A 57,252-nucleotide genomic window follows, 5' to 3' on the forward strand; every position below is an offset into this window, starting at 1 on the left:
CAGGCGCTGCGCGCCTGGGAGAGAACCACCACCGCTTCGCGGTGGTGGTGGCCCCTTCGGGGCCAGACCCTCCGCTTCGCTCCGGGTACCTGAGTGCTGCGCACTCAGGACTGAACGGCCTCGCTACGCTCGGCCCAGAAGGGCCGAGCGTAGCGAGGCCCGGGGTCCTTCCGGGCCGAGCTCTCCGCTTCGCTTCGAGCTATGGACGCCCCTTCGGGCCGGAGTCCTTCGCTTCGCTGCGGACTGTTCCGGGGTCGCTTCGCTCCCCCGGAACTGGCCCCGTTTCACGGGGCTGGGGCTCCGCTGCGCTCCACCCCGAAACGGCCCAGCTTCGCCGGGCCGTCAGCTCCCGTACGACGTCTGAAAGCTGACCCCAATTCACCGGGGCCGGACTGGATCGTGTGGCCGGGTTGCCACCCGCACGACCCAGTCGCAGATTACTCCGAGAAGGCAACCGAACGGATCTTCATCTTCGTCGTGCCATAACCCGTCAACGGCCGCAGGGTGTAGTACGTGTCTCCCTCGCAGTCCGCCTCGGCGAACACGGTGGCCGACGCGGTCGTCCGGTTGCGCGGCGAGTCCGCCGGCATCGTGGCCGGATCCGCTACCTCCGGCAGCGTGATGCACTGCTGGCCAGCCGGATCCAGCAGGGCGCGGATGTGGTGGTGACCGTTGGCGTCGGTGTAGCGGTACTGGAACTCGCCGATAGCGGCGGACGCCGACGTCGGAATCGTCAGGACAAGGCTCATCGCACCGAACGCGGCGATCGCCGCATTACGAACACGCATGGGAAGCTCCCTGATGAAGACAGTTACTGCTTGACGTCTTCACACTGACCTCCTCCCTTACATTCACACCTCCCACACCTCCAGGTATCTCACAGAAACGATTCCCCCTCACCTCAACAGCCCACAACCCCAACCCGGACCCTTCCAGCCGGTGGGGTTGTGGGACTGTCACCCGAAAGCGGGAGGAAGCCGGAAAGCCGCCTGCACGGCTGCTGCCACCCGGCAGACTCAAAGCGCATCACACCACGAATATAAGTGTGTAGGATCCCGAAGCCCTCACCACTGCATACCCTGGAAAAAGGCCCGCACCAAATGTCGGCGATCGGTGAAACTGCGCAGTATTCAACCAACCCGCGCAGCCAGGCCCCAAGCTAGGAACTAAGCAGGTCAGACAGCTGCACGCCCCAGATTCTGCGCAGATTCGGTGAGCCACCACAGTCGGTCTTCGCTCAGCCAACCTGCACAATCCCAGGTGAGAAGCGTGACGACTACTCAGTTTCACTGACCAGCGACAAGATAGATAGAGAGACCGGCTCCGCGCGGATCGGCTCCCCCACTGGGAACAGCCCGGGCGCCCGGGCCGAGCGGGGATGGGACACATGATGGTCGTCACGGTCGAGCCCGCCGACCTCGACCAGCTCGACGCGCTCGTCACCGCCCAGCAGGATAACGAACTGCGCTGGCAGGCCAGCGCCGAAGCCACCGCGGACGTCCCTACCTGCGGGAGGAAAGCCGCCACCGGATCACCCGCTGGCGGCAACTCGCCCCCGCCCTAAATGCCCAGCTGGAAGCGGCCGGGCTCCTAGCGCGAGTGAGAGCCGGTCCCCGCGGGCGCTCCCCCGGGCGGACAGACGCTCGGCGGGATTTGGCCCCGGCCAGGGTGCGGGGCTGACCGGCCCGCTGTGCGTCACCAGCCCGGGCGCGAGCACAGACTCCAACCCGGGCGCTAGGCGGAGGCAGCCGGAACCGTCGAAGGGGCACGGGGGCCTGGAGTCCTCACCCCGCTCCCCCGACCGCCGCCAAGCCCGGACCCGACCGCGCGCTGCCCCCTCGTCACCGCGGCGCAGCCGCAACCCGTGCGGGGGCAGGCCGCTCCGCCCGGGGCCATCAGCCGGGCGGAGCGGGCCCGACAGGACTGGGCCCCAACCCTCGCCCGAGCCCAGGCGCGGGCGCAGGCTCGGGCTCCAGACCGGGCCCGAGCATCAACCCGCTTACGAGCTCCAGCTCAACCACGAGCACTACCCCGGGCCCGAGCCCCAGCCCGGGCACGGGCCCGGCCGGTCCGGCGACACCACAGACGCAGCAGGAACGGGCTCGGGGACTTGGGCCCTCACCCCGCTCCCCAGCCGCCGCCAGAACGGGCACGAGCGCGGACCCGCTCGTCACCGGGGCGCATTCCGTCTTCCCGCACCGTTCGATGCCGCCCGGCAGACGCAGGCGCCGGCCCTGGATCGATCGGCGAGGACGCCGAACAGCCGCGCGCGGGCCGGGCTCTGTGCCGGACGGGCAAGGTCCGCAGCCGCAGCCGAGCTCACCGCGAACGCCCCGCCCCCTTACCCGGTACGGCCTGCTGCCGGTGCGCGGGGACCGCAGCCTCCGCCCGGGCCGGCTGCCCGGGCGCGCCGGTGGCCGGGGTGGTGGTGGAGCGGGTGCGGGCCGCCGCCGCGGAGACCCGGATCCGTACCGGGGACGCGGGCGCGGGCGGGACGGAGGGCGGGGTCGTCAGGGCGTGCAGGGTCGCGTCCACGAGACGGCCGGCCGCCGCCGAGCCGCAGCCGATTCCCTTCCAAGCCCCGCCCTTCCCGGTGTCGGTGGTGAGGCGGGCCAGATGCACGGCGAGGAGTGCGGGGCCGCCCTGTTCGCGGATCTGGTTCATGCGGGCCGCGAGCAGCGGCCACGGGCGCGAGGCGACCAGGAGACCGGCCTGTGTCTCGGGCAGCACGTCCTTGACGAGCCCGACGATCGCGGCGTGCCCGAACAGGTTCACCCCGAGCTGCTCCGTGGATCCGGGCGACGTCGATGCCGCGCTCGTCGAGCCAGCCCATCTGGGCCGCGATGTCCGGCCAGGCCGGGGGGGGAAGAGAGGATCGCGTCGCGGACCACGCCCTCGGGCAGCGACTTCTTCAGGAGGCCCGCCCACCGGTCGGTGCCCTCCGCCTTCGTCCGCGCGATGTTCGCGGCGACGGCCTGGTGGACTCCGGCGGTCATCCGGCCCAGCTGCGGCAGAAACGTGGAGAGGTCCACACCGGCCTGCTGGAGACCGACGAGCTGGCGGGCCATCACCGGCCAGTCCACGCCCTGCATCAGCTCGGCGAGGACGTCCCCGAGGACACCGCGCAGCTGGTCCGCCGACCAGCCCGGGGCCATCTTGGCCGCGTCCTCACCGAGTTCCTCCTCCCGGCCCGTCAGGCGCTTCTGGGTGGCGTGGCGCACGGCATTGGTGATGGTCATCATCAGCCGGAAGGCCATCGCCGCGGTACGCGCGCGCTCGCTGCCGGCGAGCGGGAACCGCGGCTTCCACCCGTGTCGGCTGCCCGGGGGCCGCAGTGGCCGGGATCGTCGTGAAGGGGGAGCGGGCCGTCGCCGAGGAGACCCGGGGGCGGGAAGCGAGCGCGGCCGGGGCGGAGGCCGAGGTCGTGGGGGTGTTCAGGGTCGCGTCCACAAGAGGACCCGCCGCGGCCGAGCCGCAGCCTCTCCCCTGCAGCCCACTTCCTTCCACGAGGTGTCGGCGGCGAGGCGAGCCGAGAGCGCGGCGAGGAGTACGGGCCGCCCTGGCCACGGATCCGGTCCATGCGGGAGAGGCGGGAGCCGACCAGGAGGCCGGCCTCTATTGCGGGCACGTCCCTGACCAGCCCGACGATCGTGGCGTGCCCGACGAGATCGACACCGGGCAGTTCAAGGCCATCTTGCGGTCGCCGACGTCCAGGTGTGTGGGCGGGCCGCTACCCGTCACGGCAGTGCTCCGTGGCCGGGACCGGGGAGGTACGGGCGGACGAGGGAGCCTGTGTCGCGGGAGGGGAGCCCGGGGACCTGCGGCGCCGCGGCACCGTCGTCGCGGTGTCCGCGCCGGCCGGTGTGGCTGCCGGGCGGGAGCAGGGCGGCGGCGAGGACGACGATGTCGTCCGCGGGGGCGGTGGCGAAGGCTTCGAGGAGTGTGGTGCACAGGGCGTCCGGTTCGAACGGGCCGACCACGGCGGAGGTGCTCAGGAGTTGCAGGCGCTCGTCGAGGTCGCTGTCCCTGGTCTCGATAAGGCCGTCGGTGATCATCAGCAGCCTGGCTCCGGGGGTGATGTCGTGGCTCGTGGCCGGAGGGTGCGGCAGGCGCAGGCCTAGGAGCGGGCCGTGCTCGCGCAGGTAGCGAGGCGGGCCGTCGCAAGGCAGCAGCAGGGGTGGCAGGTGGCCGGCGTTGGCCATGTGCATGACCTTGTTGTCGGCATCGATCAGGACGATGCACAGGGTGACCGTCCATCCCGGGTGGTGCAGGGCCAGCAGGTGGTCGAGGTGGTGGAGCAGGGTGTGCGGGGGGTGCCCTAGGGCTGCGTAGGCGCGCAGGGCGTGGCGGAGTTCACCCATGACGAGGGCTGCTTGCAGGGAGTGGCCCACGACGTCGCCGACCGCGAGGAGAAGACCGTCGGGAGTTTGGACGGCTTCGTAGAAGTCGCCGCCGATCTCGGTGGTGGAGGTGGAGGCCTGGTAGCGGACGGACAGGTCCACGCCGGGCGTCTCGGGGAGGGTGGCCGGAAGGAATGACCGCTGGAGGGTGAGGGCGAGTTCATGCTCCTGGCTGAAGCGTTCGACGACGTCGTTGTGTTCGACGGTCAGGTCGGCGTACAGGGCCATGACGCCGGCATTCGTCTCGGTGAGTTCCTCGTTGAGGCGGGCGAGTTCGTCGCGCTGGGCGTGGGATTCCTGCAGTGCTGCGAGGAGGTCGTGGGTCTGGGCCTGGAGGTCGTCGATCGCGCTCGACGGTGCGGCTCCCGCGACGAGCTCCCGGATCCGGTCCACCGTCGTCTGCTGGGGGGCGGCGGGCTGGGTCAGGAGACAGGTGATGTCGATGCGACCGCCGGACGGGGTCGGGGTGTCGTCGGCGGGTTCGTAGCGGGTCTGTGGAAGCAGGCGGGTGACGGCGGCGAGCGACTGGGTGCCGGGGGTCCGGTCGTCGAGCCACCGCAGGGAGACCTGGAGCGCGGCCGGTTGGTCCTGGACGGCGAAGGAGACGGTCATGGCGGCGGGGCGCAGGAGGTCGCGTCCCAGTTCGCTGAGCGCGGTGGCCAGGCGGACCTGGTCGCGGCTGTCGAGACCGGCCGCCTGGGCGATGGATTTGGCGCTGCGGCGCAGCGTGAAGACGTCGCGCTCGGTGGTGAGGGTCGCGGTGAGAACGGGGATGTCCCGGCCGGTGCGGGCGGCCGGTGCGGTCACCATCCCCCCTTGGCGATCACCACGCTGGCGTCGTCCCGGCGGGTCCCCGCATGGCGGAGCAGCCCGGCCGCGATGAGGGCGGGTGGGTGATGGAGGAGGGGGGCGAGGTCTGCGGCGGTCCAGCGTTCGCTCAGTCCGTCGGAGTGCATGACGAGCGCTCCCCGCGCGGGCAGATGGTTCTCGAGGGTGCGCAGCCGGCTCATCTGGTGGCCGACGATTCCGGGGTGGGAGAAGAGGGTGGTTCGGTTCGTCGCGGTGACCAGGGCCGCGGTGATGTTGCCGACGCCGCAGAACAAGACGCGGCCGTCGGGTTCGATGCGGGCGACGGCAACGGCGGCGCCGCGGGTTCCGCGCAGGCTCCGGTGGATCTGCTCCATGGCCTGTTCGGGGGAGCGTGCTGCGCCGGTGCGGAAGGCCTGGACCGCGGCCTGGGCGGCGAGGGCGGCCATCGGGCCGTGGCCCAGGCCGTCGCAGGCCATCACCAGGATGCTCCGGCCCGGTCCCAGCGTTGCGGCCCGGACGAGCGGGATGCGCCTGCTGACACCTGTCGGCTCGGGTGAAGGCGGGCGTGGTGTGGCGGGCCTGGTGGCGGTCAGGGCCGACCAGCTGAGAGGGGCTCCGGAAAGATCGTCGGAGCGTTCGCGTCGTCTGTCGCCGGCCGGTTCCGCAGCGGAGTCCTCGCCGGTGTCGGCACGTACCGCCCACGCGTCACCGCAGACGTCCTGTCCCCCCAGGGCGCGGGTGATGCCCGCGACCGCAGGTTCGGCCTTTGCCGCCTCTGGCGGTGGGTGGGGCCAGAATCGTGCCAGTTGCACCGTTCCGATCCCTGGCTGGGAGTGGATGGCGAAGGTGTCGGCAAGCCGCTGGACGGCGCCCAGGCCGATGCCGAGCGTGCCCTTCGTGGACATGCCGTCGCGCAGCGCGTCCGTGACGTCGGGCATGCCCGGGCCGTTGTCGACGGCAAGCACTTCCACTCCCGCGACGTCGGGCGTACGCAGCACCCGCAGGAGCAGGGAACCGTCGACGGCGTGTTTGGCCGTGTTGGTGGCGAGCTCGGCGACGGCCAGGACGAGTTGGCCGGTGCGATGTTCGCCCAGGGCTATGCGGCGTCCCAGGGCGGCCGCGGCGCCTCGGGCGGCCTCGGGCTGGTCGCGGAACCAGGTGATGTCCTCGCAGTCCGTCAGAAGCGGCCTCAGGTGGTGGGGGGCGTTCATCGGGCCCACTTGGTGATGGTGACGGTGGTGCCGCTGCCCGCGGCGGTGTCCAGGACGAAGTCGTCGACGAGCCGCTTGGAGCCGGACAGGCCCAGACCCATCCCGCTGCCCGAGGTCCAGCCGTCCGTCATCGCGAGGTCGGTATCGGGGATGCCCGGGCCCTGGTCGGCGAAAGCGAGGCGTACCCCGCGGCGGCCTCGTTCGTCGACGAGGGCTGCGGTCATGGTGCCGCCACCGCCGTAGATGAGGGTGTTGCGGGCCAGTTCGCTGGCGGCGGTGACCAGTTTTGTCTGCTCTACCAGGGACAGGCGGCACTCCTGGGCCAGGGCTCGCGCCAGTTGACGGGCCTGCACCACATTGGCATTGCCCGTGATCTCCAGTACCTGGGGGGCGCGGGTGCTCACAGTCCTGCCGCGGTGTCCGGGATGCCGCTCTGGGGTGCTGCGCCGGTGCCGCTCCGGTCCTGGTCGAAAGGCACCGCCCGGGCCCGTTCCAGCATGCGCAGGCCTTTGTCCAGAGTGAGCGCGGTTTTGACGCCGCCGAGGGACAGGCCCAGTTCGACGAGGGTGATCGCGACGGCCGGGCGCATGCCGACCACGACCGTCCGAGCGTCAAGGAGGCGGGATATGGCAGCGATGGTGGCCAGCATGCGTCCGACGAAGGAGTCGACGATCTCCACGGCGGTGATGTCGATGACCACTCCGTGGGCGCCGGAGGCGACGACGGCCGCCGAGAGGTCGTCCTGCAGCAGCATGACCGCCTGGTCGTCGAGGTCGGTCTGGATGGAGACGAGCAGTACCTGTCCGATCCGCAGGACCGGAACGCGTTCGCTCATCGGCCACCGGCCGAGCGGGAAAGGGCGACGCCCGAGTTGTGGAGGGCGTGCCGCAGTGCGTCGGCGAGGGTGGCCTTGGTGACGATGTCGCCGAAGTCGATGCCGAGCGCCACGATGGTCTGCGCGATTTGCGGCCGGATGCCGGAGATGGTGCATTCGGCACCCATCAGGCGGGCGGCCACGACGGTCTTCAGGAGGTGCTGGGCGACCTCGGTGTCGACGGCCGGGACACCGGTGATGTCGATGATGGCCTGCTCGGAGCCAGTGTCGATCAACGCCTGAAGCATCTTCTCCATCACGACCATGGTGCGCGCCGAGTCCAGGGTGCCCACCAGGGGAACGCCGATCACCCCGTCCCACAGCTTCACCACAGGAGTGGACAGCTCCAGAAGCTGCTCGGCCTGCGCGGCGATGAGCTCCTCGCGGGTGCGGGTGTAGACCTCGATGGTGAACAGGCCCAGCTTGTCGAGCAGTCCGGCGAAGTGGAGGTACGCCTCCACGTCGGCGTCCTTGCCGACCAGCGTCGACTCCAGGACCTCCTTGAGGGCGAACACGCTCACCGCGGTCTCGCTGGGGCTGAACCCCTGGCGGGCGCGATTGCGCGACAGCTCGGTGAGGAGCGCGCGGACCTCGCCGAATTCCTCGCCCCGGGCGTCCAGGCTGCCGCCGCCGAGCGCGTCCACCAGCGCGTTGTACAGCTCGTGGAGTTCGCGCTGCACCTCGGCGCGGGTCACCCGCCCGCTCAAAGACCCGGTGACCTTGTCGGCCCACTCGGCACCGAGGTCTTCACCGCGCACGGAGAGCAGGCCGATCAGACGGTCGGTAACGCTTTCGCCGGTCATTCGGCACGCCCCTCATTTTCGGGAGACTGGACAGCCTCCGTCGATCCCTACGATCAGAACAGAACTACAGTGATGTTGTCATGCCCGGAAGTGTGTATGCGCCCGGTCCGCAACTCCCTGTACAACGCCGGAGCCCAGCTCTGGACCGCGTCCCCGGCCCGGGCGCCGGATGGCCGCAGCCGGGGAGCCGCCGGTTGCGGGTCTGCGTCCTACCGCTGACGCTGTTCACCGGCCTGGGGATGACCGCCACCTTCCGGCTGTGCCGCGACGGTGCGCAGAGCCGGTGCACCCCGCCGCCGCTCCCCGCTCCCCGCTCCCCGCTCCCGAGCCAAGCCGGCGCATGAATCCACACCTCCGCCCCACAACCCGGCCCTTCGCCGCACTGCGGCTTGGGCGGCGGGTGAATGCCGCTCTCGGCGGTCGAGCTCGGCCGAAGCCGACGGGCGCGAGGAAGGGTGTGGCGGCATGCGTGTGGGGGCGGCAGCCCGGTGGCTGCCGCCCCCCACTTGCGCCGCCTGGGCGGCTGTCATCTCAATGTTCAGAGGCGGTTCGAAAGGTTGCCGTAGTAGCCGCCGACCTCACGGTGATAGTCCTCGTTGCCAAGGTGCTTTTCCTTCTCGAACTCCGGAGCGGCCTTGATCTGGTCCTTCGTCCAGCCGACATAGATCTTCTTCTCCTGCGCGTCGACCCGGTCGATCGTGCCCGCCGGCAGAAGGACCTCCTTGCCGAAGATCCACGGGCCGGTGTCGACCACGACGTACGACGAGCCGACCTCGTCGGAATGCTTGTCGATCTTTCCGATGGAACCGTCGGCCGCCTCGACCTTGTAACCCGTCAGGTCACCTCCGACCGTACGGCCGGACGTCTCGCGGTAACCCCACACACTCTCGGTCATAGCAACCTTCCTCCACATCGGCTGTCGGCGCGCGAGCCCCCGATGCCACGGCCCGCGCCACCATCGCACGTACGCCTGCCCCGAAAGGCCCGCCCAAACCCGGCCGCCGGAATCCCAGGCACCGGAAGGGTCGTCAGGCCACCACATCGCCGCACAGGCGGGATGCAGCGTGCCAGCCCCACGCCCACGCTCTCTGGCCCCGCGCCCTTGGCCGGCGTCACCTGCTGCCGGCGGGCAGGGACCGCGACTTCCGCCCGGGCCTGCCGTCCGGGCGCCGCGGCGTCGGGTCTCGTGGTGGAACGGAAGCGGGCGGCCGCCGGGGAAACAGGGCCCCCCGGCGTGGGCGCGGCCGTGGTGGGGGGCGTGCCAGCAGGTGCCGCACCGCCCGCTCGTCCAGGCCTAGCGCGACCGCCGCCCGGCCGGACACCTGGCCCGACGCCATGGATGCACGACTCAAGACGCCGGCGCTGGCCTCGACCAGCGCAACACGGACTCCGGGGGGCGTACGAACTCCAGCCCGCGCGCCGACCTCGCCGAGCACCAGCACCAGCACCGCTCCCAGCCCGCACCGGCTCCGGCCGGAGCACGAGCCCAGGCTCCAGCCTGCGTACGCGATCCAGTCGGAGCCCCGTATCCAGCCCGCGCGGGGCACGGACTCCGACCCGAACCCGAAGGCAGGGTTCAGCCCGGGTGTGGGACCCGGGTGCGACGTCCGGCCGGGGAGTCCCTTGTGCCGGCGGCCCTCAGCCGGGTGGCCGTGGCTGCTGAAGCGAGAGCCCGCCGGACGCGGCGATGCGCAGGGCCAGGGAGCGGTCTGCGTCGGGGTGCGCGGCGAAGCCGGCGCGAACGACCCAGGGACGGTCTCGGCCGGGGCCGGTCTCGTGGCGGACGATGTGCCCTCGCTCTCCACGCAGTCCCAGACAAGGGCGGCAAGCCGGCCGGAGGCCGGGTTCCGGGCGTTGCCGGGGCGGAAATCGCAGGAGGCACACCGCTCGGCCGCCACCCGGCACCGGCCCGACACCGGGTCGGTGACCGGCGCGCTTCCGACCGTCACCTGAGTCCTGTCACTGTTCGCTCGCCATGGCGAACTCGCGCTGGAGGCAGTACCGATGACCACCCACCAGACGTGCAGCAGCCTGTCCCGGGGCAGCGCCCCCGCGCCCGTCCGGCCGTCCGACCCGGCCCGCGTCCCGCAGCAGGCCGCTGTCGGCGCCAGCCTGACCTCCTCAATAGCCCAAAGTGCCGCTCACGGCCCGGCTGGTGGACAAGTTCCTCACCAACCCTCCCGACTGGCTCAGGGTCCTGTGGCACGCGCTGAAGCCATGGGAATAGCCAGGCGGCCGGGCAGGACCCACCTGCCTGGTCGCCTGATGCCGCTCGGACGTCAGGCGACGCTGGGCTCGTGGGCGTACCCCCCGCGTCCGCGGCCGATAGCAGACACCGACCGGCTGTGGATCGTGGACGGCACCCTCATCCCGGTCCGCGACCGGAAACCGGGCGCCTCGTCAAGAACTACCGGTTTTCGGCGAACGTGCAGGTCATCATCGACGCCGACACCCGCCTGGTCGTCGCCTCGGCCCGGCCGGCGCCGGGCAACAAGGCCGACGCCCACGTCTGGCGGGAATCGGACCTGCCGACCGTGGCGGCCGGGACGACGGTCATCGCGGACGGCGCCCACCTCGGCACCGGGCTGATCGTCCCGCACCGCAGACGAGCCGGCCGCCCCCTCTGCGCGGGCAGGAGGAGGACAACGCCGAACACCGCCGGGTCCGCGCCCGCGTCGAGCACACCCTCGCCCGCATGAAGCACTGGAAGATCCTCCGCGACTGCCGCCAGAAGGGAAACGGCCTCCACCACGCCGTCCAGGCCAGCGCCACCCTCCACAACCGCGACATGACACGGTGGAACAGCAGGTCAAACACTCCACCAGCCTGCCCAAAGCAGACCTCCAACACCCTTTGGTTGACCGACGGCACCCTGGCAACCCAGCTCGAACAGCGGCCTCATCTGGTTCGGGGCTCCGCCCGAACAGCCCTCTGCGCGAGATGGGGTAACCCCGTTTCGCGGGGTCCGGCCTGCAGCCCGTTGGGTGGGTCCGGTTCGCTCTCCCGCCCCGGGTTCTTCCGGCTTCGCCTCCAGGACCGGCCCGCTTCGCGGGCGACGGCAGCAGAAGGGGCCGTACCTCGGGGTCAGTCGGTCCGTCGAGCCACGAGCGCCCCACCCGTCAGAGTGGGGAGGGGGAGGCGTATCAGGTTCTGCATCACATGATGCGCCGTGTCGTCTCCAGAGAGCGGCCCCACCACCCGCGGGCTGCCCCGAACGCACGGCCTCGCCGTTCGCTTCAGACCCTCGCTGTCCGCGTCGCCGGGTCCACTGCCGGCGTCTCCGTCCCGGCCGCGGCCACGGCCTCGGCGGCGGTGTACGAGGAAGCGAAGGTGAACGCGCGTGGCGACGGGCCGTGGGCGCGCAGGTCGCCGAGCCGCTCCAGCGCCTCGCCGACGGTCGGCAGGTGGCCGGCGGGGACCCACCAGAGAACCAGGTGCGCCTCAACATGCCGCTCGAACCATTCGCGGCGCCGTCGCATCGCCTCCAAGTGCCCGCTGCGATAGGCGAAGTCCCACAAGGACTCCAGGGTCTGCCACACCGACAGGTTGACGATGACGCCTTCACCCGCCGGGCGCAGTCCGGTGGCGTCGGCTTCGCCCTCGCCCACGAGCCGCCACACGAAGCCGGGTGCCGCGTCGGCGGTGGAGTTGACCGGGTCGAGCAGCTCGACGAACGCGGCGGTGCGCGGGTCGTCGAGGGGGTGCAGGAGCGTAGCGACGTTGAGCTGGGCGAGGTGGAAGGCATGCGCGGGTTCGGTCATGGCCTCATCCCAGCACGCACTACATTTCTATGTCAATGATGATTGTTTTTAGAGATTGCGACGCAGCACTCCCCCGGCCGGGCATCCATGCGTGCGCGGAGCGGACCGTCGGTGCCCAGAAGCCCTTCGAGCAGTGCGAGGTTCATGCCGCAAACGAGTGGGGGAAACCGCTCGGCAACGGCGTGGAACGGGCAGTTGCGCATGCGGACGACCGCCTCCGGGCCGGCCTTCCCCTCGTCACCGCTGCCTTCCAGGTGCGGTTCGTAGCCGCGGGCGGCCAGCACCTCCACGGCCTCCTCAAGGCCGTCGCAGGGCTCCGCCCCGGCGCGCAGGGCCTCTCCCCGGCGGCGCGCGGCCGCGTAGAGCCCGGCGTCGAGCCCGGCTTCCTCCGCGGCCTCGGCGAGCAGCTCGGCCGCCATGCGGTAGTCACGGGCGGGCAGCGACACGGACCGCTCGACGAGCGCTCTGGTGTACACCTTGGCCGGACGGCCGGCTCCCGGTCCCGAACGCCCGCTCAGACGACGGCTCGCGCTGTCCAGCAGCCCCGCCTCGACCAGACGCTCCAGGTGGTGCGCAGCCAGCGTCCGCGCCACCCCGGCCGCTTCGGCCGCCTCGTTACGCCCGACCTCACGCCCTTGAGCCGCCACGTACTCGTACAGCCGACGCCGCACCGGGTCCTGCAACACCGCGATCACATCAATGTCCTTCACCCCACCATTCTAGAAACAACACAGATTGGAGATAGAGCTGCGCCGAAGAGTCCCCGCGCGCAGCTGCCGAGCCGCAGGCCACCAGCTGCCACACGCCCGTCATCGGCACGCACAGCACACTGCCGATCCGAAAGGCCACGGCCAGCCGTGGCACAGAACGTGGCCGAGAGGCGCGCCCGTCCACGGATGCCCGGGGCCGACGGCGGTCAGCTGTCCGGCGAGCCGGCCGGGCTGCGTCGGGCGGAGCCCGGTGGTACGGGCCCACCGGGCGCGGCCGGCCCGTACCGTCGTAGCGACCAGGAGCAGGACCAGGCGTTGCGGGCGGGTCAGGGCCCCGGTGACCGAGCCCGAGTCCGGGCCCGGGCAGGGGCAGCAGCTCGGGCAAGCGGAACCGGCCCGGGCCAGGGTTCGGGGCTGACCGGCCAACTGTGCGTCACCCTGCCCGAGGCCCTCGCCGTGCCGCTCACGCGCGGGGTGTACTGGACGAACCACCGCACACGGCCGCTCTCCAATCATGGACCGGCCGGTGGAGTGTCCGCGTACGAGTCCCAGCGCGGACACCCGGTGCGGCTTGCCGGGCTGCCACTCTCGGCGTCGCATGAGCGCTCTTGGTCGGCGGCGCCTGCTGCCGGTGCACGGGGACCGCGGCCTCCGCCCGGACCAGCTCACCGGCGTGACCACGGCCGGGGTGGTGGAGGAGGAGCGGTCCGCCGCTGGGAGATCTGGGTGCGGGAGGCGGGCGCGGCAGGGCGGAGGGCGGGGTCGTCAGGGCGTTCAGGGTTGCGTCCACGAGACGGCCCGTCGCGGCCAAGGCGACGCTTCCCTTCCAGGTGCGGAGGTCCGGTGCGCCGTGCGCGGCAGCGGATACGCGGGCGGCGGCGCATTCCGGCGCGCTGGGCGGCAGGACTTGGGCCACGGCGGCCTCGGTGACGCCTCGAGGACGTGTCGCCGCGCTCTGACCGGCCCTGCCGTGCGCCCGGTCCCGCCCGTCAGGTGCTCCGGGCGGCGGCGCGTACGTGGTCGGGGTACCAGGCGGTGATCCTGATCGCCAGCACCAGCAGGACCACGGGGATGACCCAGTTGAGCCAGTCCCCGTGGTGCCCGGACTCCGCGGCGATCAGGCCCGCGATCGCGATGAGCACGAACACGACGCCCCACACGGCCGTCAGCACCCGGTTGGTCCGGCGGAACAGCGGGGACCCCCAGAGCTCGCGGGGCACGCCCGCGCGGGCGTACTGCTCGGTGAACGGCGTGAAGGCCAGCGACCCCAGCGCCACCAGCGCGATGACCCCGCTGGACAGCGGCTGCGCGTACGTCTCCAGCCACAGCAGGTCGCCGCGGTCGAGCACCAGGGCCAGGACGGAGACCACGGCGAAGAACACCAGTCCGGTGATCTCCAGTACCTTGAGGCTGCCGCGCCGCAGGTCCGGCAGGTTCAGCACCACGGAGGCGATCAGTGCGGTGAACGCGGCGAGCTTCCAGGTGCTCGGGCCCGCCACCACGTCGAAAATGATCCACGGCGCGAAGCCAAGGAAGATGCCGGTGCGGCGCGTGGCCGGCTTCCGGGTCGTGCCGGCGTCGTCGCCGAGGTCCGCGGCCATCGTGCCTCCACGGCGGGGCTCGGAGCGGGCTTCCCTTCGGGCCGGGAGCCTTCGCCCGCCTCGTTCCATCCTGCGCACGGCCCGGGCTGCGGCGCATTCCGGGGCCGCCTGGCAGCCCCCCCCCCGCCCGGCGCTTCACTGGAAGGGTCGCACTGCGCCCCGGCGGCCCTGCATCCGGGCGGGAGGTCCTGGTGAACACGCACACCCCAGCCCCCTTCGACCCGACCCGGGTCCCCCACCTGCTCGGCTCGTTCGGGCCGGTGACCGAGGAGGTCGATGTCGCCGGTCTGGAGGTGACGGGCGAGATCCCGGCCTCCCTCGACGGCCTGTACCTGCGCAACGGGCCCAATCCCCCCTTCACACCGATCGGCTCGTACCCCTCGGGACACCGCCGCCGAAGCAGTTCGACACGCCGTGAGTTTCTGGAGCACCGTGGAACACCTGGACCGCCGCGCCTTCTGAACAAGGCCTTCGCCGTGGGCGCGTACGCGACCCCCGTCGCCCGCTGGCTCGGCGTTCCCGTCTACCCGGGCGCCGGGCACCACGGCAGCAGGCAGGTGGGGCACCAGGACCTGGCGGAGCTGTGGCGGGCCGCCGACGAAGCGCAGCGGTGGAACTCGCAGTGCGGCGGCGGGACCTGGCGAGCTTCCTCGGTCACCCACTGCCTCACCCGTCGGGCCGTCCCGCTCCTGCACGGCTCGTACACCGACGAGGTCGGGCGGGGGTTGTTCGAGGTCACCGCCGAGCTCGCCCGTGTGGCTGGGTGGAGCGCGGTCGACTCCGGTCACCACCACGTCGCACAGCGGCACTTCATCCAGGCCCTGCGGATGGCCAAGGCCGGTGATGCGGATCGACGATTTGGGCTGTGCCGAATATTTCGTGACGGTCAGCACAGACTCGTTCTCGGCCTTGCACGTGAGAGAGCCTGGTGGGGGAAAATCCGCTGGTGGCGAGGTGACGTACTAAGTGATGCTGCGATCGTGATCGAACAGGATGAGGCAGTACGCATCGTTGAGGAAGAGCTGGAGCGTAGCCATCAGGCGTGGGTTGCCGCTGGGGTCGAGCAGTTCCCTCGCAGCGTGGTCGTGAACGTAGACGAGCACGAGCTTGTCTGGAAGGTCTACGTCCAATCCGAGGAGTATGCGAGAACGCGCAACACAGCCGCGATGCTGGTAGGACACGGTCCATATCTGGTCGACCGCATCGACGGCGGGCTGCACTCGATTGGGATCCTCTCCGAGATCGAGGGGGCGTGGGAGGACGACTACCGTGGTCGTATCCGAGGACTGCCGGTCCGTACTCCAGTAGATGATCTCCACGACGAGCTACGGACGACAGCTGAAGCGGCGGGCGGGCGCATGGCCGCTGTCCGTGCCCTTCGCCGAAAGGTGGCCGGACTCTCCCCGACGCATGCCCTCGCATACGTAACCGGGCTGCTCGCAGGCGAACTACCACCTCAGCTCCTGGCCATCACTCACCAGGAGCTGGTGAATCCCATTGATCGTGTGCTCGCCGTGCGTACCCACGGCGTTGATGCGGATTTCTGAGACGCGCGGATCAGCTGAGGTGGGACATCACGGTGGCTGTGCGAGGACGAAGGTCCGCAACAGGGCGAATGAGGCGCGTCCGTATGACCGGCGTTTGATCCGTGTGACCTGCCCTTCGACAGCGCCCGAGCTCCAGTGCAGGGTGAGGCCGTTGATCACGGCGTCCCAGTCGTTTTGCAGGGACGCGGCAAAGCCCTGGACCGGTGGCGGCCCCTGGCCCAGAGCTCGTGCCTGCTGAGCTACTCGCGCTGGCTGTCGGTGAGGGACTCGGGCCGGCGCATGATCCAGGTGGTGATCCGGCGGGGGCTGGGGATCGGGCGTGCGGATTCGGAGACGGCGGTGTTGGCGCGGAGGGTCGCGATGTACTTGGTGACCACGACTCGGCTGCCGCGGTAGCCGCGTTCCTGGATCTCGCGGAAGAGGGCAGCGGCGTTGGTGGCGCCGCCGCGGAAGCGGTGTTGCAGGTAGGGCTTGAGGCGGTTGATGTGGCCGTTGGGGCGGCGTTCGCGGGCCGAGGCGAGGATCTGGTCGAGGTCTGTGGTGAGGTAGTGGCGGACGGTCTTGGGGTCCCGGCCAGGCGGTCGGCGATTCGGCTGATCGTCCAGCCACGTGCGCAGTCCGGCTGCCCAGCCTGTGAACCGCCCAGGGGCGGCGCGCACGGCGTCCGTGTTCAGCTCCTGCCCGCGTCCCCGGAACCGAACAAACGCAGCGGGCCGGATGCGGCGGGCAAGGGTGGTCGGCGATCTACGGGTTCAGCCCATGAAGCGGGCCGGCGACGGTGGTCGTACACGTCGTGTGGCCGGACGGATCGATGGACGAAGAGTCCGACGCCGAGCGGCTCGCCCAGGTACTCGTCGGTCAGGAGGACGCTGTCGTGTCACACGAGAACACGCCGCCGGCCATCGCCGTGGTCGTCGCGTTCGTGGTGACCGGTGCCAACGCCCTGAGGGAACGCTACTGATCAAAAGCGTCCGGAGTGGCGAACAGGCCCTGGAGGGTCTGGGTCGCCAGGTTGAGCAGCCAGGTGTGGGCTGGGTCGTCGTCGTATCGCTGGTGCCAGAGCAAATAGAGAGGTACGGGTGGCATCTCGAACGGCAACGGCAGCATGGTCAGGCCCAGTTGATCGCGGGCGGAGCGGGTGACCGCTTCGGGGAGCGTGACCACGACGTCGGTGTCACGGGCGAGTTGCAGCGCAGTGTCCGTCGCGGGGGCGGAGACGATGACACGGCGCTCGTGGCCGAGGGCGGCGACGACTTCGTCGACCCGGTCGCGCAGCGCTCCACGCCGGGAAACGGTCACGTGATCGACGGCCGCATATCTCTCGATGGTCACCGGCCCTTCGGTGAGCGGATGGCCCGCTCGGAGGGCAAGGATGATCCTGTCCTGGCCGATGAGGCGGTGACGGATGTCGGGCTGGGGCGGCGGTCCGGCACTGGAGGCGAGATCGACCTCGCCGCGACGCAGCTCAGGACTGTCGTGGCCCGGCTCGACCGTGAGACGCATTTTCACCTTCGGGGCTTCCCGGTGCACCGCGGCGACAAGGGCGGTTCCGCAGGCGGTGGTGAGAGCGTCGTGCAAGCGAACGGTGAACACCCGCTCCAGGCCGGCCAGGTCGAGGTCCGTACGGGAGGACAACAACTGGTGAGCTTGCTGCACCAGGATATGGACCTCCGTGCGCATGGCCAGTGCACGAGGCGTGGGCGTCATGTGGCGTCCGGTGCGAACCAGGATCTGGTCACCGGTGGCTTTGCGGATACGGCCCAGTGATCGGCTCATCGCCGGCGAGGTGACATGGAGCCGGGCTGCGGCTCCGGTCACGCTGCCCTCTTCCAACAGCGCGTCCAGGGCCGTGAGCAGGTTCAAATCCAATTGCATGCCAGTCACTATACGAGTGGGAAACATGCACATGTTGTTAAGTCGCACGGTGCTCAGCGGCCGTCCCGTGGGCCGCGCGGGTGCCCGCCACGGCCCCGGCGGAGCGGTAGGCCGAGCTGGGCATCACGAAGGCGGTCGGCATCCGCTCCCCCGAACCACCCCGGCGCCTGGCCGCCCCCACCGCCGTACCCCGCACGCGAACCTGGGCGGTCCCGCGGCAGATCCTGACCGAAGCCGGGTTCCAGGAGACCTCCACCGGCGGTGCAGGAGTCCGCCTCATCCGGCACACGCCCGCGGCGTCCTCGTCGGCTGGCTGCCCGAAGCCGAAGAGATCACCCAACCCGCCTACGGCGACGGGCTCCCGCGCGAGCACGCACGGTTCCGGGTGAGCCGGCCGCGCTGCGGCACGTCTTCCCCCTCGCCCTGTCCCTCACCCTCCGCGCCGCCGGCTTCGCCGTCGAGACCCGCGACGAGGAATGGCTCCTCGTCCTCGACACCCCCACCCCACTCCTCGCCAGATGACCCCCGGGAGGAGCCAGTGCCGGTCATCGGCGGCGGTCAGGCCCGGCGGCGGGGGCTTCGCGGACCTCGAAGAGGGCTAACGCCCCGGTCATCTCCAGCGGAACCACGCAGGAGTCTGACCCGCCAAGATCACGAGAGGCTGCCTGCGCACCCGCCCTTCAGCGAGCATGGCCCGGCACCGGGACGGAGTACGCCCGGATGGGGAACGTGCACCGCCGTGTACGGACGGCTCCGGGAGGGGTCCTTGATCACTGTCGGCGTGCAGCCGTATGCACACTCCGCCCTGATCACCGCGAGCGGCGAACTCGACGAACACGGCGGACAGGTCCTCGGCGAGGTGCTGGACGGTATCCCTCTGGGCGTGCGGGACCTGCTCGTGGACCTGCGCGCCGTCCGCTCCATGAACGCCGAAGGACTCCTCGCTCTCCTGGAGGTCCACCGTCAGGCGGAAATCCTGGGCCTGCGCATGCTGGTCACCGGCCGGTAAACCCAGCCCCAGCGGTACCTCGCCGAGCTCCCCGGGATCCCGGCTCCCCCACCACAGACCGCTACCCGGCCCCCGGCTTCCGCCGACTCCTCCAGGACAGGGCACAAGCCGCCTGCGCAAGCCCGGACTTCGCCGCCAGCTGGCAGACCCACGCCTAAAGGGTGTTGCAGAAGGCTCAGTTCTGGGCATTTTGCAACACCCTTTAGGGAGATCCCCCCGAACCATCCTCACTTTTGCTTCGGAGAGCCGCGACGGACACCACCGTCATAATGATGAGCGCTCCGAGCATGGCGCATACGGGAGCGCTGCCGCCGGAGGCGAAAATACCCGCCACGCCGATACAGATTGCCAAGACGGTGAACGCCAGGGCGCATTTCTGCATTGCATGAATACCTTTTCCGTCAATATCGGTCTCATTCTTCACCGGTCATTCATTTCCCCTGTTTGCGTCGCGCCACCCAGATAACAGCCGATATCGCGATCACGCACACCACGAGTATGGGTAGATGCCAGCCGTCCGGAATCCATTCACCCCTGGCCTGGGGCGAGAGCGCACGGTCATTCAGCATTTCAGATCCTCCCGCAATAGGGTGGGCACCATGGCTCCGGAGCCTGACCGTGACCTAGCCTGCGCCGGGTCCGGTTTTCGCCGTCAGGACCAGCTACGTCCCTTCCGTCAACGCCACCAACTGCGACAACGCGCCGGGCGCCGCCGTGAGGGACCCGCACACCACACGGTGACCGGCGCTGCCGCCCGGCCTCGGTAACGGAACGGGACCAGCATTGCCTGACGTCTGAATGGGACGTGGAATCCGCCATACGAGCAGATACCGGCCCGATGCCCGGAGAGCTCATCCTCAACCCCCACCCCCCATGGAATGACAGGTTCCGGCGGCCTATCACCCGCAGAGACAAAGCTGACATAGAGTCACGCGGCGTGTTTTTAGGCGCTTCGGCGTCGGATCCAAGGAGGATACATCTTCTCCGTCGGGAATCCACGGCGGTTCACCCCGAGAAGGTTCAGATCTTATGAACAAACCCACACGCATGCCACCCTCAGGAAAGGGCATGCGAATGCGAAGACGTCAACGCGGTCCCCGACGAACGGTTAGCACTCTCATGTCTCTATGGGTCACCCTCTTCACCGTCCTCGTCGGCTGGACCCTCACCGCCACCTCACTCGGGCTCCTCCTCGCCCGACACATCCACCGCACCCCCCACCCATACCCGCCATCTCCACCGACACCGACGACGTCCACCCGCTCCTGCACGCCCGCGGCGTCATCGTCGGCTGGCTCTTCGAGGACATGACCCCGGCCGAGCATGCGGACACAGCCGCGGTACGGCACCGCGTGAGCTCGCCACACTCGGGCATGCCTTCAACCTCCCCTGGCCACCGCCCTCCGACCTGCCGAACTCGGCGTCGGCTGGGCCCGGGGACCGGGACGGGCGCCAACGGAAGCCGGCTCACGGCGGGGTTCGGGGCCGCCAGCTGTCAGGTCCCCCGGCGGGTGCTGGGGGCGTGCCCCGCCGGACCGTCGCGGTGAGGAACGGAATGAAACCGCCGGGTTGCAGCCGGCCCAGGGCGGCTACGGGGAGTAAAGATGATCGATATGACTCCGCCCCGTTCTGTCAGTGGTCGATATCGTCTGGTGCGTGCTCTGCCGGTGCTGCTGATCGCTGCGGCTGCGGTGACCGATGTGTGTACGCCCGCCAAGGACCGTTTCGACGCCTTCCTCTTCATCGTGCCGGGTCTGGCCGCCGTGGCCTGGGGCGGGGTGGCGACCATGGCGTTCGGGGTGGCCGGAGGGCTGGTGAACACGGGCCTGGACGCGGCCCGTGGCGAGCCCTTCCTTCCGACTGGGCTGGCCGGGCTGGTACTGATGATGGTGTTCAGCGCCGTCGCGGCCTGGAGCAGTACGGAGCGCCAGCGGCACGAGCGGGAGGCGCGGCGGATGCGGGAAGTCGCCGCGGTGACCCAGCGCGCGATGCAGCATCCGCTGCCCGACCGTCTGGGCAGCCTGGATCTGTACCTGCTGTACGAGACGTCCGTCGCCGGTGCGCATGTGGGCGGGGATTTCTACAAGGCGCTCAAGGTGCCGGGCATGGTGCGCGTGATGATCGGCGATGTGCAGGGCAAGGGGCTGGGCGCGGTGGAAACGGCAGCGGTGCTGCTGGCGTCGTTCCGAGAATCGGCGTACTCCGCGGCCGACCTGCCGGAGGTCGCCCGGCGTCTGCAGACCAGCATGGAGCGCTACGCCGGGCGCGGGGACACTGCTGTCGAGGACCGGTTCGCCACCGTCCTGCTCGCAGAGATCCCCGACGACAGCCCCGTGGTTCGGCTTCTCAGCTGCGGCCATCCGCCGCCGGTGCGCCAGCACAACGGGCACACCGAGTACGTGTCCTTCCGCGAACCGTCGCTCCCGGTCAACCTTCCCGTGACCGTGGAAGAGGAGCACGTGGTCGAGGAAGTGGCCTTCACGACCGGTGACCGTCTGCTCCTCTACACGGACGGAGTCAGCGAGACCCGCGACGACAACGGCACGTTCTTCCCGCTCGAGGAGCGCCTCGCCGCCTGGGTACGCGAACCAAACGAAAAGATTCCCGCCCTGCTTTCGGGCGCGCTTCACCGGTACAGCCGCCACGGGCTCGACGACGACACCGCCGCCGTCCTCATCGCACACCGCTGAGCTCCGCCCCGCACAGCGCCTCAGTGAGCCTCTGCCCACGTGAAGGCGTGTACGTCAAGGGCTGGTGTGGTCGGTTCTCGGGGTGCTTGAGACACCGTCGGCGGCCTCGCCGGGGTGCGGCGAGGGCGGCGGGCGTCTGCTCGAGGAGGGTGCGGGGCCAAGCTCAGGTGGTGGCGGGGAGGGGAATGGAGGCGGTGATGGTCTTGCCCGCGATCGTCGGGAGGATCTCGATGCGCTCGGCGATCCGGTTGACCAGGAGCCAGCCGAAACCGCCTGGAACATGCGCTGGTGTTCCGGGGCTCTGCGGGGTGGTGCGGGAGGCGTCCGATACCGCGACCTCGATCCGGCCGGCGTCGTACCGGACGTGGAAGTCGGTCACCCCGCCGGCGTGGCGCACCGCGTTGGAGACGAGTTCCGAGACGACCAGCAGGACATCGTCCAGGAGGTGCTCCCCCACGGGGGCCTTCTCCAAGGAGTCGCGGGCGATCAGCCGGGCGTCCTCGCATTTCAGGCCGGGGTCCTGTGGTGCCGTGTCCGCCATCGCCTCTCCCTTCACTTTCCTCTTCTTCCCCTTGTTCTCCACGAAACCCGCCCCGGACTGGTTCCCTTTGCTGTTTTCGGGCCGCAACGTCCTGTCCCGATGTCCTCATCGGTGGAACACCAGGTGAAGCGGGTTGCCCGTCTGTGTTCCGCATCCCGGGTGTCAGTCGGCAGAGGGTTCGTCGGGCCCGTCCTCGACGGCGAACAGCTCCCTGGCGCCGGTGATCTTCAGCAGGCGGGTCAGCCGGGGAGGCAGGGGGCCCCACAGCAGCAGATCGCACTGGATCCGCAGCGTGAGCAGCAGATTCAGGAACGAGGAATCGGCGAAGGACACCCCCCGCAGGTCCAGGACCAGCCGCTCCAGCCCGGGCTCGGCGACGGCCTGACGGCACGCTTCCTTCAGCCCTTCCAGGGTCTGCGCGTCGAACTCCCCGACGGGGCGCACCACCCACAGCCCGTCTCGTATCGGCGCCACCGTCACCGTCGGCCCCACGAACCCTCCTCATATCCGATCATGCGGGCCCAGCCAGGCCACACCCGCCATCCGCCACCCGCCACCCGCCAGTGGGCCTCTCCGCGGAGGTCGTCGGCGGTCCTGCGCCATCCTCCTGCGACTGGCCTGCACGCTAGAGAGCGCGCGCGGCCTCCACGCTGCCCACGATGGTGAAAATCTGGTGGGCCGAAACCAGCTCGAAAAGCCGGTCCATCTGCGCCGGCAGCGGACCGGCCAGCACCAGACGGCCGGAGCGCCGGAGCTGGACCAGCGCGTTGAGCATGGACGAGTCCGCGAAGGCCACGGCGCTCACATCCACAACGATCCGTGCCACGCCGGCATCGGCGACGGCCTGCGCGGCCGCCTGCCGGAAGCTGTCCAGGGTGTCCTGGTCGAACTCGCCGGCACACGTGATCACCCGCACGCCCCCGGCATCTGCCGCCACCGTCACGCGCTGATCCATGAATTCCTGTCTCTTCTCTGCAGGGACGACCTGCGTGAAGGCTACCCAGACCACCTTGCCCGCGGGAGACCGCCCATTCGTCCGCGCCCAGGAGGCCGGGGTGACGCACTGCGCGTCCGGAGCGCGGAGCCGGCCTTCCCCCATGCACAGCGCCCGCGCCGATGTCGGCGCCCGCCGTGTTCATGACGGTTCCGCCGGTGACCGCGGCGGTGCGGCAGCGGTCAGGATGAGGATCGCCTCGTCGTCCGCTTTCTCGCTGCCAGCGGTGAAGTCGCCCAGGCCCCGGGCGAGGAGTTCCAGTACGGCCTGCGCCCGGGGCGGGCAGGAGGTGAAGGTGTCGAGGAGTCGGGCGTCGCCGAAGAGGTCGCCGTCCGCACCGCGGGCCTCGGTGATGCCGTCGGTGTAGAGGACCAGGCTGTCGCCTTCGGCCAGGTGCATGCGGTGCGTAGCCAGGCGGGGGTGGTCCATGATGCCGAGCAGGTGGCCCTGGCTGGACACGAAGCGTGCCCCAGCCGGGGCCAGGTGGACGGGCTGGGGGTGGCCGGCACGGACGTACTCGATGTCGATCCCGCCGTGGGCGGTGGTGAAGTGGCCGTAGACCAGGGTGACGAAACCGGATCCGGGGCGCTGGAGGAGGGCTCGGTTGACCGCTTGCAAGACGGTTTCGGGGTCGGGCAGCAGGGCGGCAGCGGTGCGGGCGGTGTGGCGGACGAGGGCGGTGGTGGTGGCGGCGAGGGCGCCGCGTCCGCTGACGTCGCCGAGGAGGAAGGCCCAGCGTCCGTCGTCGAGGGGGAAGACGTCGTAGAAGTCGCCCCCGATGTCGAGGCCTTCTCCGGCCGGGTGGTAGGAAGTGGCCAGCTCGACGCCGGGTACGGTGGGCGGCTCGGTCAGCAGGAGGCCGGCTTGCAGGTCGCGGGCGAGGGTGACGCGCTGGGCGTACTGGCGTGCGTTGCGGGCCGCGGAAGCGGCCCGGCGGGCGAGTTCCTCGGCCAGCGCCACGGTGTGTCCGTCAATCACCCGGTCGCCGGTGGTGAGCAGGGTGAGCGTGGCGAAGGTGCGGCCGCGGTCGGTCAGCGGCACGCAGAGGTACCCGGTGACCTTGAGGTCCTGCCAGGGCCCGGGACCGGTGGGAGCACGGCGGGCGACTTCGCTGGCATGGGACGCCAGGACACGGGCCACCGCGTCGTCGTCGGCCTCGTACAGGGGCATGTCCGCGGCGAGGAGTTGGTCTTCGTCCTCGGTGGGGGCGCTGACCGCGATGCGGCGGACGCGGCCGTGTTCGACGACGTCGACGGCGCACAGCGGTGCCAGAGCCGGCGCGCACAGAGCGGCCAGGCGCTCCAGGACCTGGGCGAAGTCGAGGTCGGCGCTCAGCGCGGAGCTGGCTTGCAGGAGGAAGGCGAGGTCGTCACGGGCAGCCTTCTCGCGTGCTTCCGCGGCCAGCCGTGCCTGCTCGATCTGATGGCGCTCGACAGCCAGTGCGGCGGTGCCGGCGAAGACCCCGGCCAGGGCGATGTCGGCCGGGGACGGGGAGCGCGGTGTGCGGTGGTACATCGCGAAGGTGCCGAGCAGCCGACACCGGCCCGGTCGGCAAGGTCGCGGAAGTCGTCCCAGAACGGATCGGTTGCGATGTCGGAGACGATCACCGGCTCGCGGCGGTGGGCGGCGGTCCCGCAGGAGCCGATCCCCTCGCCGGTGGGGATGCCGTCGATGGCCTCGTTGTAGAAGACGGGCAGGCTCGGCGCAGCTCCGTGACGCAGGTGACGGCCGTCCTCGTCGGCCAGCAGCACCGACACCATGACACCGGGGCTGAGGTCCTCGATGGCCTGCGCCATTCCCCCGAGGACATCGTGCAGCGGTGCCTGGCGGGCGATCTGCTCCAGCAGGGCCCGGTGCTCGGCGGTCAGCTGCTGGGCGTGGATGATCTGGGTGGTCTCCACCCCGAGCATCCGCACCCCGATGACATTGCCGCCCCCGTCCCGGCGCGGCTCGTAGGTGAAGTCGAAGAACGCCTCCCGGGCACGGGCCCCCTCGCCGAGGACGACCCGCGCGCTGCGGCCCGTGTGGGGCTGCCCGGTGCGGTAGACCTGATCCAGCAGCGTGACGAAGCCCTGGTCGGCCAGCTCCGGCAGGAGCTGGCCGACGGGCAGCCCGGTGTGCTCGTTCCCGCCGTGGCCGACCGCGGCGTAGAACGCCGGGTTCGCCGTCTCCAGCAGATGCGCCGGCCCGGCCATCGACGCGAACACCGCCGTCGACTCGCCGAACAGGGCCCGCAGGTCTGCTTCACCCGGGACCGTGGCGCCCACCGGCCGTTCGGTACCGGCCGCATTCCGGCCAGCGGGCCGGGTCACGCCGAGCGTCTCTCGCCGACCGCCGGCCGCCCCTGTGCCTGCCGGCCCCCGCCCGCAGCGGCGAACGCGGAGCGTGTACCGCGCTCCACCACCGTCACCTGATCAACCCGGTACGCCACACCGATCCACACCACGGCCACCCCCTCCCGCCAGCCCACCCACGTACATCTCGTCACCCACATCGTAGAAGCCTGCGCAATCGGGCCGCAGCCCAGTGACAGCCGTCGGCCCCGGAGCCCGTAGCGCCCCGTGCCCCGGCCGCCGCCAGCCCGGTACGGGCCCGGACCCCACCACGCACTGCCACACGGCACCGGAACCCAGCCGCCTGCCCGTCCGGTGCAGTCCGGTCGTATCGCGGCGGCGGCAGCCGAGCCGGCCCCGGGCCGGTCCGCCGTGCGGTGGGTGCCCCCGAGGTCACCGTCGGCGCAGCACGAGCGCCGTACCGGAGGCGGCGGTCAGCGCCGAGGCCACCCCGCCTGCACGGGAGGCCCCGGTACCTGGGCCGGGGCGCGGAGCGGTTCATCGGGCGGCCACGATGCGGCCGGGGCGAGGCCCGCAACTCCTCCGACCTGAGATGTCCGGACACCGCATTCAATGCTCTGAGCTGCACAGTTGCCATTGTCCGGGGGCTGGAATGCGGACCGGATCGCAGGCAGGCGCGAGCCAGCCCCACCCGAGTCATGGGGTGGACGGCGGCAAATGTCACGCCTCGTCCTCGCCGGTTTCGGGCAGGGCCCGGGCAGGGCGCCCGGCCCTGGCGTGGCGGCGCGGCAGCCGTGCTGGGTCAGCCCCTCCTTGTCCGGCTGACGCGTACAAAGACGCCTCATGCAGTCATGCCGTCAAGCGGAGGTCGGTCCGCGGAAATCGGGTACTCGCCGCAGCTCCGGCCGGGGGTGACCGAGACGACCCCGTATGACGCCGACCGCGCCCGGTTCACCCGCCAGGCACTGGCCCGCCTGGTTCTGTGCGATCAGGCCGCGGACGTCGCGGACGGCGCCATCGGTCTGATCGCCACCGGGAACGACCCTGACACCGGTCCCGGCGGCCGGGTGAGCCAGGCATTCCAGCTCGTCGAACTCGCGGAGCGCGCTCTGGCCTCGGCCGTCATCTACGAGCACGAGCGAGGCAGCTCCTGGGCAGAGATCGCTCAGTACCTGGGCATCAGTCCAGCCGAGGCGGAGGAGCGGTTTACCGCATACCTGGACGGCTGGAACAGGGCCTTCGACGTCCCCTATCGGCTCGACGACACCGGCCGAAAGCAGATACCCCAGCTGCCCACGGCAGCGTACGACCCCGCCTGGGCGTGCCACCGGCTCGATACCTGGGCCGGCAACCGCCTCATTCTCGTCAATGACGAACGTCCTGTCAGCTCGGGTCTCGTCAAGGCCGTGCCGGAGAAGGCCGTCCCGAAAGTGACCCCGTAGCGTCGAACAGACTGCGCGCATGAAGGCCGTGGCAGGTGCCGCAGAGCCTGCATTTGCCGGTCCCCGCCTGCCCGACGACGCCGGAGGCGCGCGTGATCGGGGGCGAGCCCGCGTACGCCCTCAGCCCTCCGGCCGTGGCGAACCTGGAGCTTCGCAGCAAGGCCCGGCGTGGGCGCGACGGCGAGAAGTCAGCGCCGGGAAGGGCTCCCCCAGCAGCGACCGCAACTGAACGACCCGCTCGCAGAACGGTCACGGTCACCGCACCGCGAACGCATCGTGCCCCCGCTCCCCAGGCAGTCAGTGTTCATCGGTGGTACGGGAGTTGGTGAGGGCCAGGGCCCCGCCCGCGGAGATGAGTCCGACGACGATCGCGAGGATGCCGTAGGCGATGCGTTCGCCGTGGAAGAAGGAGGCGACGAGCCCGTCGCTCCAGGTGCCGGCGGGCAGCTGCGTGGTGACGAGGACGGCGATCAGGGTGCCCACGAGGGCGGTACCGAGGCTGGAGCCGACTTCCTGAGCGGTGTCGTTCAGGGCGGCGCCCAGGGAGGTGCGGTTGGCGGGCATCGCCTCGACGAGGGCGACCGCGCAGATCGTCATGACGGTGCGCAGGCCGATGGTCATGACAACCATGCAGGCCGCGATGGCCGCGTAGCCGTGCCCGACGCCCCAGGAGAGGCCGGCGAGCGCGCCGGCCATGCACGCGGCGCCGACCAGGCAGGCGACGCGGTGGCCGAAGCGGTGCGCGAGCCACTCGGAGAGGGGGGTCGCGGCGAGCATGGTGACGATGATCGGCAGGTTGGCGAGGCCGGCGCGCATCGGGCTCCAGCCGTACGCGTACTGGAAGTGCAGGATGAGTCCGAACATCACGCTCGCCATGGCGACGGACGTGCCGATCTGGGCGATGGCCGCGCCCCGGACGGTGCCCCGGGAGAAGAGGCTCAGGTCGAGCATGGGGGCGGCCGTGCGGCGTTCGTGCCGGACGAAGGCGATCGCGGAAGCCACCGCGCCGGCGATCGAGGCGAGGGTGATCGCGGAGCCCCAGCCGTGCTCGACGCCGCTGGTCAGGGTGTAGCAGGCGAGCCCGATGGCGGCGATGCTCAGGGCGGCGCCCGGCAGGTCGAGGGCGTCCCGGGTGAGGTCCTCGGGGCGGTCCGCCGGGACGCCGAGCCGGACTCCGATGCAGGCGATCAACGCGATGGGCGCGTTGACGATCAGCAGCCACTGCCATCCGACGTGGGCGAGCACGGTGCCGCCCAGCAGGGGCCCCAGGACGAAGCCGGACATGCCGACGACGATCATCACCGTCATGGCGCGCATCCGCAGGGCCTGGTCGTCGAAGAGGCGGAAGACCAGGGAGTTCGTGATCGGCGCCATGGCGGCCGCGGCGATGCCGAGGGCGGCCCGCAGGACGATCAGTTCCCCCGTGGTCGTGACCAGCACCACCGCCAGGCTGAGGGAGCCGAAGACGGCCAGCCCGACGAGCAGTACACGGCGGCGGCCGAGCCGGTCGGCCATCGATCCGGCGGTGAGGAGCAGGCCGCCGAAGGTGAGGGAGTAGGCGCCGGTGACCCATTGCAGTGCGGTCGTGCCGCCGCCGAGATCGCGGCCGATGGTGGGGAGCGCGATCGACAGCAGCGTGTTGTCGACCATCTCGACGAAGAAGGCCAGGCAGAGGGCGGCCATGGGTATCCACGCCGCCCGTAGGGAGGCATGGGTGCGCGGGGCGGGCGTGTGCGTCGTGGTGGTGGTCATGGCGACCCCTTCCGATAGAACGAGGTACGAGCATCGAACACCGATCGAGTATCGAACGGTGTTCCATACGGTAAGGTAGAACAGCGTTCGATACGATGCAAGCGAGTAGGGGAATCCGACATGCCACGTCCACGGAACGGCACCGGCAAGACCCGTCGCCGGGCATCGCACTCCATGGAGTCGGTGCTGGCCGAGGCGGTCGCGCTGCTCGACGAGGCCGGGGCTACGGCGCTGACGTTCCGGGCGCTCGCCCAGCGGCTCGGCGGCGGCGTCGCGAGCATCTACTGGTACGTGGAGAACAAGGACGAGCTCCTCGACCTCGCCACCGACCACGTGATCGGCACGATCCTGGCCGAGGTGGAGAAGATCCCCGGCACCGAGGACCCCGTCGACGACCTCCGCGCGATGGCCCTCACCCTTTTCGACGCCATCGTCGACCGCCCCTGGCTCGGCGCGTACTTCATGCGCAACACCGACATCCAGAGCAACACCCTGCGCCTGTACGAACTGCTGGGCAGGCAGACCATGCGCCTGGACCTCACCGCCCGCCAGCGCTTCCACGCCGTGTCCGCCATCACCGGAGTCGTCGTCGGCTCGGCGATCGACCTCGGACAGGAACCGCCCAAGGAAGTCCTCGACGGAGAAGTGGACCGCGACGACTACCTGGGCCGCTTCGCCCAGACGTGGCGGGAACTGGACCCGGCGGAATTCCCCTTCGTCCACGAGATCGTGGACGAGTTCGAAGGCCACCAGGACATCGACCAGTTCCGCGCCGCGCTCGACCTCACCCTGGCCGGCCTCCGCCTCCAGGCCACCGCGCGGACCGACTGAACCGGGCGCGGCGACGCACGCTGTACCGGGCCGCCGAACAGCCCCCGCGGAGCGAGTTCCGCGAACCCGTCGCGGGTCCTCGCGGCTGCGGTCTGCGGCAGCCTGCACGACGATGCCCCCGGCGAACCTGGACGAGCTGGGCGAGCGTCGCGGCGCTCCGGGCCCGGCCGGGGTCGGGGCCGGGGCCGGGCGGCGCGGCCGCCGGGTGTCATCCGTCGGTGCGGGTGAGCACGAGGTAGTCCTGCGGGCAGGTGAGGCGGTAGCCGCCGCAGGAGGTGCGGTGGTGCTCGTCGAGGTAGTCGGCGAGTTCATCGGTGTGGGGCGGCTCGGGTAGGGGTGCGTCGTTGAGGAGGAACTGGGCGATGGTGAGCGCCGTGTCGAGGTCGGGGGCCTCGACGGCGCCGGACGCGGTGGTCAGGGCCGGGGTCCATGCAGAGCCGGGGTGGCGGGCGGTGAACGGTGCCATGGCGCTGCGCAGGTCGTAGCGGTGTCCGGTGAAGTGGGTGAGCATCCGCATGCAGTCGCCGTCCGGGTTCTGCAGGATGAGGACCACGCTGCCGCCGGGGCCGGTCCAGGAGGCCAGGCGGTCGATGGTGACGTCCCATTGGCCGACGGGCACGTGGTAGAGGACGTGCGCGCACAGCACCAGGTCGGCCGGCTCCCCGGGGTCGGCGTCGGCGATGGTCCCGGCGAGCACCCGGGCCCCGGGGCAGGCTCGGGCCAGGTGGGGGCGCAGGTGGGGACTGGGCTCGACGGCGATGACCTGGTCGAAGCGGTTGCCGACGGATGCGGTGAGCCGGCCGGTCCCGGCCCCCGCGTCGATGAGGACGCGGTGTCGGCTCAGGCCCGCGAGCGTGGCCGCGAGTGGGTCGGTAGCCGGGCCGGGGCGGGTCGTGTGGGCGAGGAGGGTGGTGAAGGCCCGTGCGTAGGCGGGGCCGAGGGGGTCGAGGGGCGCGACACGGGGGCGGTGACCGCTGCTCCGTGCGCTGGTCGTATCGGCCATCGAGGGCTCCTCGTACGGGGTGGGAGGCGTCCGGGATCGGGCCCGGCGCGCCCAGCGGCGTTCAGCTCTGTCGGGGGGCGTGCCGGCCGGCCTCGGCGACGACGCCTTCGGCGCCGTGCAGTTGCTCGGCCCGGGAGGTGGTGCGCAGGCGGGTCGCGAGCGTCCAGCCGTGTCCGGCGGGGTCGGTGACGCGCGCGTACCGGTCGCCCCAGTACGACTGCCGCGGCGCGGAGTCCAGGGCCGCGCCTGCGGCCAGCGCCCGCTGGAGTACGCCGTCGAGGTCGTCGGTGTAGAGGGTGAGGGTGACGCTGGTGCCCCCCAGGGACCTCGGGGTCCGTCCGCGCATGACGGGCAGGACGTCGTGGATCTGCACGATGCTGTCGCCGATGAGGACCTCGGCGTGCGTGACGGTCCCGTCGGCGGTGCGGACGAGGTCGATCACGCGGGCACCGAAGGCCGCCTCGTAGAAGGCGAGAGCCGCGGTGCTGTCCTCGGCCGCCAGGTACGGAGTCACCGAGCGGAAACCCGGAGGCCGCCACGCCACGCCCCTCGACGCTGCTTGCGCATCGGCGACTCCGGCCGCGGTCCCGGCTGCGGTCCCGGGCGCGCGTGCCGCGGCCCACTGTGCGAAGAGCCGGTCGCACAGTTCCTCGCGCACCTTGCCGGTGACGTCGATCTGATCGAGTCCCGGCCCGGTGAGCACCTCGCGCACCCCTTGCGGGAAACCCCGGATCCCGAGGGCGTCCAGTGTGGAGGCGGCGCTGCCGAAGGCGATGGCGGGCACGTTCGCCCAGACCGCCGCCGCAGCGCACATCGGGCAGCTTTCCGCGGTGCTCACCAGGAGGTGCCGGCTCAGGTCCAGCCCGCGGGCCGCTCCCTCGCGGATCACGTTCAGCTCGGCGTGCGCGGTCGGGTCTCCGGCGGCGGCGGTGTTGAGCGCCACCGCGGCCACCGTGTGGTCCCGGGTGTCCACGAGCGCGGCGGCGAAGGGAACTCCCGCGGCCTCGGCACGACCCACGAGATCGTCCATCACCGCCGACAACGACTCCGGTGCGGCCGGCTGCGGGGCGACTCCGGGCGCGGTCCGCGCCGTACCTTCCCGGGCTCCGCGGTTCACCTCCGACGGCGAACGACCGTCCATGCCTGCCCCCTCGAAGGTGGTGCGGACCGGGTGCGGCTTGCGCGTGCCCGTGGTGGCGGCCATCGTACGCGCACGGCGAACACGGGCAGTGGCAGTCCGGGCCGTGCGCGCCCCGGGCCGCGCCGAGGTCGGGACACCGGGGCCGAGCCCGCCGCCGGCCGGCGTTTCGGCACGCCATGATGACGTACCGTCACCCGGTGGTGTTCGAGGACCAGGACGTCGAGGGGCGCGCCTTCTGGTCGATCCTGAGCGGGCCGGCCCGTCCGCTCGATGCGATCGCCGCGTCCGGCTTCTCGATGCCGGAGCTGCTCTACCCCTATGCCCGCGGGCGGTTCCGTCCCGAGACGGGTGTTCCGGCTGTCGCGCACATGGCGTTGCCGGCCCTGTCCGAGGACCCCGACGCGCTGCACGACGAGCTCGCCGCCCGGGTGCCCGGCTGGCCCCGCCGTCCGGTGGCCGATCACTACCGCGAGCTCTTCGCCGACCTCGCGCGACGGGAGGGCAGCTCCGTGGTCGTGGAGCGCTCCGGTGCCTCGCTCGCCTTCCTTCCCGCGCTGCGTGCCCTGTTCCCCGAGGCCCGGTTCGCCCACCTGGCCCGCTCGGGGCCCGCCTGCGCCCTGTCGATGAGTCGGCACATCGGGTTCCGTACGCTGCTGCTCAGGACGGAGGCCATGAACCTGCTCGGACTGTCCTCTCCCTTCCAGCTGGGCCCCGAGCACATCCCGCTCCTGCCGGACCATTTGGCCCATCTGGCCGGCGACGTGGACTGCGAGCTCGTGATGCGCTCGCCCCTCCCCCTCGCCGCATTCGGCCATTTCTGGTCCCACCTCATCACCCGGGGCGTGGACCAGCTCACCCGGCTCCCCTCCGACCGGTGGACGGCCCTCTCCTACGAGGACGTCCTCGACCAGCCGGAACACCACGTCGCCCGCCTCGCGGCCTTCGCCGGAGCCGAGCCCCACCCCGCCTGGCTGCGTGAGGCCGCAGCCTCCGTCAACCGCACCGCTCGTCTGCCCGTCACCGATCCGGATGCGCTCGCCGCATGGCTTGATACCGGCGGCAGCCCTCGGCGTCTTCCGGAACAGGGGTGTCCGTGCCCTTCATCCGGGTGAGGATGCGGATCATGCGACAGCCGCCCGCGCGGCGGCGACGAACGAGGAGAACGGAGCTCCGCCCCCGCGCATCCGGTCGGGGTTCCTGCCCCTGTGAACGACAGGAGACCTTTCGTATCACCGTCGGGGTCCTCATCCCACCCGGCCCGAAGCCCTGACCGATCATGGTGGGAGCGTCACCCACTCGGCCCGGTGCGACCCCGCCGAAGCAGCCGTTTCCGTCACAGAAGAAAGGGGCTGGTGGACGTGTCCGCATCACCCCAGTTCCGCAACTACGTCGAGATCGTCCTCGACGGGCTCTCGGCCGACCCGGGCCGCCCGGTACTGGTCAGCGGCGAGCGGCGCCTGGGCGCCGACGAGTTCCGCTCGCTGGTGCACCGGATGGCCAGGGTGCTGCGGGAGCACGGCGTGGGGCCCGGTCGGACCGTGACCCTGCTGTGCGGGAACCTCCCGGAGACGATCGCCGTGCGGTACGCGGTCAATCTGCTGGGCGCGCACTTCAACCACCTCTACAACCGCCTCGCCGTGGACGTGCAGGCGTTGATGACGGCCGACGTCGAGACGTACGTGTTCGTCGTCGACCCCCGTCTGGCGGGCCGGGCCGCCGAACTGCTGCGGGTCGTACCGCCGGTGCAGCACGTCCTGGCCCTCGGCCGGGTCCCCGACGACAGCCGGTCGCCGCGCGGCGGCGCGGCGGACGGGATCGGCGAGGATCTCCTGGCGCTCGCCGAGCAACAGTCCGGCTCCCCGCTGCCGAGCGCCGCCCGCCCGCAGGACCTGTGCTTCATCCGCCACTCGGGCGGCACGACCGGGCACCCCAAGGGGGTCCGGTCCACCTTCGCCAGGATGCAGGACGGCATCGCCCGCACCCGGCGGCTCTTCTCCGGCACGCAGCGGCGGGACCTGGTCTGCACGCCCCTGTCCCATGCCGCGGGCTTCATCGCGGACGGCACCCTCGCCTCCGGGGGAACGGTCGTGCTCCACTACGCCTTCGACCCGGCCGACGTCCTCGCCACGATCGCCCGCGAACGCATCACCAACATGATGCTGCTGCCACCGCTGCTCTACCAGGTCCTGGACCACCCCGACGCCGCGCACACCGACACCTCCAGCCTCCGGCAGATCACCTACGGCGGCACCCCCTCGTCCCCGGCCCGCATCGCCGAGGCCGTACGCCTCCTCGGGCCCGTCCTCCAACAGGGATACGGACAGTTCGAGGCCGGCGCCGTCAGCATCCTCGGCGCCGCAGAACACGACCTCGACCGGCCCGGCATCCTGCGTACGGTCGGGCGACCCGTGCCGGGCGTCGAGGTCGAGATCCGCGGCACGAACGGACGGCCCCTGCCCACCGGCGCGATCGGGGAGATCTGCGTCCGCTCCGACGCGGTCTTCGAGGGCTACTGGAAGAACCCCGGGCTGACCGCAGAGGTCCTGCGCGACGGCTGGGTCCACACCGGAGACCTCGGCCACCTCGACGAAGACGGGTACCTGAGCGTCGTCGACCGGATCAAGGACATGATCCCGGTGGTCGGCGGCCACGTCTACACCACCGAACTGGAAGACCACCTCAACACCCACCCCGGCGTCCGGCAGTCGGCCGTCTACGGGGTCAGGGGGGAGGGCGGCCACGAGCGCATCCACGCCACGGTCGTCGTCGCCCCCGCCGCATCCGTCAGCGCGGACGAAATCCGCACCTGGGTGCGGGAAGGGCGGGGCCCGATGTACGAACCCGACCACGTCACCTTCACCGACGCACTGCCGCTCACCGACGCGGGCAAGCCCGACAAGAAGCTCCTGCGGGCCGCCGCGGCCGCCGCGGCCACCCCCGGACCTGACCCGAGATCCCCCTGAATCCCCGCCGGGCGCGTCCGCGACCCGCGGGGACGGTCAGGTGTGCCCGGCCGTTGATCGGGCGATCCGCGAGAGGCTCCCCGGGGGTGGTGGGCCGTCAGCCCCGGCGGCCTTCGCGGGCGAGGGCGGGGACGAAGCGGGCCGCGTCCAGCGTGCCGACGCCGGTGGCCATGTCGTAGCCGTTCACCGCGGTGTAGCCGGTGACCCCCTGGTAGCTGTTGTCCGTGCCGTCGTTGACGTCGACGATGCCGGTGGAGCGGTCGTACCCGGAGCGCCCGTACAGCCGGTACAGCGCCTCGTGGATGTCGCCCAGGCGCTTGCCCGCGGCCTGGTCGGCGAGGGCCACGATGCCGGAGAACAGCGGGCTGGACTCGCTGGTGCCGCCGGAGACGTCCCAGCCCGTGGCCGCCGGATCGTAGCTGGAGTACAGCCACGCGCCGCCGTCCACCGCGGCGGCCATCGAGATGTCCGGGGTGCCGCGCCGTCCGCCGACGGCGTTCGCGACGCCGTTCTGGAAGGCCGGGCGGGCGAAGACGTGGGACTGGCCGCCGCCGCCCGCGCCGTTGTCGTTGTAGACGCTCTCGGGGGCGGTGCGCCTGCCCGCGTCGTCCAGGTGCAGCTGGGTGCCGCCGACGGAGGTGACCAGCGGATCGGAGGAGGGCCAGGAGTTGACGCGCTCGTGGTAGTAGCCCGTGCCGTCGGCCGTGTTGTCGGTGGCGCCTCCGTCGCCGGACGAGGCGAGGACGGTGACGTGGTTGCGGGCGGCGGCCTCGAAGGCGTAGCGCAGTTTCCCGATGCTGGAGAAGTCGCCCTTGTCGAAGCCCGGGAAGGTGTTCTCGGTCGCGCCGAAGCTCTGCGTGATCACGTCACCGACGCCGTGGTCGATCATGGCCTTCTCGGCGTCCATCATCTCCGGCAGCCCGGTGGTGCCCTCGGTCTCCGCGACCCCCGTCTCCACCAGGACGATCTTGGCTTCGGGTGCGACCGCGTGCGCCATCTCCACGTCGAGCGTCGTCTCGCCGGCCCAGCCCAGCATGTCGTCGTTCTTCGGGTCCCACTTCGGGACGTCGCCCCACTTGACCACCTGCACCTTGGTGCCGGGTATCCCGAACTGCCTGCTGTAGACGTCCAGGTCGTGCTGCACGGTCGGCGAGCCGAAGGAGTCCACGATGACGATCGTGCGGCCCTTGCCGGTGATGCCCGCCTTGTAGAGCGGGTTCAGGTCGTACGCCTGGCGGTACTGCAGCGGGGTGTAGCACGCGATCTTCCACTTGGTCCGGCACTCCTCGGTGGAGAGCGGGCTGCCCACGGCGCGGACCAGCTGGTGCCCGGCGACGGCCGGGCGGGCCGCGGTGCGCGGCACAGCGGTGGTCCGCGCGGAGGCGGTCGCGGAGGCGGTCGCGGCCACCGGGGCGGCTGCCACCGCGGTGAGCGCGAGGCCGGCGACGGCGGCCGTGGTGGCCGCGGCGCGCGGCCACGTACGACGAACTGAGTTCATTGCGGACTCCCTCGGGGGGTGGCGCCGCACGGAGCGGCTTCCGCGATCACATCCGTCAATTCGTGTGCAGAACAAGGCTGTTTGACGCTTGATGCCGAACGTTTTACCTGAATAAGCAAGATGACGCCGAGTACCAGGATCTGGTCAAGTCCCGTCCGAGATACGTCACTTAGTGGGTGTGTGAGCTTTTCATTCCACCCCTGGACGTCCGTTCAACGGACACGTCCTAGTGGAATCCGGACAGGTTTCGGCCAATACCTGACGTGTCCATGGCGATCATGAAGTTCGCTGGCAACCTCTCCCCATCTCCAGCGGCACCGCCGGCGCCACCGGGCCGTCCAGCACCACACGCTCGGCCCGGCCGGCTCTTTACCTGCCGCCGGTTCCACCCCCCACGAACGCAGAAGGAGTCCGCGTGAAGTCCACGCACCGGCGGAACGCCACCGCCACCGGCGCCCTGCTCGCCGCCGCCGCCCTGCTCACCGTCGGCGTCCAGGCGGGCAGCGCCAGCGCGCAGCCCGAGGGATCCGCGAACGCGGCCGCCCCCCAGGGCCGGCCCGTCGCCAACCCGGGCGCGCTGCCCGCGCAGCTCTCCCCCTCCCAGCGCGCCGAGCTCATAGCCAAGGCCCAGAGCACCACGGCCGCCACGGCCAAGGAGCTCGGCCTCGGCTCCCAGGAGAAGCTCCTCGTCCACGACGTGGTCAAGGACCAGGACGGTACCACCCACACCCGGTACGAGCGCACGTACGAGGGCCTCCCCGTCCTCGGCGGCGACCTGGTCGTCAGCCGCACCGCCGCCGACCGGACCCAGAGCGTGAGCAAGGCCTCCGACGCGCAGTTGCAGGGCGTCTCCACCTCCGCCCCCGCCGACGCCCCGGCGGCCGCCTCCGCGAAGGCCCTCGACGCCGCGAAGGCGGTCGGCTCCACGGCCGACAAGGCCGACGCCGCGCCCCGCAAGGTCGTGTGGATGGCGCAGGGCGTGCCGACCCTGGCCTACGAGACCGTCGTCGGCGGGCTCCAGGACGACGGCACCCCCAATCAGCTCCACGTCATCACCGACGCCAAGACCGGTGCCAAGCTCCACCAGTGGCAGGGCATCGAGACCGGTGTCGGCAACACGCACTACAGCGGCCAGGTCACCCTCGGCACCTCGGCGTCCGGTTCGAACTTCACCCTGAACGACGCCGGCCGCGGTGGCCACAAGACGTACAACCTGAACCGCGGGACCTCCGGCACCGGCTCGCTCTTCACCCAGTCCTCCGACACCTGGGGCAACGGCGCCAACTCCAACGCCGCCACCGCGGGCGCCGACGCCGCCTACGGCGCCGGGGTCACCTGGGACTTCTACAAGAACGTCCTGGGCCGCTCCGGGATCCGCGGCGACGGCGTCGCCGCCTACTCCCGGGTCCACTACGGGAACGCGTACGTCAACGCGTTCTGGGACGACTCCTGCTTCTGCATGACCTACGGCGACGGGACGGCCAACAACGACCCGCTGACCTCGCTGGACGTCGCCGGCCACGAGATGTCCCACGGCGTCACCGCCGCCACCGCCGGCCTCGAGTACAGCGACGAGTCGGGTGGCCTCAACGAGGCGACCTCCGACATCATGGGCACGTCCGTCGAGTTCTACGCGAACAACCCCAGCGACCCGGGCGACTACCTCATCGGCGAGAAGATCAACATCAACGGGGACGGCACCCCGCTGCGCTACATGGACAAGCCGAGCAAGGACGGCGGGTCCAAGGACTCGTGGTACTCCGGCCTCGGCAACCTCGACGTGCACTACTCCTCGGGCCCGGCCAACCACTGGTTCTACCTGGCCTCCGAGGGCTCCGGCGCCAAGACCGTCAACGGCGTGAAGTACGACTCGCCGACCTCCGACGGCCTGCCCGTCACCGGCATCGGCCGGGACAAGGCCCAGCTCATCTGGTACAAGGCGCTCACGACCAAGTTCAACTCCAGCACGGACTACGCCGGTGCCCGCGCGGGCACGATCGCGGCCGCGACCGAGCTGTACGGGGCCGGCAGCGCCGAGGTCAAGAACATCACCGACGCCTGGGCCGCCGTCAACGTGGGCGCCCGTTCGGGCGGCGGCACCACCCCCGGGAAGGTCTTCGAGAGCACGGCCCGGGTCGCCATTCCGGACTCCCCGGGCCCGGCGGTCACCTCGTCCGTCGCCGTCAGCGGGGTCACCGGCAACGCGCCGAGCTCCCTCAAGGTCGGCGTGAAGATCACCCACACCTACATCGGTGACCTCCAGATCGACCTGGTGGCCCCCAACGGGACCTCGTTCCGGCTGCAGAACTCCTCGTCCGACTCCACGGCGAACCTGGACAAGACCTTCACGGTCAACGCCTCGGCCGTGGCGGCCAACGGCACCTGGAAGCTGAAGGTCCAGGACAAGGGGGCCTCCGACACCGGCACGGTGACCGACTTCAAGCTCACCTTCTGACCGGCCTGCCGGCCACGACCTGACCCCGAGGTGCCCGGAGCCGCACAGGCTCCGGGCACCTCCGCTCGCGCGGAGGAACTCCGCCCGCCCCGCCCTGCCCCGCCCCGCCCTGCCCCGCCCTTCCGTTCCGCTCGGGTAGAGCTGGGCACGCATGCTCACAGACCTCTCCCCCACCAGGTCGGTGTACGGCCCTGCGACCGCGCATCGCCATTTGAACACGATCAAAAACCCCGTCTGCCCTTGAGGTCCCCGCAGCCGACGTTTCAGGAGGTGTCCGGGCCCGCCGGCGAGGTGGCCGGTCGAGGGGGGATTTCGCCGCGCGTTCGCGAGCCGTCCGCCTGGGCGCAGGAGTTCGGTTCGGCTGGGTCCGGGACCGTCGGGCAGGCCGCCTTGCCCCGACATCTCCAGGATGGACATCAGTGACTGCATCGACCGCTCACCGTCGGCGTCGTGCTCTTTCCCGTCTCCTCGTCGCCGTTCCGCTCCTCGCCGCGGGCGCGCTGACCGGCGTACCCGTGGCTCACGCGGCCGCGGCGGACGACGTACGGGTCAACGAGGTCGTCACCACCGGTGACGTCAACGATTCGATCGAGCTCTACAACAAGGGCACGACCGCGGTCGACGTCTCGGGCTGGATCCTCAGGGACGACGACAAGAGCCACTCCTACAAGATCGCTTCGGGGACCACGCTGGCTCCGGGCGCCTTCCGGGCGTTCGACGTCAGCGGCAAGTTCGGGCTGGGCTCCGCGGACGAGGCCCGGCTCTACCTCGCCGACGGCAAGACCCTGGTCGACAGCTTCGGCTGGAGCGAGCACTCCGACGCCTCCTGGTCCCGCTGCGGGGACGGCACCGGCGCCTTCAAGCAGGTGGGCACGGTCACCCTCGGCAGCGCCAACAGCTGCGGGACCGGTGGTGGGGGCGGCGGTTCGACGACGCCCGTGGCCTGGCCCGGCGGCAGCGGCGTGACGACCGCGGACGGTTCCAACGTGTTCGGCCAGGACCTCAGCGGCCTCTACCAGGAGGGCAACGTCCTGTGGGGCGCGCAGAACAGCGGGAAGCTGTGGCGCCTGGTACGCGACGGGTCCGGCGGCTGGAAGCCCGACACCGCCAGCGGCTGGGCCTCCGGGAAGGCCCTGCGCTTCCCCGGCGGCTCGGGCAGCCCCGACAGCGAGGGGGTCACCCTGACCGGCGCCGGTTCGGCCGGCGGGGCGTTCGTCGCCAGCGAGCGCAACGGCGACGCCTCCGGGACGAGCCGGCTGTCGGTGCTGAAGTACGACGTGAGCGGCTCGGGTTCGGCGCTGACCGCCGCCAAGGAGTGGAACCTCACCTCCGACCTGCCCTCGACCGGATCCAACCTCGGTCTCGAAGGGATCACCTGGATCCCGGACACCGCGCTGACCGGCGCCGGGTTCAAGGACGCCTCGACGGGCGCCGCCTACGACCCGGCCCGCTACAGCGCCCACAGCGGCGGCGTGTTCTTCGTCGGCGTCGAGGGCACCGGCATGATCTACGGCTACGTCCTGGCCGACGCGGGCACGTACACCCGCGTGGCCTCGTTCAGCAGCGGCATGTCCGGCGTGATGGAACTCCAGTGGGAGCCCCAGGCGTCGCGCCTGTGGGCGGTGTGCGACGACACCTGTGACGGCCAGCACCGCACGCTGAAGATCGACACCAGCGGCGCGTTCGCCACCGCCGCCGTCTACAACCGCCCGACCGGCATGCCGAACTACAACAACGAGGGCTTCTCCCTCGCCGGCGCCGACGAGTGCGTGGCCGGCTCCAAGCCCGTCTACTGGTCCGACGACACCAACGACGGCGGCCACGCCCTGCGCAAGGGCACCATCACCTGCTGACCGGTCGAGGAGGCCGTGCGGGCGGCGAAGCCCCGGACCGGTGACCGGTCCGGGGCTTCGCCCTGGCCGACGGTCAGGGTGCGGCCCGGATCGGATCGGCCCCGGCGGTCGGGTGTACGGGGTGAGGCGGCCCAGGCGGACCGGCAGCTGCCGGGTCGCCGGGGGGCCGTACGCGCGGACCCGGTCGTGCGTGAGCGGGACGCGCTCCGTGTGGCCCCACCAGACCGTCCGAGCCGCCCCATGTCGTTCGGTCCGGCCCCGAGGCTTCGAAGTGCCCGGCCGTTCTCCAGAGCGCCGCGAGCGCGCCGTTGGCGTGGGGCCGTGGATGGCGCGCGCGTGGCGACTCGGAGCGAAGGTGCTCGCCGTGTACGACGTGCCCACCGAGGACGGTCTGCCGTGGGGGGTGATGCGTCTCGTCGAGGGTGTGTCCCTTGCGCAGGAACTCAAGCGACGCACTCGCCTCGGTCCCGAACGGGCCTCTGAGATCGCGCTCGGTGTGCCGACGGCTCTCAGGGCCGCGCACCGGCTCGGCATCGTGCACCGGGACGTCAAGCCGGCCAACATCACGCCGGCCGCCAACAGGACGTCGGCCTCGGCGATCATGGCGGCAGTGGCCTTCGAGCCGCATCCGCCGTTGCGGAACGCGGGCGCGCTGACCGTGCTGATCGAACAGCTCCTGACGAAGCAGCGCGCGGACCGGCCTCCTGCAAGCGACGCGATCGCCGCGCTGAGGGTGCTGTCAGGGGCGTCCGCCCGCCGAGGTCGGACCCGGCCCTGGAGGGCGGACCGGTGTCCTGACGGGGGGCGCGGGACGGCCGGGGACGCTTCGGGGACGGAGAGGCCCCGCCCGCCCTCCTGCGCGGCCGCCCCCTCTCTCAGAGGCGCTGCCAGAGGGCCGGGACGTTCGGCGGCTCCCAGCCGGTGACCGCGGTGTGCGCCTGCAGGCAGCGGTAGGCGGTCCCCGCGTACGTGACCCCGTCCCCGGCCCGGTAGGCCCGGCCGGCAGCCCAGGTGCCCGTGGGCGGAGTGGTCGGCGGGGTGGTCGGCGGGGTGGTCGGCGGGGTGGTCGGGTCCTGGGGAACGTCCAGGACGAAGTCGAAGGTGCCCTCCCGGCCGGGCCCGGCCTGGCGCACGTTCATGACCAGACGGCTGTCGAAGAGGGTGTCCGTGCTGTTGCGCGGCTCGCCCGGGAAGTACAGCTGGGTGGTGACCACCCGGCGCCCGGGCGCCTGGAGCTTGACGTGCAGGTGGCGGGTGCGCCCGGGGTAGAGCCCGGGAACGATGGTGGTCAGGCTGAACGCACCTTGCGCCGTGCTGAACTGGTGTCCGCGGAAGGAATAGCCGCTGTTGTCGTACGCGCCGTTGTCGTCCGCCTGCCAGAAGTCCAGCAGCACGTTCGGGACGGGGCGGCAGCCCCGGTCGAAGACGTAGCCGGTGACGGTGAGCCGGATGCCGGGCGTGCCGGCGGTGACCAGCGAGTCGCGCAGCGGGGAATTGGGCTTGAAGTACGGGCCCTCCATCTGTTCCACCGTCTGCCCGTCGCCGTCGTGGCAGTCCGGGGTCGGGGCGAGGCCGGCGCCGCCCGTGAGCGGCTGCTCACGAGCGAGCGCGACCGGCCCTGCGACCAGCAGCGGGGCGGCGCCGAGTGCGGCGGCGGCGCGCAGCACGCTCTTGCGGCTGACCCGGCGTCCGTTCCCGGCGGGTCCGGGTGCTGAGGTGGGCTCTTGCGGTAAGGGCATCGAGATCTCCTCGCTCGAATGGTGGGGGGTGGGGGTGGGGGGCGCGAAGGGGAACGACGGACCCCGTCGGAGTCCGTCCCGGCCGGGGCGGCGGGCCCCGGCCGGTTCGCGGCCAGCAGCAAACCTACGGACCGTCCGGGTGCCCCGCGATGGACTCGGTCCGGGGATCGTGGTGCATTCGAACGGCCCAGGTGCGGAACTCGCCCGGCGACATCCCCGTCTCTCTCCTGAAGAACCGGCAGAAGTAGGCCGGGTCCGAGAAGCCCGCCACGTTCGCTATCCGGCGGACGGTCATGTTCGTGCCGGACAGCAGCCTCTTCGCCTCCAGGGTCTGCTGCCGCCGGATCAGGCTGCCGGGCGAAAGCCCCGTGGCCCGCCGTACGAGCGTCTGGAAGTGACCGGCCGACATGCCGAGTTGACGTGCGTACCAGCCCACCGGCCGGCTCACCCCACCGGGCTCGCAGAGCAGCCGGCCGAAGGCCGCGGCCGCTTCCGCGGCCCGGTCGTGTGCCGGAGCGGGCGAGTCCGCTGGCGCGTCCGTAGGGCCGAGGGCGCGCGTTGCCCGGGCGATGAGGATGTGCAGGTAGGCCCGTAGCACGCCGTGATGGCCGGGCGGCAGGTCCCTGGCCTCGGTGGCCATGTCGGCCAGGAGCGCGGCGATCGGTGCGGCCTGGTCACCGGCCGGGTGGCCGGGCCGGCCGGCCAGGCGCCGCAGGGCGGCCGCGTCGTCGGTGTGGGGCAGGAGGAAGTCCTCGTCGAAGAGCACCACGTTCCCGGTGAGTTCCTCCGCGTCGGCCCAGTGGTGCACCTGGCCGGGGGTGATCACGCACAGCTGGGGTGGTTCCACGGTTCTGCGGACCAGGTCCAGCACGTGCGCGCCGCTGCCGCCGGTCACGTGGACGATCTCGTAGAAGGTGTGCCGGTGGGGGAAGGCGGCGCGCGAGAGCGGGCCGATGCTGTCGAAGGTCCCGATCGCGAAGGGCAGGAGGTGGGGAAGGGGAACGTCAAGGCGGTGGAGGGGCAGGTCGGGGAGGCGGGTGTGCGCGGGCCGGTCCATCCCCGCAGTCTCCGACCTGCTCCCCCAACAGGTACAGACCAATCACGGACGTCGTCCGGGTCCGCGCCCGCTCCTGGGTCACCGGTGCGGCCCCGCACGGCCCGAGCCCCACACGGCCCCGCCGACGAGCGGTCGATGCGGGCGGTCGGGCACGGCGAGAGCGGCCGGGCAGGGGCGCCACCGCTGCCGGACCTGAGCCGGTGTCGAATCGCCTGACGGCTCCAGCGGCGCGACGGGCGCGGCGGCGGCCGGCTCGAAGCGCTCGCCGAACGCAGGGGGAGTGGGCGGCGCCCTGTTCACCGTGCGGGCCGGGACCACCGCCCCGGCGGTCATCGCGGATACTGACCGGGCCCGCGAAAACCGTATTCGACAGCGCAATTCGAGCCAGGTCATCTGCTCATGGCGAATCAGGAAGGAAGGAGAACTGAGCGGTGATGCGCACCAGGTATTACGTCGAGGGTGCATTCGGCGCGCCGGACTTTGCGGGGCCTGCCGAGCTGAACATCCTCGGGCAGTGGGTGACGGCCGACGTCCAGCTCTCGCCGCTGTCCGTTCTGGAGGCCATCGACCTCGTGACCGAGGCCAAGGCCGACCCGGCCTTCACACCGGAGGACCTGGACGGGAACGCGCACACCGTCACCATCAGCCCGCAGGGCGTCAGGGTGGAGAACCATTTCGTCGAGCACGTGCAGGGTGAATACACCCTCGACGACGCGTTCCAGGTGCTGGTCGACTTCTGGGACTACTGCTGCCTGGCGAACCCCCCGAAGGCCGCCTCGCGTCGGCGTGAATACGCCGTGGAGCACGGCCGCGATCCGCTGGCCGGAATCCGTGACCGCCCAGCGGCATGACGGCTCCCCTTGCGCGAGGCGCCGTCCGAGAAGAAGCTCGCCGTAGAACTCGACCCCGGGGACCGTTACCACCAGGACCCACCCGCACTGCCTGCCCGCGTGTGACGAGCGTGCGGCCCGAGCCGGCGCACGACACCCGCCAGCCGCGCCCGGCCCGGACCGGCCGGCCGATGTCCACGAACCCGGCCAGCTCCACCGGCTCCGGCCCGCCCGCGTCCCCGCCACCGTCGTCCGGGTGGTGTCCCGGCGGATGCTGGGGGTGGGGGCATCGCCACCCCGGTTCTGTGGTCCGGAGCGGACGTCGCGCGGGTATGCCCGGGCGTCGGGGTGGCGCCCGGACGCAGCAGCGGACCAGCTCACCTCCGAAGATCGGCGGCCTCGTCGGCCGAACCAAAATTCGAGGCGTGTAACAGCGTTGATGTGGGGCAGGCGAAGTTCAGGCCGGAACGCGAGTTCCGCCGCAGATGTGGCACACACAAGGAAGACCAGCCGGAAATTCCGTTTCCGCTGGTTCCTGTTTATCGGAGGAGTTGTTTTCGCATGACCGAGAATGTGTGGGGTTACCGTGAGACGTCCGGCCGACTGGCCGGTGGCGACCTGACGGGCTACAAGGTCGAGGCGACCGATGGCTCCATCGGCAAGGTCGACAAGCACTCCGACGAGGTCGGCTCCGCTTACATCGTCGTCGACACCGGTCCGTGGATCTTCGGCAAGGAAGTCCTCCTGCCCGCCGGCACCATCGTCCGCGTCGACGCGGACGACAAGAAGATCTTCGTCGACCGTACGAAGGAGCAGATCAAGGACGCTCCCGAGTTCGACAGGGACAAGCATCTCGGCAACGCCGAGTACCACAACCAGGTCGGCGGCTACTACGGCAAGAACCGCCTCTGACCTGCGTTCTCAGACCTGCGCACGGGGCGGGGCGGCAACCACACGTTGCCGCCCCGCCCCATTGCCGTACCCGGAGCCCGCAGGGCCCGAGGGCGGTCGACGTCCAGAGAGGCACGGTCCGCAGGACGGTGCGGAGCCGGTCTGTCCGGTCTCTACGATGGGAGCGGTTGTCGCCGATGGGAGGAAGCTGCGGGTGTTCTCGGTGCAGGTCGCGCAGGAAGAGCGGAGCGTGGTGTTGGCCCTGCGCGGCGAGCTCGACTTCGACAGCCTCGTCCAGTTGGACGAGGCCGGTCAGGAAGTACTGGCCCGGGGAGCGGGGACGGGGCCGGTAGTGGTCGACTGCGCCGCTCTGGCGTTGTGCGATTCCTCCGGGATCGGTGCCTTGCTGCGGCTTATGCGGCAGCTCGCGGGGCAGGGGCGGGTACTGCGGCTCTCGGGCGTGCCCGCGCCGGCGGCCCGGCTCCTCGCGGTGACCGGCTTGGACCAGATCTTCGAGGTGTACCCCGGCCGGGAGCAGGCTCTCGCTGCGGGTGCCGATCGACATGGCAGGGTGGCTGCCGGCAGTGACGAGTCGGCGCAGCCGAGGGAGAGGCAGGATTCATGACGCGCGTTCCGGGGCGGCAGGCCCCTCAACCCGCCGGGGCGGCGGGAGCGCGCACCGTCGCCGAGGAAGGCGCGGATCATGACCTGCGGGCGCTGTTCGGTGAGTCCTCGGCCATCTTCGCCTACCTGGCCGGGCCGGCTCACATGCTGCAGACGGCGAACGCGGCGTTCTTCACCGCGATCGGCGGCGAGCGGACCGAAACCGGATTGCCGCTGGGGCAGCTGATGCCGGAACTGGTCGAGCAGGGCTTCATCACGCTGTTGGACCGGGTCTACCGCACGGGCGAGACCCACACCGCCCGCGATGCCCGGGTCCTGCTCGGTGAAGGGGAGAACGCCCGGGAGGGCTTCTTCGACTTCACCTACGAGCCCCGCGTGGACGCCGGCGGCAACGTGATGGGGGTGCGGGTGGTCGGGGTGGAGATCACCCAGGTCAAGCATGCCCAGCGGCTGACGGCGGAGCACCGGGTGCTGCTGGAGCAGATCGCCCGCCAAGCCCCACTGTCGGAGGTGCTGGAGGGCATGGCGCGCGCCATCGAGGCTCTCGCGCCCGAGGAGGTACTGGTGTCGGTGCTCCTCGCCGATCCCGACGGCCGGCACCTGCGGCACGGAGCGGCTCCGAGCCTGCCCGACTTCTACAACCGGGCCATCGACGGCATCGCCACCGGCGAGGGCGTCGGCTCCTGCGGCACCGCCGCCCACCGCCGCCTGCCGGTGACCGTCACGGACATCGCGACCGACCCGTTCTGGGACGACTTCCGGGCGCTGGCCGACCAAGCCGGCCTTGCCGCTTGCTGGTCCACCCCCATCCTGGCCCGCGACGGTGCCTTGCTGGGCACCTTCGCGATGTACCACCGCACCCCGCGCACCCCCCAGTCGGCCGACCTCGCGCTGGCGAGGGTCTTCGCGGACACCGCCGCGCTGGCCATCGAACGCCACCACGCCGAACAGGCCCGCGCGGACGCCGAGGCACGGGAGAAGGCGGTGCGCGACGACCTCACCTTCCTCCTGGAAGCCGGCAGCGCGCTCACCTCCGACCTCGACGCCACCCAGGTGCTCACCCGGCTGGCCGGCTCCTGCGTGCCGAAGCTGGCCCCGCTGTGCACAGTCGACCTCATCGAAAACGGCCGGGTGCGCCGGATCGCCGCGATCGCCCCGACCCAGGAAGAACGAGACCGGCTCACCTCCCACATCCCCGTCTACGACGCCGTCGATGACGCCGTCGCCCGCGTCCTGGCCTCGGGCACCAGCGAGGTGGCCCGCCGCACCCCCACCGGGCCGGGCCCCTGGCACGACCTGAACGTCACCGGCTACCTGTGCGTCCCCCTCATGGACCGCGACCAGGCGTTCGGCGCCGTGACGCTGCTCTCCACCGGCGACCATGCCTTCGACGGCCACGCCGTCGCACTGGCCGAGGAGCTCGCCCGCCGCGCGGCCTCGGCCGCCCGCAACGCCCTCCAGTACACCCACCGCGCCGCCCTCGCCCGCGATCTCCAGGCCGGACTCCTCCTGCCCGACCTGCCCGACGTACCCGGCACCGAGGTCGCGACCTACTACCACCCCGCCGGCGAAGGCCTCGACATCGGCGGCGACTTCTACGACGTCTTCCCCCTCAAGGACGGCCGCTGGGCCTTCCTCCTCGGCGACGTCTGCGGCCGCGGTGCCACCGCCGCCACCACCACCGCCCTCGTCCGCCACACCGCCCGCGCCGTCGCCTCCCGCCTCCCCGGCCCCGCCGACGTCGTGCAAGCCGTCAACGAAGCTTTGATCGACCGCCCCGGCAGCCACGGCACCGGCTTCGTCACCCTCGTATACGGCCAGCTCACCCCCACCCCCACCGGTCTCGACATCGAACTGGTCCGCGCCGGCCACAACGCCCCCCTGCATCGGGAGGCCCACCGCACCGTGCGCGCCCTCGATGCGAACGGGCTCCTGCTCGGTGTCTCCCCCCAGGCGCTCGTCACACCGCACCGTCTTCACCTGCGACCCCACGAGAGCCTGGTCCTGTACACCGACGGCATCACCGAAGCCCGCCGCCCCGACGGCGACATGTTCGGCGACCAGCGCCTCGCCGACACCGTGGCCCACCTGCCCGGCCGGCCCCGCCCCCAGCAGCTCATCGACGGCATCATCACCGCCCTGCACGCCTTCACCGACGCCGGCGACATCGACGACGACCAGGCAATCCTCGTCCTGACCGCCACCACCTCCCCCGGCCCGTCCACCCCCTGAGCGGATCTGCTGCACCATCCCGAGCGAGCCGGACCGGCATCCGTGCAGGCATGGAGTTCTCGATCGCCCTGCTGCGCAGCCGGGCACCGGGGTATACCGAGGCAGCGGGTCGGCCCCGCGCCCCGGCCGAACCGTAGGGACTTCCGGAGCCCGCGGCCGGACGCTTGCCGGTCGTTGGGCCGCCCGGGAGTTCGCGATCGGGGTCGCGTGCGTCGTGGTTGCCGCCCAGCCGTGTCCACCGAAGTGCGCGGGTTCGCGGAACCCCGGAGGTGACAGCGGACAGCCGCAATTCCCGACGTACGGCCGCTTGGTGCCGTAGCGGCGTGTGACTGACGCTGGGCCGCGCAGGGGCACCCGTCACACCCGCCTGTCCGGTCCGGGCCCTTCTCCCAGGCGCCACACCGCTCATGAGGTGGGTGATCTGCGCGTTGGCGCGGTAGGCGGCCTGGCCGTCTCGGAGGTCGACGATGTAGTTGGTGAACACGTGCTGAGTCCGGTCGAACCGTGGGGCCATGACCGCAGCGAGGAATTCGGCGCGCACTCGGCGGGAGGGGCTGAAGGCGTAGAGATCGGGCAGGGCAGGCGGCTCGGTGACGCCGGGGCCGCCGCTCTGGACCCGGGTGGCGCTGTCGGCGCACCGCCGCCGCGGTGCCCCGGTCCGCCGGACGCGGTGGCAGCCGCACGGTGTGCGCCCCCTCCCCCACCCTGCGTGCGGACGTCCCCACTGCGGGCGGCGCCGCGGACGCGAGTCGGTCCTTCGGGGTATTCCGCTTGCTTTGGGGTGATCCGGGCAGGCGGGGAGGGAACCACCTACCAGCGCCGCCGCCGTCCGTTCGCCCTTCGGGCGGCAGCGTCCCGGCGTGCGCGGCGCCGTACCGCTAGGGAGGTCTCACATGTCCGTCCCCGCCGGATCCAGCCCGCTCGCCGCCCTGTCGGAGGCCGGTGTCGCGGTGTGGCTCGATGATCTGTCCCGGGAGCTGCTCGCGGGCGGAGAGCTGGAGCAGCTGATCGCGGAGAAGCACGTCGTGGGGGTCACGACGAATCCCACGATCTTCGCTTCGGTCCCGTCGAGGGGTGACCGCTACACCGAGCAGCTACGCGGCGTGGGCGATGCGGGTGGCAGCGTCGACGACGCGGTCTTCGCCCTGACCACCGATGACGTGCGCAGTGCCTGTGACGTGCTGGGCCCGGTGTACGAGCGGAGGGCGGGCATCGATGGCCGGGTGTCCATCGAGGTCGACCCGCGGCTGGCGCAGGACGCCGGTGCCACCGTCGCGACGGCCCGCAAGCTCTGGGAGGCGGACGGCCGCGATCTGGCGGACATCCACTCGGTGGCCTCGTTCTTCGTCTCCCGCGTCGACGTCGAGGTCGACCGGCGTCCGGACGCGATCGGCAGCGGGGAGGCTCCGGCGCTCAAGGGCAGGACCGCGGTCGCCGACGCGCGCCTCGCGCTCCAGGCCTACGAACGACTGCTCGTGGACCCGCGCTGGCAGTCGATCAGGGGTGGTCGCCGGTGCCCCCCTCCGTTGGTGCTGAGGCGTGCTGGTGTCCGCCGGGGAAGGGAGCCCGGGCGGCGTCGTGGATGCTGTCGCGGGCGGCCGCGGCCACGGCCTCGGGCGTGATGCCGAACTCCGTGTAGAGACGCTGGTAGTCGGCGGAGGCCCCGTAGTGTTCCAGGCTGACGATGCGTCCCGCGTCCCCCACCACGTCACGCCAGCCCTGGCCGACGGCGGCCTCGACGCTCACACGGGCGCGCACACTCGGCGGCAGGACGGTGTCCCGGTAGGACCGGGGCTGGGCGGCGAACCATTCGTGACACGGCATCGACACCACCCGTACCGCCAGGCCTTCGCCGGTCAGCACGTCGCGCGCGTCCAGGGCGATGTGGACCTCCGACCCGGTGGCGACCAGGATCACCTCGGGCACCGCGCCGTCGCGCGCGTCGGCGAGGACATAGGCCCCGCGGGCCGCTTCCCGGGCCGGGGCGTACGTGTCGCGGTCGAGGACGGGCAGGTTCTGGCGGGAAAGGATCAGGCCGGCGGGCCGGTCGGTGTGTTCCAGGATCGTCTGCCAGCAGGCGGCGGTCTCGTTCGCGTCGGCGGGGCGCACCACGTCCAGGCCGGGGATGGCGCGCAGTGCGGCGAGGTGTTCGACGGGCTGGTGGGTGGGCCCGTCCTCGCCCAGGCCGATGGAGTCGTGGGTCCAGATGTAGATGGCGGGCAGCCGCATGAGGGCGGCGAGCCGGACGGCGGGGCGCATGTAGTCGGAGAAGGTGAGGAAGGTGCCGCCGTAGGGGCGCGTGAGGCTCTGCAGGGCGATGCCGTTCAGGATGGCGCCCATGGCGTGCTCACGGATCCCGAAGTGCAGGGTCCGTCCGTAGGGTCCGCCCTTCCAGTCCTTGGTCTGCCGGTCGGCCGGCACGAACGACGGCGCGCCGTCCATGGTGGTGTTGTTGCTCCCGGCGAGGTCGGCCGAGCCGCCCCACAGCTCCGGCAGCACCGGGGCCAAGGCGGTGAGGATCGCGCCCGACGCGGCGCGCGTCGCCATCCCCTCGGCATCGCCCCCCTCGGCATCGGCGGGGAAGGCGGGCAGGACGTCGGCCCAGCCGTCCGGGAGCCGCTGGGCCCGGAGCCGGTCCAGCAGCGCGGCCCGCTCGGGATGCGCGGTGCGCCAGGCCGTGAACGCCTCGTCCCATGCGGCGTGGGCAGCGCGGCCGCGCTCCGCCGCCTTCCGTGTACGGGTCAGGACCCGGTCCTCGACGGTGAAGTGTGATGCGGGGTCGAAGCCGAGGAGCTGCTTGGTGGCGGCGACTTCGTCCTCGCCCAGCGCGGAGCCGTGGGCCTTTCCGGTGTTCTGTTTGGTCGGGGCGGGCCAGCCGATCAGGGTCCGCAGCATGATCAGCGAGGGGCGTCCGGTCTCGGCCCGGGCGGCGCGGGTCGCGGCGAGCAGGGCGTCGACGTCCTCGACGTACTCACCGGTGGCGGTCCAGTCGACGCTCTGCACGTGCCAGCCGTAGGCGGCGAAGCGCGCGGGCACGTCCTCGCTGAAGGACACGTCGGTGTCGTCTTCGATCGAGATGTGGTTCGAGTCGTAGAAGACGGTCAGGTCGCCCAGTTCCTGATGGCCGGCCAGGGAGGCGGCCTCGGCGGTGACGCCTTCCATCAGGTCGCCGTCGGAGGCGATGACGTAGACGTGGTGGTCGAAGGGGCTGGTCCCCGGCTCCGCGTCCGGGTCCAGCAGCCCGCGTTCGCGGTGCGCTGCCATCGCCATGCCGACCGCACTGGCCAGGCCCTGCCCCAGCGGTCCGGTGGTGATCTCCACCCCGCGCGTGTGACGGTGCTCGGGATGGCCGGGGGTCGCCGAGCCCCAGGTCCGGTACGCCTCCAGGTCCGCGAGCTCCAGGCCGTAGCCGGCCAGGTACAGCTGGATGTAGAGGGTGAGGCTGGAGTGCCCGCAGGACAGGACGAACCGGTCCCGGCCCAGCCACCGGTCGTCGGCGGGGTCGTGCTTCATGACGTTCTGGAACAACAGGTACGCCAGCGGAGCCAGACTCATCGCCGTCCCGGGATGCCCGTTGCCGGCCTTCTGCACCGCGTCGGCCGCCAGCAGCCGCACGGTGTCCACCGCACGTACGTCCACTCCGTCCCACCCGGCACGCCCGGCCACCGGACACACCAGGGACCTGTCGCCCCACACCGCATCGAACTCGCTCACCATGCTGTCCCTTCGTCGAGCGTACGGGTGGCCCTCCGGACCGCCCGCCCGTGGATGCGCCATCGCGGCCGTGCCGTCCGGCACCCGCCGCTGTCCTCGGCGCTGTCACCGCGCGGTCCGCGGCCGGGACCCCGGGGTCCGGGCCGCCGCGACGGAGCGCACCTCCTCCAGCGTCGTGCTCTGCCGCTCGGCGCGTTCCAGCAGCACGTCGAGGTCGTCGGCGCGCAGGGTGCGCCGGCAGGCTGCGCGCCCTGGACGCCCGTCAGCATCGCCTCCGCCTCCAGGACGTCGCTGAGCGGGGAGCGGGAGAACAGGTGCCCGTTGGTCTTCAGGCGGCCCGCCGTCTCCGCCGGCCGGCCCGCGGCCGTCTCGGACGGGCTGGTCGACACGCCCAGGTCCGTCATGAGCCGGGCCAGGGCGGTGCGGTCCTCCTCGACCTGCTCCGCGAGCTCGGCGAGCGTGTGGCCGTCCCGTTCGTCCTCGCGGGCGTCCGCAGCCCGCCTGAACAGCTCCAAGCCGCCGGCGGCGGCGGCGCAGTGGTCGCCCAGGTAGATCGCCAGGAGCCCGCCGTCCCCGGAGCCGGCGTCCGCCGCTCCGGGCTGCGCGTGCATTGCGCGGGCGACCGACTCTCCGAGCTCGCTCCGGTTGTCCTCGAACTTCCTCAGCCCCTCGTGCTCCAGCGCGTCGGTGACGTCGGTGAAGTCGACGCCGACCCGTTCCAGCGCGGCGAAGTGGTCCCTGGCCGCCGTGAAGTCCGCCACGGCGGGCGCGTGCGCGGGAAGGGTGCCGTGATCGGCGAAGGCGGCCGGTGTGCTGCCGGGCATGGTGTTGACCGTGCCCGCGATCACCAGCCCGCGGACGTACGTCGTGTCGGGCAGGTTCGGGTCCTCGACGCCGGTGGAGGCCCACCGCGGGCGCTGCGTGCGGGCTCCCGCCGCGGCGAGCCGCCCTGCGCACCGCAGCGTCGCGCCGCTCCCCGACCGGGGAGGCCGCCTCGCTGATCAGCGTCACGTCGACGGGTAACGCGGCGGTGGTCATTCCGGCAGGCCGCCGGTCCACCGGTGTGCAGGACGTTGATCTCCGCCGCCGGGTTCTCCTCGTTGCGGGTGCCGTCATGGAGGGAGAACGCCTCCAGCGGGCCACATGGTCCCTCGTACCGTCGCCGGGATAGCCCCCCCCCGGGGACACCGAGGCCCTCGTGGGAGGACCCGGTGTCGCTGGACCTCCACCGGCGGGTGAGGGCCCGGGCGTTGCGGTCGCCGCAGGCGGGCGCGGCCGGCGCGGCCGGCGCGGCAGGACGCGAGCTTGGGCCGGGTGGCGCAGCTCGGGGTGGCCGATGGCGTGGCGGCCCTGTAGTGGGACCGCGTGTGCCGATCATCAGACCACCGTCGCCTCATGTTGACGGCACCCCGCCCTGCCCCAGATGAGGAACCCCGATGTCTCGTAGACACCTGCGCTCCGTGCTGATCGCCGCGCTCGCCACCGGCACGATCATGTCCCCGCTGTCTTCGTTGGCGTACGCGGACGCGGCGACGATGACGTTCTCGCAGCCGTACGTGCCCACCATCGCACCGGGCGCCACCGGGCGGGCCACGGTCGTCGCGGTCAACGGAAACGGAGCGGCGGCTATCAGCGCGTTCCGGATCACGGCCCCGGACCGGACCACGTTCGCGGAGAGCCGGTACTACTTCAACGACGGGCCGGGCACGATCGCGTGTACGGCCTCGGCCGATCAGCGGCTCCTGACGTGCATCCCGGCGGTCGGGGCGGGACCGCTGTTCATGGCGAACACCCGAACCCGTCTGGCGGTGGTCCTGCGGGTCGATGAGGACGCACCGCAGGGCACCACCCTTGAGGGCGGCCGGTGGGTCGTGGAAGCCGGATATCCGGGCTCCCCGGGCCTGTTCGCGGTGAACACCCCGATCAAGGGCGACAAGGGCGACAAGGGCGACGCCGGAGCGAAGGGGGATACCGGAGCCCAGGGCGCCAAGGGCGACCCGGGTACGAAGGGTGACCGGGGCGCGGACGGCGCGACCGGCGCCGCCGGAGCGAAGGGCGACACCGGGGCCACGGGCGCGGTCGGGGCCAAGGGTGACACCGGAGCACCCGGGGCGGCCGGGGCAAAGGGGGACCCCGGAGCACCGGGGGCGACCGGAGCCAAGGGCGACACCGGAGCACCGGGCGCGGCCGGAGCCAAGGGCGACACGGGAGCGCCGGGCACGGCTGGAGCCAAGGGCGACACCGGCATGACGGGCGCGGCCGGGGCGACTGGCGCTCGTGGTGAGAAGGGCGAGACCGGCGCGCAGGGCCGGCCCGGGACGCCCGGCGAGAAGGGCGACACCGGCGCGCCCGGCGTGAAGGGTGAACCGGGAGCACCCGGCGCCCAGGGGGCGAAGGGTGACACCGGAGCAGCAGGGGCCGTCGGCCCGCAGGGCGCCAAGGGCGACACGGGCATGACCGGCATCCAGGGCGAGCGCGGCATCACCGGCCCGACCGGTGCGACGGGCAGTCAGGGCGTGAAGGGCGACCGGGGCGACACCGGTATGACCGGCGCGCAGGGCATGAAGGGCGACACCGGCACGCCCGGGGCGAAGGGCGACGCCGGCGCCCAGGGCGTCCAGGGTGCCGACGGCGAGCAGGGTGTGGCCGGGCCCGCCGGGCCGCGTGGCGAGCAGGGCGCCGCCGGACCGCAGGGCATCGCCGGGCCGCGCGGCGACGACGGCCCCGCGGGCCGTACCGGCGCCGCCGGGGCGAAGGGCGAGCAGGGCGACCCCGGTGCGCCCGGTGCCAAGGGCGACCCCGGCGAGCAGGGCGTCCAGGGCCAGGAAGGTGTGCAGGGCCCGGCGGGTCCGCAGGGCTCCGACGGCGTCCGAGGCCCGGCCGGTCCCAAGGGCGACGACGGCGCGCCGGGCATCCGGGGCCCGGAAGGCGCCCGGGGCCCGCAGGGCGCCGACGGGGTCCGTGGCCCGGCCGGTGCGAAGGGCGACGACGGCGCGCAGGGCGAGCAGGGCGCAGCCGGTGCGCAGGGCCCGGCAGGTCCGCAGGGGCCCGCCGGTCAGCGCGGCCCGGCCGGGACGAAGGGCGATGACGGCGAGCCCGGCGTTCAGGGTCCGGCCGGTCCGGCGGGTCCCGCCGGGGCCAAGGGCGAGCAGGGCACCCCGGGTATGAAGGGCGACCGGGGCGAGCGCGGGGACGCGGGCCCGCAGGGTCCGGCCGGTGCGCAGGGCCCGGTCGGTCCGAAGGGCGAGCAGGGGCAGCCCGGCACACGAGGCGAGCAGGGCGAGAACGGCGCCACCGGCGCGCCCGGCCCGAAGGGCGACCCGGGCGAGCGCGGCGAGACCGGCCCCCAGGGTGCAGACGGCGCCCCGGGCGTCCAGGGTCCGCAGGGCGACACCGGGCCGGCCGGAGCCCGGGGCGAGCGCGGCGAGACCGGCCCGGTAGGCCCTGCCGGGCCGAAGGGTGAGAAGGGTGAGAAGGGTGACCGGGGCGAGAACGGCACCTGCCAGAGCTGCGGGGACCACCACCACGCCAAGGCGAAGGTCATCTCGCAGGGACCGCTGCCCATCCACGCCGGCAGCAGCCGCTCCAGCAAGACCGTCGGCACCCTCAAGCCCGGCACGGTCGTCCCGGTCATCTGCAAGGTCAAGGGCGAGCAGGTCGGCGACAACAACCTCTGGTACCGCCTCGAAGACGGGCGCGGCTTGATCGCCGCCCGCTACGCGAAGAACCTGGGCGAGATCCAGTTCTGCGGCGCGTAACCGATGGCGCGACGGCGGGCCGCCCCTCCCCGAGGGGGCGGCCCGTCCGCATGTCCGAGGCGAGAGGGACCACCACCGCCGACGAGGTGCTTCCTACCACCTGCCGCGGGTGCGTGACCGGGGCGGGGAGCGTTCCCCATGGCCCGCGGGGCACCCCCTCCCGCGCTGAGCGCTGAAGGGGGCTCTGCCGACGCCACGCCGTACGACGGCGGCCGCCGTGCTGCCCCCGGGGGCGGGTCGGCGGCGGAGCCCGTCCGGGACCCGGCACGGAACGGCTCCGGACGTTCTGCGGGTGATGCACGGGGTTCGCCCTCATACCGGGGACGACCCTCACGCCGGAAGCGGATGTCCGGCTGCTTCGAATTCAGTAGCCGGACGGCCTCTCCACCAGCGAGGATGCCGGGCATGAGCACTGCCCGGGCCTTCCCGCCCCTCCGTCCGGCGCACTCGTCCCCGGTGGTGTTCGGTGCGGGAGCGGCCATCGGTGTGCCGGGCGCAATGATCGGGCTGGGCGGCGCGGAGTTCCGACTGCCGCTGCTGATCGGCCTGTTCGGGTTCGCCGCGCTCTCCGCGGTGATCCTGAACAAGGCGATGAGCCTGGTCGTGGTCCTGGTCGCGCTGCCCGCCCGCCTCGCGGCGGTTCCGGCCGCCGAGGTCGCCGCCCGCTGGCCCGTCGCCCTCAACCTGCTGGCCGGCAGCCTCCTGGGCGCCTGGGCAGGGGCGTCCTGGGCCGTCCGCATGCGCAGCACGACCCTCTACCGGGTGCTCGCGGCCCTGATGGTCCTCATGGCGGCCGCGCTCGTCCTCACCCACACCACCGCCCTGGGCGCCCTCGACCTGCCGCTCGCGGCCCAGATCCCCGCCGGGGTCGCGGCCGGGTTCGGCATAGGCGTCGTCGCCGCGATCATGGGCGTGGCCGGCGGCGAGCTGCTGATCCCGACGATCGTGTTGCTGTTCGGCCAGGACATCAAGACCGCCGGGAGCCTGTCCCTGCTGGTCTCCCTGCCGACCATGCTCGTCGCGTTCGCCCGCTACAGCCTCGACGGCAGCTTCGCCGTCCTCGGCGCCAACCTCCGCTTCACCGCCACCATGGCCGCAGGGTCCATCGCCGGCGCCATCCTCGGCGGACTCCTCCTCGGCGCCTTCCCCGACGTGGTGCTCATTCCCGTGCTGGCCGTCGTCCTGCTCGCCTCCGCCGTCAAACTCGCCCGGCACGACTGAGCTCGCGGGCGGCGGGGTGCGGAACATCGCCGAGGCCGGCTTCTCCACCGGCGTCCACCGGTGCCGACCGGCGTCCGCCGGCGCGGCAGGGTCGGCCGAACCCCGTACGCGCCGGGCGGCGGGCCGCCGGGAGATCTGGAACGGCCCGGAGTCCCCCGTCCCTGGTCGGATCGGCGGGCCGGTGTCCCGGATGCCCGGATGCCCGGGTTCAGTAGGTGATGACCGCCATGGCCTCGCCGCCGGCGCTCCCCGCGGCGCCGTGCCCGCTCGTGCCGCCGCCCGCGGAGCCGTCCTTGAAGGTGCCGCCGCGGCCGCCGCTCCCGTTGGCGGAGCCCGGCAGCGGGATGGTCAGCGGAGCCAGCTGTCCCCCGGCCCCGCCGGCCGCCCCGGAGCCGGCCCCACCGCCGCCCGGCCTGGTCCCGAAGCCTCCGGCGGCAGCGCGGGTGCCTCCCGCTCCGTTGAACGGGCTCAGACGGGGCGGTACCTCCCGGCACGCCGCGGCATCGTAGTTGGCGACGATCCCGGCCGAGCCGCCCCGGGTGGCGTCGGCCGCGTCTCCGCCCGGGACCCCGAAGTCGTTGCGGGTGAAGCCGCCCCGGCCCCCGCCACCACCTCCGCCACCCGCGCCGGGGGCACCGCCCCACAGGCGGGCCGCCTGGCCGTAACGGCCCTTGCTGTCCGGGACGTGCAGGTACGTGTACTCGGCGTCACCGCCGGTGGCACCGTCGGATCCGGGCAGGCCGGAACCGCCCGGCAGGCCCAGGACGTCGCTCCCGGCCACGCCGCCCCACGCGCTCGCACCACCGGACCCGCCCTCTCCGGACGCACCCAGCGTGATGCGCGCCTTCGGATAGTCGGCGGTGAACACGCACCGCAGGTAGACGCCGGTGCCACCACCCGCGCCTCCGCCGCCGCCGGCCCCGCCGCCGCTGCCTCCGCCACCGGCCGACCAGATGTGCACCGTCACCTCGGCCCCCGCGGCCAGGCCGGCGGGACGGTGCCATTCGTGAACGCCCGCACCGGTGATCACATCGTGTCCGTGGATCTCTTCGCCCACCGTCCCGGCAGCCAGGGCCGGTACCCCGGCGGGGGCCGTCGAGACGAGCGTCAGGGCTCCGGCCGTGGCCG

General features: G+C 71.9%; 47 protein-coding genes and 2 pseudogenes (1 of these 49 only partly in view). 20 read left to right on the top strand and 29 right to left on the bottom strand.

All coding sequences use genetic code 11. The features are described 5' to 3' along the window. Positions 1 to 437: 437 nt before the first annotated feature. Positions 438 to 788 (bottom strand): hypothetical protein, encoded by a 351-nt coding sequence (locus ACGFXC_RS32940; RefSeq protein WP_393718562.1) that lies wholly within the window; start codon positions 786 to 788, stop codon positions 438 to 440. A gap of 599 nt (positions 789 to 1,387) precedes the next feature. Between ACGFXC_RS32940 and ACGFXC_RS32945 the strand changes: the two genes are divergently transcribed. Then, positions 1,388 to 1,564 (top strand): hypothetical protein, encoded by a 177-nt coding sequence (locus ACGFXC_RS32945; RefSeq protein WP_393718563.1) that lies wholly within the window; start codon positions 1,388 to 1,390, stop codon positions 1,562 to 1,564. Between the two features lie 755 nt (positions 1,565 to 2,319). On the opposite strand, the gene ACGFXC_RS32950 is transcribed toward ACGFXC_RS32945, so the two are convergent. The 8 genes from ACGFXC_RS32950 to ACGFXC_RS32985 all read right to left on the bottom strand — a co-directional run bounded on the left by ACGFXC_RS32950 (position 2,320) and on the right by ACGFXC_RS32985 (position 8,993). Beyond that, entirely contained in the window at positions 2,320 to 2,775 is a 456-nt protein-coding gene (locus tag ACGFXC_RS32950) for a hypothetical protein (protein WP_393718564.1), read from the bottom strand. Beyond that, the gene (locus tag ACGFXC_RS32955; protein ID WP_393718565.1) at positions 2,772 to 3,257 is read right to left on the bottom strand and encodes a hypothetical protein; all 486 of its coding nucleotides are present in this window, start codon (positions 3,255 to 3,257) and stop codon (positions 2,772 to 2,774) included. Before ACGFXC_RS32955 ends, ACGFXC_RS32950 begins: the two co-directional genes overlap by 4 nt. Positions 3,258 to 3,737: 480 nt before the next feature. Continuing rightward, the gene (locus tag ACGFXC_RS32960; RefSeq protein WP_393718566.1) at positions 3,738 to 5,210 is read right to left on the bottom strand and encodes a PP2C family protein-serine/threonine phosphatase; all 1,473 of its coding nucleotides are present in this window, start codon (positions 5,208 to 5,210) and stop codon (positions 3,738 to 3,740) included. Then, positions 5,204 to 6,421 carry an ATP-binding SpoIIE family protein phosphatase gene (locus ACGFXC_RS32965; protein ID WP_393718659.1) on the bottom strand — a complete coding sequence of 406 codons (1,218 nt, stop codon included), beginning with the start codon at positions 6,419 to 6,421 and terminating at the stop codon, positions 5,204 to 5,206. The genes ACGFXC_RS32960 and ACGFXC_RS32965 overlap by 7 nt, the downstream gene beginning before the upstream one ends. Continuing rightward, positions 6,418 to 6,825 (bottom strand): anti-sigma regulatory factor, encoded by a 408-nt coding sequence (locus tag ACGFXC_RS32970; protein ID WP_393718567.1) that lies wholly within the window; start codon positions 6,823 to 6,825, stop codon positions 6,418 to 6,420. The genes ACGFXC_RS32965 and ACGFXC_RS32970 overlap by 4 nt, the downstream gene beginning before the upstream one ends. Further along, a complete protein-coding gene (locus tag ACGFXC_RS32975; protein WP_393718568.1) occupies positions 6,822 to 7,256 on the bottom strand; it encodes an STAS domain-containing protein in 435 nt (144 codons plus the stop codon). The genes ACGFXC_RS32970 and ACGFXC_RS32975 overlap by 4 nt, the downstream gene beginning before the upstream one ends. Further along, entirely contained in the window at positions 7,253 to 8,098 is an 846-nt protein-coding gene (locus tag ACGFXC_RS32980) for an STAS domain-containing protein (RefSeq protein WP_393718569.1), read from the bottom strand. Before ACGFXC_RS32980 ends, ACGFXC_RS32975 begins: the two co-directional genes overlap by 4 nt. A 538-nt stretch (positions 8,099 to 8,636) precedes the next feature. Then, a complete protein-coding gene (locus ACGFXC_RS32985) occupies positions 8,637 to 8,993 on the bottom strand; it encodes a PRC-barrel domain containing protein (protein WP_393718570.1) in 357 nt (118 codons plus the stop codon). A 1,531-nt stretch (positions 8,994 to 10,524) separates the two neighbouring features. Between ACGFXC_RS32985 and ACGFXC_RS32990 the strand changes: the two are divergent. Further along, positions 10,525 to 11,261: pseudogene (locus tag ACGFXC_RS32990) on the top strand (transposase family protein). Positions 11,262 to 11,334: 73 nt separating this feature from the next. Here the strand turns inward: ACGFXC_RS32990 and ACGFXC_RS32995 are convergent. From ACGFXC_RS32995 to ACGFXC_RS33005, 3 genes are all read right to left on the bottom strand, one after another. After that, entirely contained in the window at positions 11,335 to 11,859 is a 525-nt protein-coding gene (locus ACGFXC_RS32995) for a DUF3291 domain-containing protein (RefSeq protein WP_393718571.1), read from the bottom strand. 32 nt (positions 11,860 to 11,891) lie between these two features. After that, the gene (locus ACGFXC_RS33000) at positions 11,892 to 12,569 is read right to left on the bottom strand and encodes a helix-turn-helix transcriptional regulator (RefSeq protein ID WP_393718572.1); all 678 of its coding nucleotides are present in this window, start codon (positions 12,567 to 12,569) and stop codon (positions 11,892 to 11,894) included. A 989-nt stretch (positions 12,570 to 13,558) separates the two neighbouring features. Further along, positions 13,559 to 14,170: a hypothetical protein gene (locus ACGFXC_RS33005; RefSeq protein ID WP_393718573.1), complete on the bottom strand. Its 612-nt coding sequence runs from the start codon at positions 14,168 to 14,170 to the stop codon at positions 13,559 to 13,561. Between the two features lie 191 nt (positions 14,171 to 14,361). Between ACGFXC_RS33005 and ACGFXC_RS33010 the strand changes: the two genes are divergently transcribed. Beyond that, the gene (locus tag ACGFXC_RS33010) at positions 14,362 to 15,717 is read left to right on the top strand and encodes a YrhB domain-containing protein (protein WP_393718574.1); all 1,356 of its coding nucleotides are present in this window, start codon (positions 14,362 to 14,364) and stop codon (positions 15,715 to 15,717) included. A gap of 239 nt (positions 15,718 to 15,956) precedes the next feature. On the opposite strand, the gene ACGFXC_RS33015 is transcribed toward ACGFXC_RS33010, so the two are convergent. Then, entirely contained in the window at positions 15,957 to 16,376 is a 420-nt protein-coding gene (locus ACGFXC_RS33015) for a hypothetical protein (RefSeq protein ID WP_393718575.1), read from the bottom strand. Positions 16,377 to 16,528: 152 nt separating this feature from the next. On the opposite strand from ACGFXC_RS33015, the gene ACGFXC_RS33020 reads away from it, so the two are divergent. Beyond that, positions 16,529 to 16,678 carry a hypothetical protein gene (locus ACGFXC_RS33020; RefSeq protein ID WP_393718576.1) on the top strand — a complete coding sequence of 50 codons (150 nt, stop codon included), beginning with the start codon at positions 16,529 to 16,531 and terminating at the stop codon, positions 16,676 to 16,678. On the opposite strand, the gene ACGFXC_RS33025 is transcribed toward ACGFXC_RS33020, so the two are convergent. Then, on the bottom strand, positions 16,672 to 17,592 hold the full coding sequence (locus ACGFXC_RS33025; RefSeq protein ID WP_393718577.1) for a LysR family transcriptional regulator: 921 nt from the start codon (positions 17,590 to 17,592) through the stop codon (positions 16,672 to 16,674). The two genes, ACGFXC_RS33020 and ACGFXC_RS33025, sit on opposite strands and share 7 nt — an antisense overlap. A gap of 781 nt (positions 17,593 to 18,373) precedes the next feature. On the opposite strand from ACGFXC_RS33025, the gene ACGFXC_RS33030 reads away from it, so the two are divergent. Continuing rightward, positions 18,374 to 18,601 carry an STAS domain-containing protein gene (locus ACGFXC_RS33030; RefSeq protein ID WP_393718578.1) on the top strand — a complete coding sequence of 76 codons (228 nt, stop codon included), beginning with the start codon at positions 18,374 to 18,376 and terminating at the stop codon, positions 18,599 to 18,601. A 202-nt stretch (positions 18,602 to 18,803) separates the two neighbouring features. Here ACGFXC_RS33030 and ACGFXC_RS33035 read toward each other — a convergent pair whose 3' ends face one another. Beyond that, on the bottom strand, positions 18,804 to 19,025 hold the full coding sequence (locus ACGFXC_RS33035; protein ID WP_393718579.1) for a hypothetical protein: 222 nt from the start codon (positions 19,023 to 19,025) through the stop codon (positions 18,804 to 18,806). Between the two features lie 1,180 nt (positions 19,026 to 20,205). Here ACGFXC_RS33035 and ACGFXC_RS33040 point away from each other — a divergent pair. Further along, positions 20,206 to 21,291 (top strand): PP2C family protein-serine/threonine phosphatase, encoded by a 1,086-nt coding sequence (locus ACGFXC_RS33040; protein WP_393718580.1) that lies wholly within the window; start codon positions 20,206 to 20,208, stop codon positions 21,289 to 21,291. Positions 21,292 to 21,454: 163 nt separating this feature from the next. Here ACGFXC_RS33040 and ACGFXC_RS33045 read toward each other — a convergent pair whose 3' ends face one another. From ACGFXC_RS33045 to ACGFXC_RS33065, 5 genes are all read right to left on the bottom strand, one after another. Next, the gene (locus ACGFXC_RS33045) at positions 21,455 to 21,832 is read right to left on the bottom strand and encodes an ATP-binding protein (protein WP_393718581.1); all 378 of its coding nucleotides are present in this window, start codon (positions 21,830 to 21,832) and stop codon (positions 21,455 to 21,457) included. A 162-nt stretch (positions 21,833 to 21,994) separates the two neighbouring features. Beyond that, positions 21,995 to 22,324 (bottom strand): STAS domain-containing protein, encoded by a 330-nt coding sequence (locus ACGFXC_RS33050; RefSeq protein ID WP_393718582.1) that lies wholly within the window; start codon positions 22,322 to 22,324, stop codon positions 21,995 to 21,997. A 133-nt stretch (positions 22,325 to 22,457) separates the two neighbouring features. After that, the gene (locus ACGFXC_RS33055; RefSeq protein WP_393718583.1) at positions 22,458 to 22,787 is read right to left on the bottom strand and encodes an STAS domain-containing protein; all 330 of its coding nucleotides are present in this window, start codon (positions 22,785 to 22,787) and stop codon (positions 22,458 to 22,460) included. Between the two features lie 180 nt (positions 22,788 to 22,967). Beyond that, positions 22,968 to 23,996, bottom strand: a complete 1,029-nt coding sequence (locus tag ACGFXC_RS33060) for a PP2C family protein-serine/threonine phosphatase (protein WP_393718660.1) — start codon at positions 23,994 to 23,996, stop codon at positions 22,968 to 22,970. Positions 23,997 to 24,157: 161 nt separating this feature from the next. Next, on the bottom strand, positions 24,158 to 25,093 hold the full coding sequence (locus tag ACGFXC_RS33065; protein WP_393718584.1) for a GAF domain-containing protein: 936 nt from the start codon (positions 25,091 to 25,093) through the stop codon (positions 24,158 to 24,160). A gap of 938 nt (positions 25,094 to 26,031) precedes the next feature. Here ACGFXC_RS33065 and ACGFXC_RS33070 point away from each other — a divergent pair. Continuing rightward, a complete protein-coding gene (locus ACGFXC_RS33070; RefSeq protein ID WP_393718585.1) occupies positions 26,032 to 26,562 on the top strand; it encodes a hypothetical protein in 531 nt (176 codons plus the stop codon). Positions 26,563 to 26,859: 297 nt separating this feature from the next. On the opposite strand, the gene ACGFXC_RS33075 is transcribed toward ACGFXC_RS33070, so the two are convergent. Beyond that, the gene (locus ACGFXC_RS33075; RefSeq protein WP_393718586.1) at positions 26,860 to 28,314 is read right to left on the bottom strand and encodes an MFS transporter; all 1,455 of its coding nucleotides are present in this window, start codon (positions 28,312 to 28,314) and stop codon (positions 26,860 to 26,862) included. A 174-nt stretch (positions 28,315 to 28,488) separates the two neighbouring features. Between ACGFXC_RS33075 and ACGFXC_RS33080 the strand changes: the two genes are divergently transcribed. After that, positions 28,489 to 29,145: a TetR/AcrR family transcriptional regulator gene (locus tag ACGFXC_RS33080; protein WP_393718661.1), complete on the top strand. Its 657-nt coding sequence runs from the start codon at positions 28,489 to 28,491 to the stop codon at positions 29,143 to 29,145. 208 nt (positions 29,146 to 29,353) lie between these two features. Here the strand turns inward: ACGFXC_RS33080 and ACGFXC_RS33085 are convergent, their stop codons facing one another. Beyond that, positions 29,354 to 30,148, bottom strand: a complete 795-nt coding sequence (locus ACGFXC_RS33085) for a class I SAM-dependent methyltransferase (RefSeq protein ID WP_393718587.1) — start codon at positions 30,146 to 30,148, stop codon at positions 29,354 to 29,356. A 61-nt stretch (positions 30,149 to 30,209) separates the two neighbouring features. After that, positions 30,210 to 31,166, bottom strand: coding sequence for a VOC family protein (locus ACGFXC_RS33090; RefSeq protein WP_393718588.1), 957 nt, complete (start codon positions 31,164 to 31,166; stop codon positions 30,210 to 30,212). Positions 31,167 to 31,486: 320 nt separating this feature from the next. On the opposite strand from ACGFXC_RS33090, the gene ACGFXC_RS33095 reads away from it, so the two are divergent. Further along, positions 31,487 to 32,401: a sulfotransferase gene (locus ACGFXC_RS33095; protein WP_393718589.1), complete on the top strand. Its 915-nt coding sequence runs from the start codon at positions 31,487 to 31,489 to the stop codon at positions 32,399 to 32,401. Between the two features lie 246 nt (positions 32,402 to 32,647). Further along, a complete protein-coding gene (locus ACGFXC_RS33100; protein WP_393718590.1) occupies positions 32,648 to 34,252 on the top strand; it encodes an AMP-binding protein in 1,605 nt (534 codons plus the stop codon). A gap of 97 nt (positions 34,253 to 34,349) precedes the next feature. On the opposite strand, the gene ACGFXC_RS33105 is transcribed toward ACGFXC_RS33100, so the two are convergent. Next, on the bottom strand, positions 34,350 to 35,750 hold the full coding sequence (locus tag ACGFXC_RS33105; RefSeq protein WP_393718591.1) for a S8 family serine peptidase: 1,401 nt from the start codon (positions 35,748 to 35,750) through the stop codon (positions 34,350 to 34,352). A gap of 415 nt (positions 35,751 to 36,165) precedes the next feature. On the opposite strand from ACGFXC_RS33105, the gene ACGFXC_RS33110 reads away from it, so the two are divergent. From ACGFXC_RS33110 to ACGFXC_RS33120, 3 genes are all read left to right on the top strand, one after another. Beyond that, positions 36,166 to 38,205: a M4 family metallopeptidase gene (locus ACGFXC_RS33110; protein WP_393718592.1), complete on the top strand. Its 2,040-nt coding sequence runs from the start codon at positions 36,166 to 36,168 to the stop codon at positions 38,203 to 38,205. A 419-nt stretch (positions 38,206 to 38,624) separates the two neighbouring features. Further along, on the top strand, positions 38,625 to 40,058 hold the full coding sequence (locus ACGFXC_RS33115; RefSeq protein ID WP_393718593.1) for a lamin tail domain-containing protein: 1,434 nt from the start codon (positions 38,625 to 38,627) through the stop codon (positions 40,056 to 40,058). A 325-nt stretch (positions 40,059 to 40,383) separates the two neighbouring features. Continuing rightward, positions 40,384 to 40,983, top strand: a complete 600-nt coding sequence (locus ACGFXC_RS33120; protein ID WP_393718594.1) for a hypothetical protein — start codon at positions 40,384 to 40,386, stop codon at positions 40,981 to 40,983. On the opposite strand, the gene ACGFXC_RS33125 is transcribed toward ACGFXC_RS33120, so the two are convergent. Together ACGFXC_RS33125 and ACGFXC_RS33130 are read right to left on the bottom strand one after the other, a co-directional pair. Further along, complete coding sequence (locus ACGFXC_RS33125; protein WP_393718595.1) at positions 40,934 to 41,797, bottom strand: carbohydrate-binding protein; 864 nt, start codon at positions 41,795 to 41,797, stop codon at positions 40,934 to 40,936. The two genes, ACGFXC_RS33120 and ACGFXC_RS33125, sit on opposite strands and share 50 nt — an antisense overlap. Positions 41,798 to 41,921: 124 nt before the next feature. Next, positions 41,922 to 42,854, bottom strand: a complete 933-nt coding sequence (locus ACGFXC_RS33130; RefSeq protein WP_393718596.1) for an AraC family transcriptional regulator — start codon at positions 42,852 to 42,854, stop codon at positions 41,922 to 41,924. A gap of 431 nt (positions 42,855 to 43,285) precedes the next feature. On the opposite strand from ACGFXC_RS33130, the gene ACGFXC_RS33135 reads away from it, so the two are divergent. The 5 genes and pseudogenes from ACGFXC_RS33135 to ACGFXC_RS33155 all read left to right on the top strand — a co-directional run. Continuing rightward, entirely contained in the window at positions 43,286 to 43,705 is a 420-nt protein-coding gene (locus ACGFXC_RS33135) for a hypothetical protein (protein ID WP_393718597.1), read from the top strand. Between the two features lie 540 nt (positions 43,706 to 44,245). After that, positions 44,246 to 44,596 (top strand): PRC-barrel domain-containing protein, encoded by a 351-nt coding sequence (locus tag ACGFXC_RS33140; RefSeq protein WP_393718598.1) that lies wholly within the window; start codon positions 44,246 to 44,248, stop codon positions 44,594 to 44,596. A gap of 193 nt (positions 44,597 to 44,789) precedes the next feature. Further along, positions 44,790 to 45,200, top strand: coding sequence for an STAS domain-containing protein (locus ACGFXC_RS33145; RefSeq protein ID WP_393718599.1), 411 nt, complete (start codon positions 44,790 to 44,792; stop codon positions 45,198 to 45,200). Continuing rightward, on the top strand, positions 45,197 to 47,431 hold the full coding sequence (locus tag ACGFXC_RS33150) for a SpoIIE family protein phosphatase (protein WP_393718600.1): 2,235 nt from the start codon (positions 45,197 to 45,199) through the stop codon (positions 47,429 to 47,431). The genes ACGFXC_RS33145 and ACGFXC_RS33150 overlap by 4 nt, the downstream gene beginning before the upstream one ends. Positions 47,432 to 48,324: 893 nt before the next feature. Then, positions 48,325 to 48,720: pseudogene (locus ACGFXC_RS33155) on the top strand (transaldolase family protein); the annotation flags it as partial. A gap of 208 nt (positions 48,721 to 48,928) precedes the next feature. Here the strand turns inward: ACGFXC_RS33155 and tkt are convergent. Next, positions 48,929 to 51,148, bottom strand: a complete 2,220-nt coding sequence (tkt, locus tag ACGFXC_RS33160; protein WP_393718601.1) for a transketolase — start codon at positions 51,146 to 51,148, stop codon at positions 48,929 to 48,931. Further along, positions 51,142 to 52,107, bottom strand: coding sequence for a transaldolase family protein (locus tag ACGFXC_RS33165; RefSeq protein ID WP_393718662.1), 966 nt, complete (start codon positions 52,105 to 52,107; stop codon positions 51,142 to 51,144). Before ACGFXC_RS33165 ends, tkt begins: the two co-directional genes overlap by 7 nt. 474 nt (positions 52,108 to 52,581) lie before the next feature. Between ACGFXC_RS33165 and ACGFXC_RS33170 the strand changes: the two genes are divergently transcribed. Further along, entirely contained in the window at positions 52,582 to 54,903 is a 2,322-nt protein-coding gene (locus tag ACGFXC_RS33170) for a hypothetical protein (RefSeq protein ID WP_393718602.1), read from the top strand. A 405-nt stretch (positions 54,904 to 55,308) separates the two neighbouring features. Continuing rightward, entirely contained in the window at positions 55,309 to 56,124 is an 816-nt protein-coding gene (locus ACGFXC_RS33175) for a sulfite exporter TauE/SafE family protein (protein ID WP_393718603.1), read from the top strand. Positions 56,125 to 56,332: 208 nt separating this feature from the next. Here ACGFXC_RS33175 and ACGFXC_RS33180 read toward each other — a convergent pair whose 3' ends face one another. Then, a protein-coding gene (locus tag ACGFXC_RS33180; RefSeq protein WP_393718604.1) for a hypothetical protein crosses the window boundary here: on the bottom strand, positions 56,333 to 57,252 show its 3' portion. Its footprint extends 67 nt past the window's final position; only the last 920 of its 987 coding nucleotides appear in the window; its start codon lies beyond the right edge, outside the window — the gene reads right to left on this strand; the stop codon is at positions 56,333 to 56,335.

The organism is Streptomyces sp. NPDC048507 (assembly GCF_043199995.1).
Classification (GTDB): Bacteria; Actinomycetota; Actinomycetes; order Streptomycetales; family Streptomycetaceae; genus Streptomyces.

Excerpts from the sequence above, each read along its gene's own strand:
- ACGFXC_RS32940 (WP_393718562.1), bottom strand. The coding sequence starts at position 788 with ATGCGTGTTCGTAATGCGGCGATCGCCGCGTTCGGTGCGATGAGCCTT.
- ACGFXC_RS32945 (WP_393718563.1), top strand. The coding sequence starts at position 1,388 with ATGATGGTCGTCACGGTCGAGCCCGCCGACCTCGACCAGCTCGACGCG.
- ACGFXC_RS32955 (WP_393718565.1), bottom strand. The coding sequence starts at position 3,257 with ATGGCCTTCCGGCTGATGATGACCATCACCAATGCCGTGCGCCACGCC.
- ACGFXC_RS32960 (WP_393718566.1), bottom strand. The coding sequence starts at position 5,210 with ATGGTGACCGCACCGGCCGCCCGCACCGGCCGGGACATCCCCGTTCTC.
- ACGFXC_RS32965 (WP_393718659.1), bottom strand. The coding sequence starts at position 6,421 with ATGAACGCCCCCCACCACCTGAGGCCGCTTCTGACGGACTGCGAGGAC.
- ACGFXC_RS32975 (WP_393718568.1), bottom strand. The coding sequence starts at position 7,256 with ATGAGCGAACGCGTTCCGGTCCTGCGGATCGGACAGGTACTGCTCGTC.
- ACGFXC_RS32980 (WP_393718569.1), bottom strand. The coding sequence starts at position 8,098 with ATGACCGGCGAAAGCGTTACCGACCGTCTGATCGGCCTGCTCTCCGTG.
- ACGFXC_RS32985 (WP_393718570.1), bottom strand. The coding sequence starts at position 8,993 with ATGACCGAGAGTGTGTGGGGTTACCGCGAGACGTCCGGCCGTACGGTC.
- ACGFXC_RS32995 (WP_393718571.1), bottom strand. The coding sequence starts at position 11,859 with ATGACCGAACCCGCGCATGCCTTCCACCTCGCCCAGCTCAACGTCGCT.
- ACGFXC_RS33005 (WP_393718573.1), bottom strand. The coding sequence starts at position 14,170 with ATGGCCGCGGACCTCGGCGACGACGCCGGCACGACCCGGAAGCCGGCC.
- ACGFXC_RS33020 (WP_393718576.1), top strand. The coding sequence starts at position 16,529 with ATGGACGAAGAGTCCGACGCCGAGCGGCTCGCCCAGGTACTCGTCGGT.
- ACGFXC_RS33025 (WP_393718577.1), bottom strand. The coding sequence starts at position 17,592 with ATGCAATTGGATTTGAACCTGCTCACGGCCCTGGACGCGCTGTTGGAA.
- ACGFXC_RS33040 (WP_393718580.1), top strand. The coding sequence starts at position 20,206 with ATGATCGATATGACTCCGCCCCGTTCTGTCAGTGGTCGATATCGTCTG.
- ACGFXC_RS33045 (WP_393718581.1), bottom strand. The coding sequence starts at position 21,832 with ATGGCGGACACGGCACCACAGGACCCCGGCCTGAAATGCGAGGACGCC.
- ACGFXC_RS33055 (WP_393718583.1), bottom strand. The coding sequence starts at position 22,787 with ATGGATCAGCGCGTGACGGTGGCGGCAGATGCCGGGGGCGTGCGGGTG.
- ACGFXC_RS33060 (WP_393718660.1), bottom strand. The coding sequence starts at position 23,996 with ATGCCCCTGTACGAGGCCGACGACGACGCGGTGGCCCGTGTCCTGGCG.
- ACGFXC_RS33075 (WP_393718586.1), bottom strand. The coding sequence starts at position 28,314 with ATGACCACCACCACGACGCACACGCCCGCCCCGCGCACCCATGCCTCC.
- ACGFXC_RS33080 (WP_393718661.1), top strand. The coding sequence starts at position 28,489 with ATGGAGTCGGTGCTGGCCGAGGCGGTCGCGCTGCTCGACGAGGCCGGG.
- ACGFXC_RS33085 (WP_393718587.1), bottom strand. The coding sequence starts at position 30,148 with ATGGCCGATACGACCAGCGCACGGAGCAGCGGTCACCGCCCCCGTGTC.
- ACGFXC_RS33105 (WP_393718591.1), bottom strand. The coding sequence starts at position 35,750 with ATGAACTCAGTTCGTCGTACGTGGCCGCGCGCCGCGGCCACCACGGCC.
- ACGFXC_RS33120 (WP_393718594.1), top strand. The coding sequence starts at position 40,384 with ATGGCGCGCGCGTGGCGACTCGGAGCGAAGGTGCTCGCCGTGTACGAC.
- ACGFXC_RS33125 (WP_393718595.1), bottom strand. The coding sequence starts at position 41,797 with ATGCCCTTACCGCAAGAGCCCACCTCAGCACCCGGACCCGCCGGGAAC.
- ACGFXC_RS33130 (WP_393718596.1), bottom strand. The coding sequence starts at position 42,854 with ATGGACCGGCCCGCGCACACCCGCCTCCCCGACCTGCCCCTCCACCGC.
- ACGFXC_RS33140 (WP_393718598.1), top strand. The coding sequence starts at position 44,246 with ATGACCGAGAATGTGTGGGGTTACCGTGAGACGTCCGGCCGACTGGCC.
- ACGFXC_RS33150 (WP_393718600.1), top strand. The coding sequence starts at position 45,197 with ATGACGCGCGTTCCGGGGCGGCAGGCCCCTCAACCCGCCGGGGCGGCG.
- tkt (WP_393718601.1), bottom strand. The coding sequence starts at position 51,148 with ATGGTGAGCGAGTTCGATGCGGTGTGGGGCGACAGGTCCCTGGTGTGT.
- ACGFXC_RS33170 (WP_393718602.1), top strand. The coding sequence starts at position 52,582 with ATGTCTCGTAGACACCTGCGCTCCGTGCTGATCGCCGCGCTCGCCACC.
- ACGFXC_RS33175 (WP_393718603.1), top strand. The coding sequence starts at position 55,309 with ATGAGCACTGCCCGGGCCTTCCCGCCCCTCCGTCCGGCGCACTCGTCC.